The following is a 50214-nucleotide window of genomic DNA, read 5'->3' as shown; positions in this document are numbered from 1 at the left end:
CCATTTGGGGTATACTGGGGATGAGCATATCGCCTTGCTACCACCTATCCTGCTCGACCCAATTAGTACCGACCTGCTGCTCGCTTGTGACAAAGAGGCTGGTAACGATCTATTGGCCACTTACATTTGACCTCTGAGGATTGTTGGCTATTGCCCCAGATAATGGTATACTACTTGAGGCTACTCAAAAGGAAAGGAGTCGAATGACCCGAAGCCGCCATCGGCTGTTTGCCCATCTCCTCATGATTTTAGTCCTCGCTGGCATCTCTCTATGCGTGGGCCGTGGTCTTGCGCAACCCCCTGAACCATGGAAGCGCTTCGACTGGATTGAGGGTCTTGATGACCTTTACCCGCGCGAGCACGGGCCATATTTGTCGCGCCCCGTGATGACGCTCCAATCAGCAGACATCCCTCGTCCCGGCCCTTCCTTTATCATGGATTTCATCCACTATCCGACGTCGGCGGAAATCGTGACCTTTCTCTATCAACTCGAAAGCGCCTATCCAGGGCTGGTCGAGGTAATGACCGTTGGGTATTCCTGGCAAGGACGCCCCATTGTTGCGGTGCGCATTGGCAACGAAGCCGCTGGCGACCCCGCTAGCCGCCCTGCACTGTACGTAGACGGGCAGCACCATGCTCGCGAAGCCGTTAGCTCCCAGGCAGTGCTGTACTTCCTGTGGTACCTGCTCTCTCGCTACGGCGATGATGCGCTCGTCACCCGCTTGCTGGATACGCGGACGGTCTACGCCATCCCATGCGTGAACCCGGACGGCAACGACATCTTCCTCAATTCCGACCAAAGGCAGCGCAAAACTGCTAATCCAACCACCAGCGATGATGACAGAGATGGACTGTTTGACGAGGATGGGCGTGAGGATGCCGGCTTTGGCACATATGAGGTCTATCATTACACATTTGACGCGTCATGGGTAGCAGATCACCCCGACGACCCATTTGTCGAAGGCTGGCAAAACCATCTGATAAGCCGCTCTTTTGCAGGACTGTTCAACGGCGAGGGGAGAGAGACTCCTCAAGTGGACAACGATGGGGATGGGCGGAATGGCGAGGATCCTCCAGGTGGTGTCGATGCCAACCGCAACTACGATAGCCATTGGGAACTGGGGGACAATACCCCCTGGTCAGACATTTATCGTGGCCCCACGGCGTTCTCCGAACCTGAAACTCGCGCGGTACGGGATTTCGTGCTGGGCCGACCCAACCTCGTCACCGCTCTCAGTTTTCACTCTGGCAGCGATGTGCTACTACACCCCTGGGCCTGGTCTGCCGAAGCCACATTGCCGGACAGATTCTGGTATGAGACGCTATCGCGCAAGGGAAGCCAGCTTACCGAAAGGAATGGCTTCCGAGGCGCACTCCACGGCTGGACGGCGCGCGGATTGTACCAGGCCAGCGGTAGCACTTTAGATTGGCTCTACGAGCAAGGACTCCTGGCCTGGACGCCCGAGACCTACGCAGCAAGCATTTTGTCGTTTGCTAAGCGCATTACCACGACCAATACCTACACCGTTGGACTGAGTGTAGGAGAATCATTCAACCCAGCACCGGAAACGATCCTTTTGATGGCAGATCGCTGGCTGGATTGGAGCCTGTATCTCCTAGCCGCGACGCCCAACGCGGGGCTAAGCAGTGTCAGCATAGATGCTAACTCTCTGTTATTGTCCGTTGCCAATGATGGATTGCTTCCCCTGGATGTAGAACTGATCGTACAGACCAAGCAAGGCATCTATGCGACAATAATACCTGGCCTCAGCGCTGCAGAGCGTGCCTATGCAGTACCCTTCGAGCCTGGCGTGTTCCCACACACGATAACCATCACCTTGACTGCCACCAGCCCAATCGGCACAGCGCCAGGCCGGCAGCAAGTCGAGGTGGTAAAACTGGAGGTCCAGGAACGCGCTGTACGCCTTGTGCAAGGAAGACTGGAGCCTTTCGAGGATTTGGGGAAAGCCTTTGGAGGCTGGTTCGCCGGTCGAGAGTGGGATTCTCCTGATTACCACCTAGGGCCACCGCTGTTACGCGATTTGTTTCTGCCTATGGTGAGTTTGAAGAGATACCCTCCGTAGGCAGCTAGGGCAGTTTCGCCACATCCGCGAGGATCGCCTCGCGCACAAGCGGTAAATACTCGAACCCGCTAGGATAAACGAGCCGACGCATGGGCACCTGCTGCACCATCTGTGCGAACAAATCTAGGCGTTGTGCTTGCAACCCCAATTGCTCCATGATGAAGGCAACAAAAGAGTGACGTACCAGCTCCATCAGTGCATCTCGCCGCGCGACCGGCACGATTTCAATCCGTGTCCCATGCTCCTGCACATCGTGCCGCTCCGGCAGGTAGATACAAGCCAGAGGCTGGGACGCATTGCAGAACGAGCCAAAGCCATCCGGCCCAACCGGTACGCGCCGCTTGGTATACGCCGGATGCACCAACTCCAGGTCCTCGTAATGCCCTAGAAAATGCTGCGCTTCATCCGGCCACAGCCGCATCTGGGGATAGCCCGGACGGCCCATAAAGGCATCGCCACAATGCTCCACGGGCAGGATGTCATCCGTGAGCAAAGAATAACCTGCTTGCACCATTGCTGCGGCAAGTGTGCTCTTCCCTGCACTGTTGGTTGATAGGAAAGCCACCGCATGCCCGTTTACAGCAACTGCTGCAGCATGCAGCATGGGGATGCCCTGCAGTTCCAACCACAAGGAGAGCACCGGCCCCAGGAGGTGTATCTCGACCAAATAACGGTAATCCGGATTGAACAAGTGGCATACAATGCGCCCAGGCCAGAGGTAGTAATCAGCAATGTGAGTGAAGCGGACCACATCGCACTCAGCCAGGCGATAGAGGAAGATGACGCTTTCACCGTTGTCGGTGCGGTACGAACTGCTGTGAGAGGCTAATGCCTGCTCCAAACTACGAGGAAGTGGTGCAGTCAACTGGCAGGTAAAGGTCAAATCCACCGGGCCGGTGGCCGGCGCAAGGCGGTTGGCGAAGGGGAAATCCGTGGCCAGTGTCACGCCGAAGAGGCGATAGATTGTCCAGGTTGCTGACAACGCGCAGTTAGGAGGCTTGTTCGGTATCGCCTGGCTCATCTATCCGCTCTAGCAACTCTTTGGCCAGCAATTCGCTGGCAAAGGTCTGCAGATCGCTCCACAGACGCTGCTCATCCACCTCGTAAAGAGACGCCAGGTGTTGAGCGGCCACCTCCAAATCGCCATACCCGACCAGGGCGCGCCACATATCTGCGGCAACGCCCTCCAGACCGTAGACTTGCTCCGTGCGCAAGTTGCAGAGGACAACCTTCTCGTCATCAAAATGAAAAGCGACCTCGTCTGGGCTGCGCAGGGTTGGCTGGGCTTGAGCCCTCGGCGGTACTCCCAGCCGCGCCCAGTTCTTCAGGCAGCGATCGGGCGCCGTCAACCACCAGCCCTCCTCCACTTGCTCGCTCACTGGATTCCAGACCGGGCGGTCTGGCTCGCTCCAGGGGAAGATGACCATTTCCGGCAAGCCCATCCAGTAGACAGGTCGCTTCGCTCGTTGGCGCCAGCGCTCTTTCCACGCCAGGTACTCGCTCTCTGGACTGTATCGCTCTGGAGCCAAATCGCGCAAGTCCTGTGCAGCCAAGCAAGCCACCACGCGTGGCTCTTCGCGCAGGATCGCCGCGCGCAGGTCGGGGTGGGAATAGAGGTGGGCAAAAATGACCCTCTCGTTGCTAACCGAGTGTAAAAACTGTGCAAAGCGTGCACCGGAATAAGCCGAGTCGTCAACCACCACCAAGGGGACATCCACGGGCAGGGATAGCAGGTTTTCTGGCTTCAGGTCGAGCACGTACGACAACATGCCCAGCACGATCAGGCCGCCGCGGGGAATGGCAGCATAGCAAAAGAGCGCCACCTCCGCTGCACCAAAAGCCTGCACAATCTGGGCGGCCAGTTGCTTCGTGGCCGCCTCAGCTTGTTGGTAGGTAACTCGATGCACCTCCTCATCGCTTAAAGCAACTAAATCTGAGAAGCCTTCGGCACGGAAAAGCCCTGCTTCAGACACAGTAATGCCTTTACAGGTGCTTACTCTTTAGGTTCGAAGAAACCTGGATAATATGATCCACCGTTAGCATCCTTGTATCCAAATTTGTAGGTGCCCTGTGTCAAGTCAGCCAGCCGCCCGTATTCATGCAACTTTGGAGAAGCATACGCTCGCTTGACTATTATGTTCCCTTCCAAAGGCTTCCTACCCTGTTTCATCTTATTTTCCATATTAGCCTCCTATTGGTTGATGCCCATTTGGTTGCATCTTGTCCCGAAGCCAGGACTCTAGATACAACAACCTCAAAATGTCTCCTTGCAGCTCCATTCTCTCTTGCCACCTGCTCTCGATAATAGCACGGAGGGGCGCTGCATGGATAAATCCCAAAACCTCGGCCCATGGATCGCAGATCAATTCCTCAATGCGTTGCCGCTCTCTAGACAAGCCCCGCTGAACCAATCCCTCAAAATGGCTTTTATGCCGACGCTGCCGCACCACTTCAGGCATGGTCGTGGCAAGACTCTCGCGCACAATGACTCGGTCTATGCCACGCCAAGCTATGAGGTGTTGCGGAACACGTAGCAGTAAATCGACCAACCGTTGGTCGAAAAACGGGTAGCGTTGCTCCGCCCCAGCGTAAGCCACCGTCAGATCCATGGCATTCTGTCGTGCGCTTTCCCGGGGATAGCGTAAATTCTCGTGAATCACCTGTGCAGATGCCCCCAAGCCTGGCGGGCGAAAGAATGCGCTCTCGAGCGAGCCCCCATCCCGACCATAATGAAAGTGTGGACTCTTGAGCCACGGCCGTGCTCTGACAAAATTGATGTACAAATCTTCCATCACAGACCGAAGCCTTTGCGAAAGCATCGGCTTGACATAGGCACGAAGCAACAGCGAGAACCAGGAGCGACGAGTTGCCATCTGGAAATACTTTGCTTCCTCCAACCAATCACGCAAGGCAACTCCCTGCAATCCTTGTGGCTCAGCGTATAGGTTCTGCGCCAGAACCTGGTCTCCCCCATCACCAAACAGCACCACGCGGCAGCCATCCGCTACAGCAGCCCGCAGGGGCGCAAGAGTTTGGCTACGCAGAGGGTATATCTCTGGCTCATCCAGTGGGAATCCCCCATCGCTACCGAACTCACGCAGCGCCCAGAACTCATCACCGACAATCCTCGTAGTGACAAAACGCTCGCAGTGAGCGGCAACGGCATCGAGGAATTCGCTTTCATCAGCCCCGGGCGTGTCTTGATACACCAAGGAATACAGACGAATCTCCGGCAAATCGGGCTGCTGCTGTGCCAGCTCATGGGCCATGCATGCCACCGAGGAAGAATCCAGGCCACCACTTACAGCGATCCCGACCGGTGTCGCGCTGCGCAAACGACAACGAACCGCCTCCTGGAATAAAGTCCGGAATGCCTGCAGCCAGTCCTCATCGGAGGCATAATGGGGCATTGGCTGCGATCCCAATACATAGTACAGCCGAGGGCTAGAAACCTCCCTGCCCACTAGCAAATGATGCGCTGGGGGCAGCCGCAGTATATCGGCATAGATGGTCTGGCAAATCCAGCGGCGATAGGAACCGCGTAAGAATTCGTGGATCAAGGGTTCGTTCAAGGCCGGCTGACGGGGCAGCGCAGCCAGCACCGTGCCGATGGTGTTGCCAAAGTACAAAACTCCATCCATCGTTGCATAGTACAATTGGCGAATGCCAATGACATCCCGTGCCAGAAACAGTCGCCTGGCCGGCGCATCCCAAATGGCGAAGGCGAAATCGCCAATGAGATGCTGGGCGCAGTCTTCACCCCAGCATTTGTAGGCAGCCAGGATAATCTCAGCATCGGTGGGTATTTCCTTGTTAAGGTAACCCCCAGTTCGCAGCAGCGAGATCAATTCGTCGCGGTTGTCCACCCGCGCATCCGCCGTAATCCATAGATGGCTGTCCGTCGAACTGATGGGCTGCTCTTCCCCCATCTCCTCCGGGGTGGTCCAGAAATGGCGATGGACGAGGCCGATCGGTCCGTCGTGCCACACTTTGCTCCCATCTTGGCCCCGGTACTGCAGCGCCGCCGCCATCTTGTGCAGCAGGTCTGGATCAACTGGCGCCCCGTCCAGGCGCAAGATACCTGCCATGCCGCTCATGGTTCGACCCCCGGTGCTGCGAGTGGTTCAAATCGTGCCGCAATGCCCTGCGGCTCGCCAAGCGGTTGGCCATGATATTCCAGCCAAGCGTGGGCACAGAGCTGCCCTGCCTCCTTGCGTACTCCAATGCGTAGTTCTGTGGGGATGCCCTGTCTGCCCAGCAGGCGTTGCAAAACCAGCGCCTGCGACAGACAACGCATGGGGTACAGGTGGCATTGGCTGGCGAGGCTGACCAATCGCTGCATGTGCTGCGTCGCTGCCAGCTCTGCAGCAGCATCTCGTTTCCTTGTCTGCCTCCGCGCCAGCGACATACACTTATGCACCAAACGAAATGGCAACACGCGCAGAGCCAGGTCAACCATCCCCAGCAGCAACCAGGCCTGCCCTAGTGTCCACCAGTCGTGGCGCGAGAAAGTGCGTGCCGTGTCCAACCTACGCTTCATCAATTTGTACAAGCCCATGGGAAACCAGTTCGTCAACAAAATGAAGCAGATCCTCCTGGAGGCGTTCCTCGCTCACGTCGTATTCACCGAGCAGAGCGGCGTATGCCTGCTTCACCTGACCATACTCGAGGAGCAGCGACCATATGCGCGTGCCCACCTCGTCCAGACCATAGTACTTCCCGCTTTGCAGATTCAGGACAACTGCTTCGCCGCCAAGGTCTCGAAACAGCACATCTTGTTTCACTGCCACTCTGGACTCAAGCGTTGCCATTCGCACTCCAATTCAGTTTCACTATACTCGATGAATCGGTCTTCTCCAAACACGCTAGAAAGTTCATTTGGGGCAAGTATGGACAGGCCATGTAGGGTGGCCATCAACGAATTCCAAAACGAATGTTGGCGGGATTCGTTTCCCACTTCGTTGACGGCCGGTCGACCAGAACTTGCAACCTAACACATCTCATCCCACACCCACTCGAATGCATTTTGTATAGCAAAAAGCCTGCAAAGCATCATGCCGCTCTGCAGGCTCTGTTGAGTAGGATGAATGCTCTGGTCACTCCGAGAGCAGACGCAAGTGAATGGCCTCCGCTGGTGTTCAGCCTATATGCGGTGCGCAGAGCAGGCCATTGTTGTACTCTTCCAGCTTCAGAAACAGTGGTGTACCGCTCTTCCACGCAGCGGAGTTAGCCTTGACGCCGCTGCCCAGTGGATATTGCACCATCCAGTTATCAGCCGCAGCAACGGTATTGGCAATGCAACTGGACTCGTTGCCAAGAATGATGTTCAATTTGGCGCAAACCAGGGCGTTGAACATGTCGTAGGTCTTGTCATTGGCTTTGGTGGTTTTCATGATAACAATAGCCTGGTCTTTGGTGTAGGTCACCCCCCCAATCGTGATGGAGTCAACCGGCCAGGCCTGCGGATGGGTCTTCCAATAGCCCGATGACCCAGTCCCTGGCTGCGTAGCTATGTCGTAATCCGTCACGATGAAGAGAATGTTCAGAGCATCGAGTCCTATCCAGCGCCATGTATATACCCCGATCGGCAGCGAAGGCACCACAGCGTCAGCATCAGAACCGTTGCCCGTTGTGATACGGTACAATTCCCACTCCTGGTTCCCTGAAGGATTCGCATTTGTCAGAGTCCAGGCTGATCCTGGGGCGGAGATAGTATAGTACACAGGGGGCGTTACGATGACATTGTTGCCGGGCGGGAGAAAAGTGTCATCCGGTGGCACGCCTGGATTGGCACCCTCAGCCAGGGTGCAAGGCGACGTTGGGAAAGGTGGAAAGTTGCAGCCTGGATTCTCGGCAGCATTGAGCCAAGCTGAATAGAGCGGGCTGGGGTAATCTGGCCAGGTATAGAGATCCCCTCGACACGCTTCGGAGGGTGAGTTGAGGTCGTCTGCATCATTGGCTTGATCAGCGTCCCCATCATACAGATTGATCTCCGTTATCCCCGGAAGATTGAAATTGAAATAGAAACTGAAGGTGCCATCATAACCAGTAGTGCGTGGCAGGGTAGTAGGATCTTGTGCGTAGTTCTGATTATATTTCCACGTAAAGCCCTCAAAACCAATCGTGGTCCCTGCCCGCAGGAACGGCCGACCCTGAACCGCGATCTTGAAGTTGTTCTGCTCATTGGCATAGTCATTGGTAATAACCCACTTGCAGACCAGGTGATAGTAATAGGCGCCACGTGTAGCATTGTAGGCACCAGGGTCTTGAAGCACTGTAGCAGTAAACCAATCATCATCCGGCATGATTTCCCCTGACCATGAAGCCAATCGGTCCGTGGAATTCGAGTTGCCCGTCATATTGGGATCGCGGTACAGCTCGAATTGTACATCATCGAAAGGCTCAGCCTGACCGCCTCCTTCAGGAGGCTTAGGCGATCCCCACCTGTCCCACAAGCCGCCCATGTCGCCATCGAAGATGGCGAGCACAAACTGAGTCCGCGTAGCTGGGATCTCGAGAGAAATGTTCAAGACCTGCCCAGTCCCAGGTACGCCGCCCAAGCTGTTCATGCCGCGCGTGACGTTGATAAACCGCCCGCTGTTGGGATCCGCATCTGGCAACCCAACCATAGTGGTTGTATCCAACTGTGCCTCGGCTGCTTGTGGCGTCGGCAAGACTACCCCGACAATGACTATCGCGAGCAACGTGGCCCAAACAACGATCATCTTTGTGATTTTCATAATCCCCCTCCTCGACTTGGCTGTCCTGCAGAGTGTTGCTGCGACTCGCCGCAAAACAGCTTCAGATACTCATACACCATCCATGATAGCACATAGAGGTAACTAGAGAGTATCTATCCGGTGGAAACGGGGTATATTTATGCAGTTCATAGGAGGAAATGGGCGTATAGGGGGAGACAACTCATCCCTGGTGCGGGCTGTGGGCCAGGATATGTTGACCGCTCGAATCTTAAACAAAGCAGAGCATTCGGCCACCCAATACCGGATGCTCTGCATGAAAGGAGAAAACTGCCCAGGCTTTCAGTTCTCGGGTATCTGCGCCCTTGGTCGCAAGCCCTAGTTCCCCGAGAACTTGCTTCTTTAACTCGGCTACTGAGACACCTCTATGGCTGAGACCACCGGGTTCTTTTTCCCGCCATTTTTGGTAAATATGATGTTGAGCTCACCATCGCTAACTGTAACCAGGTACACCTTGTCCAGAGCTGTGTACATGCCCACCAGCTTACAGATGCTGAAGCCGCTCTCAACTGTCACTCCCTCGATGGTGATGCGCATTATGCGATCGCTTGGCTTGCTAGTCTCGAACTCGGCAAAGCGCAGAACAACCTGGTAAGTACCATTTGGCACCGCAAAACGATACTCGCCTGGGTTATCGCGCCAATGTTGGTACAGTGGATCGTCTTCGGTGCCATTCACAGCTTTCGTGGATGATCGGGCGGTTCCTCCCAGGTAGCCCCAGGAACCATTCCATATCTGGTCAGTAGCCCATACTTGCCCTTGGGTGTCCGTATAACTCGTCCCACCGCAATTGACCCGCTGTAGATATGGCATCGGTGTGGGAAGAGGCGTTGCAGTTGGAGATGATGTGGGTGTTGGCGTGGCAGTTGGTTCAGGAGTCGGATCTGGAGTTGGTGTATTAGTCGGCTCAGGAGTCGGCGTAGGCGTAGGATCCCCTCCCTCGCCGCCAACTGCGCGGTAAGCATTCACTCGCCCGTAGCCATAGTAGGGATCCCAACCGACTGCGCCAAGGTCATCAGCCGTGCTTTCGATGATGCTCCACAGTTGGGCATTGCTGCGGCTTGGATCTTGCGCCAACAGCAGGGCAGCCATGCCACTCACATGAGGCGTGGCCATCGAGGTACCCGTGCGATAGGCATAGCCAGTGCCGCTAGTTTTGTTCCAATTTGTACTGTAGATATTTACGCCTGGTGCTGATACCGAGATATAGTTGCCATAATTGGAACTGCTCCAACGGTTATCATCGGCATCTGTAGCCGCTACCGCCATGACGTGTTCGAAAGAAGCTGGGTAAAACGGGCTGCTCGAGGCATAATTGCCTGCTGCGGCGACCAGGAGCACCCCACGGCTCCAGGTATATTCCACTGCATCCAGCAGGGTTTGAGAAAAGGCAGTTCCACCCAGGCTCAGGTTGATGATCGAGGCACCGTGATCCGCAGCGTAGATGATGCCTTGGGCGATGCCGCTATAGGTTCCACCATTCGAGTCATCGAGCACTTTCACGATCAACAACCGTGTTTGATAGCCAATGCCAGCAATGCCTTCACCGTTGTTTGTCACCGCGCCAACGATTCCTGCAACGTGGGTGCCATGCCCATGGTCATCGGTTGGGTCTGCGTCATTGTTGATGAAATCCCAGCCAGCGATCAACTTGCCCTGCAAGTCAGGATGTTGAAAGTCGGCGCCGGAATCAACCACTGCCACGATCACTGTGGGAGATCCGGTGGTAATGTCCCAGGCACGGTCTGCTTGGATCTTCTGAGGCCCATACTGCATGGAACTATAGTATGGATCATTTGGCGTGAGGGTGCCATACGCCAGATAATCAGGTTCCGCATAGGCTACTCGGGAGTTGGCCCGGTATCTGGCCAGTGCGGTCGCCATCTGCTCTGCTGGCACCTGCACTACCTGCACACCTAGCCGAGGGATCTCAGCTACCAGTGCTCCACCCTGTTCAGCGAGGATTTGGCGCCGTTGCTCGTCCTTGATGCCGCTTTTGAACTTTACCAAGATGCGCCCCGGCACATGCGGCGCACCCAGATCCACTGACTTTATTCCTTTGAGCACAGGCGAAGCTCGGCTGTCAGCCGCTGGAAAGAGCAAAGCAACGAGAATCCAAACAACCCAAAATGCCCTTGAAAATCTTTTATTCATTGTTTTCTCCTTGACGGAGGGATGCAAGCAGCTTCGCGACTGATCGCTGGCTACATTGTACACACTTTTCTCAAGCAATTGTGAATGATTCGTGAAGAAAAAGTAAATGTTTCATTAAATTTATGCTGCTTTTCGCTTCGCTGCTAAAGCGACTATTGGCCTAAGCCTAGCACACACCAGCGCGCTATGAAAGAAGCGAATTGCAATTGTAAAAGCCTGGTGGGTGCCTTGTGAGGAGAAAAAGAGCAGGCGTTTTAAGCCAGGGGATTGACAAAACGGTATCCAATCCCGCGCTCGGAGAGGATGTAGCGCGGATTCTCCGGATCGGCTTCGAGCTTGCGCCGTAGCCGATAGATGAATAATTTCACATAATCTATGTCATTGGCGTATTCCGAGCCCCAGATTTTTTCCAGTATCTGGCGGTGGGTTAATACCCGTCCCTCGTTCTCCGCCAAGAACAATAGCAAGCGCAATTCGGTAGGCGTCAAATCAAGGGGCTTGCCATTGCGCGTGACAAGCAAGCGATCCGCATCTACGACCAGTTCCTCGTTGGCAAAAAGGATGCCTCCCTTCATAGGTTTTGCAGCCTGGGCGCGTCGCAGCACCGCTTCCAACCGTGCCTCCAATTCCTTCAGACTGAAAGGCTTGACTACATAATCATCTGCACCCAGCCTCAGTCCCCTGACGCGTTCATCTTCTTGAACGCGAGCGGTCAGGATCACAATGGGCACATCGGATAGCTCGCGGATACGGCGGCAGACTTCCCAACCATCCATTTTGGGCATTGCGATGTCCAGAAGGACAATATCGGGACGCTCATTATACAGTGCCTGCAAACCCTCCAGGCCATTTGCCGCAGTGAAAACTTCATAGTTTGTTGAGAAATACAACTGCAATGCCCTCACCAGGTCGGCATCATCCTCGATAATTAGTAATTTTTTCTTATCGCCCATATTAAGACCTCCGCCAGGTCTTGGCTTACTGCGGCTCTTAGTGGCATTCATCTTATATCACTGATGACGGCTGAACTTGCCATCAGTTTCGGTTGCATCTAGCGATTCGTTACTAGCTGCCTCGCCCGTGAGCGGTATCGTTACAGTAAAACGGCTCCCTTTGCCCAGGGTGCTTTCCACCTCAATGCGTCCCCCGTGCGCTACCACGCCTTCTTTCGCCAGGGCCAGGCCTAACCCAGTTCCCTGCACATCGGCAGCGGCTGCTGATGGCACCCGGAAGAACTTGGTAAATAGGTAAGGAATAGCCTCTTGAGCAATGCCAACGCCTTCATCTTGAACGTAAAACTTGATATCCTCGCCTTCCTTCCAGGCACGGATGTATACACGACCACCATCGTAACTGAACTTGATTGCATTGCTCACCAGATTCCTGACCACTATCCTGATCAGATTGTCATCGGCTACCAACCTAGGCAAATCCGGCTGCAAATCCAGCTCAATAGCGATGCCCCGTTGTTTGGCCTGAACCTGCAGGGAAATAACAACGTCAGTGATCACTTCTCCGAGATAAATAGGGACCTTGGTTAGTTCAAAATGCCCTGATTCCAAACGTGACAAGTTCAGGAGATCGTTAATCAACGCCGTCAGCCGTTCTGTTTCGCGATCGATCACGGACAACCATTCGCGGCGCAGTGCCTCGTTCGCACCTTCTGCATTGCTTAACAATAGCTCAGTATATGCTTTTATCGAACTCAACGGAGCGCGCAGTTCATGCGACACATTGGCTACAATGCTCGACTTAAGACGGTCCACTTCCTTTAACTTGGTGATGTCGGCAAAGCTCAGTAGATACTGTGTCGCCGATCGACCAACTCCCGACAACGGAGTCACGCCAAGCAACACATCCCTCATACCTTGCAGCCCCGATAGCGTAGTTTCTACTGGTGGGACCTTTTCCCCGCTTTCCATCGCACGGGCCAAAGGACTGTCAGGAGCAGCGATGTCTTCGCCAAATACTTCTACCAGTTGCTTGCCTATCACCTGGTTGGCAGGATAGCCGGTGATCGCCTCCGCGCCTGGGTTCAGGGACAGAATGCGCAGATCGTGATCCACTGCGATAATGCCACTGAACATTTCCTGCAGAATAACCTCGGTCTTGGCTTTTTCCTCCCTGATCTGTTGATGCAACCGCGCATTTTCCAACGCAACTGCCACTTGGCTGCCAATGGTCATCGCCAGATTGATTTGGTCATGTGTAAAGTGCCTAATTGGCTCGACGTGGTCCAGCGCCATAATACCAATGACGCAATCCCTCGCAATCAAGGGCACGATCAACAGGCTGCAGATATTGAATGGCTTGGTCCACGCTTCTGGCAGGGAAGAAATCGTAGCCGCACTCAGAACAAGTGGCTGGCGATCTTCAATGACCCTCTTCAGCACAGGCACCTCTTCAACCCTCTGAGCATAGGTTCGATAACGGAAACGCTCCCAGAGCTCCTTGTCTGTTGCTCCCGAGGCGTACTGGGACATAAGCGGCAGAATGCGTTGGCGCTGCTCGTCGAATAGCAGGATACTGCAGCGGTGCGCTTGGCATGCTTCAGCGGTGCGTTGTGCGATCAACTTGAGCATTTGCGTAAGATCCAGCGTTGAACTCACCGCTGTGGCAATGTCAAGTAGGACAAGTGACTCCTGGAAGCGACGCAGCTCCGTAGGATACCATCTGGCAATCGCACGGAAACCGAACTCCACCAGTACCGTAGCAATGGCCATCATCACCAGCGCGCTGAGAATGCTCTCCTGAATGGTCATCTTCTTCAGGAAGCAGTACACCAGTTCCCTGCCAACGATCATTACCCAGGCAAACCCTAATACCGCTTGTTGCAATGTTCGAAGTTTCCTTCTCTCTTCCTCGAGCGTCGCCACTCCTTGCCCATCCTCAAGCCTTGCACCAAACGCGCTTAATAAATATTATAGCACAAATCGTGCAAAACAAAAACCCTGCTGTTACCAAATAGATACATTTCCTCAACTCATTTATTGAGCCGAACAGATAAAGAAAGAGCTAGGTTTTCACATCCCAGCCATCCATGATACAATTGCCGCAGAAAGCACAGGGTATCAGGAGAAGGCTATATGGCTGCGGAAGCCATTAAACCAACCTGTTACATTGGAACCTCGGGTTGGGTGTATCCTCACTGGCGGGGGATACTCTATCCCTGGGAGTTGCCCACAAGTCAGTGGCTAAAGCACTATGTGACCTATTTCGATACGGTCGAGGTGAACAATACCTTCTATCACCTGCCTTCGGAGCAGGCTTTTCGGGCGTGGAAAGAAGAAGCTCCCGAGGGCTTCCGGTACGCAGTGAAGGCGAGTCGCTATATCACCCACATGAAGAAACTGAATGGTGTGGAGGCAGCTTTGGCGCTCTTTCTGGAGCGCAGCCGTCTGTTGGGAGAGCGATTGGGTCCCATTCTCTATCAACTTCCGCCCCGCTGGGTGTGTAACACAGAGCGGCTGCACGATTTCCTGCACCTGCTCCCCGGTGACTTGCACCATGTTTTCGAGTTTCGTCACTCCTCCTGGCTTGAGGAGTCTGTGTTTGCCTTGCTGGAAGCGCACGGAGCAGCATTTTGCATTGTTAGCTTGCCTGACTTCCCATGCGTCCTACGCGCTACAGCGCCTTTTGTCTACATCCGACTACATGGCGCAGAAGCTAAGTACGGCAGTTGTTACAGAGAAGAGGAACTGCAATGGTGGGCTGAGCAGATCATAGGCTTTCTCGAAGGTAACCACGATGTGTATGCGTACTTCAACAACGATGCCTTTGGCTACGCTGTAGAAAATGCACTGCGGCTGAAAGATCTCGTAAAGAAACTAGGTTTTTGAGCCAAACCTGGTTTTTCTAACCGTTATATTTCCTGTCGGCCCTCAAGGGCTTGGGCCAATGTTACCTCGTCCGCATATTCCAGATCACCGCCAATGGGCAGTCCACGGGCCAGCCTCGTCACACGGACACCCAGCGGCAAGATCTGCCGAGCAATGTACATGGCGGTGGCCTCTCCCTCTAGATTGGGATTTGTCGCCAGAAGCACTTCATGCACATTGCCATTCCTGACGCGTTGCACCAACTCACGGATTTTGAGCTCTTCAGGGCCAATGCCCTCTACAGGCGAAATCGCTCCATGCAGCACGTGGTACAATCCCTGATACTGTCGCGTCCGCTCAATGGCCAATACATCCAAGGGCTCTTCGACCACGCAAATCTGGGTCGGATCACGATCAGGGCTGCTGCAAATGGAACACGGGCTGCTTTCAGCTATGTTGAAGCATACACTGCACAGAACGGTGCGCTCCTTCACCTGACGGATTGCTTCCGCCAGTGACTGAGCCTGTTCCGCAGGAGCACGTAGCAAGAAATAGGTCAAACGAGAAGCGGTTTTTGGACCAATACCGGGCAGCCGCGAAAGCTCCTCAATTAGTCGCGTAACTGGCTTGGGTGTTGCCGACATCACATCAACCCTGCCATACGTAATGGGCCGGTGAAAGAGGCCATCTTCTGATCCGCCAATTCACGGGATTTTTTCAGAGCCTCATTCATAGCCGTCACAATCATATCCTGCAAAAGATCAATCTCATTGGGATCTACCGCATCGGGATGAATGGTCACCGCGCGGACTTGCTGCTGACCGTCCATGACGACGGTCACCGCTCCTCCCACGGACACCGTTACTGTCTCTTGAGCGAGTTCCTCCTGAGCCTGCAGTATCTGTGCCTGCAGCTCTTGCATCTGCTTCATCATGCTACTAGCCCCGGGCTGAAAGCGCATCCGGCTTCCCTTACCCTTGCTGCCCATTGACTTGTCCTCCCTCACCACTTCTACTGTATATCTACCACTCTAGCACCATAACGCTTGATGGCTTCGCTGACCACAGGGTTCTCTAGCAGTTTCTCACGGCGTTCTACTTCGTTTTGTTGCTCTCTCCCTTTGCGGTCCCCCTCGTAAAGGACGCACTTCACGCGATAGAAACGCCCAGTCAGTTCTGCCAACGCTTCCTCAACGACCACGCGGTGCTTGTCTTCTGCTACTCTTTCTTTGTGAAAACTATGGTAAAAACCCAGAGTAACCAAATCTTCTTCCACGCATATTGGTTCACAGGACTTTAAAAGGGCTTCGACCATGCGATTCCGCGGCTTGGTTGCCTGCAGTAGCCTGCCCCAATTCTCCTGCAGCCAGGCCAGAGTGATTCCCGATGCAGTAGTCTCTTCTGCTGAAGGAGCCGGTGGTGGCTCCACCGCTTCTTCAGCAGACTCTGTCACGGCGCTCGATATAGGCGCTACAGTGGATTGTGCTATGCTCTCAGCGACAGCAATGCTCTCCTTTTCCTCAGTAGCCGGCTTGGGTGCTGGGGAACGTGCTGGCTGCTCACGAAGCATAGGTGCTCCTTTTTCGCCCGAGGCGGTTGCTCTTTCATCCAACGATGCTGCTTCCACAAAAGCCAGTTCAAGTGGTAGCTGCCCGTGTAAACTTGTCTTCAAGTAATTGGCTGCCTGATTGAAGAGCTTGGCTGTCTGCAGCAAGCGCTCCAGAGGCATTGCCTCAGCCAATGCCGTCATTTCCTGTCGCATCGCATCCGTCACTTGCAACAAGGATGCACTGCCATTCTTCACCAAAAGCAGTCCACGCAGATACTCTAGCACCTCTCGCGTGAGCTGACGGGGTTCCACACCACTGTCCACGGCCTCGTTAATGAGTCTAAGACCTGCACTGACGTCCCGAGCCACCAGTGCCTGGATCATCCCTGTGATGATCTCTTGCGGGGCTGCACCCAGCACCTGACGCACATCCTCTAAAGTGATTTCCGCCTCATAAGAAGCTAACTGATCCAGCAAACTCTCTGCATCGCGAAAACTGCCTGAAGCATGGCGAGCAATAGCATCCAGGGCGGCTGGTTGAATGCGGATGCCTTCTCGGGCGCAGATGAGTTCCAATTTTTGCTTGAGATGGGAAAGAGAAACACGACGAAAATCAAAACGCTGGCAACGCGAAAGCACAGTAAGCGGAACTTTGTGTGGCTCGGTCGTGGCCAAGATAAAGATGGCATGTGGGGGTGGTTCTTCAAGCGTCTTGAGCAGCGCATTGAACGCTGGATCCGTCAGCATGTGTACTTCGTCAATCACATAGACCTTGTAGCGGCACTCGCTAGGGGCGAAAACGATCTTCTCCCGCACATCGCGTATTTCATCTATACCGCGGTTGGATGCGCCATCCATCTCAATCAGGTCCAACGAACGGCCTTCATTCAGGCTTTGGCAGATGGAACAACGGTTGCATGGCTCACCATCTTGTGGATTTAGGCAGTTGACTGCCTTGGCTAACACCCTGGCTGTAGTTGTCTTGCCCGTACCCCTGGGACCAGCGAACAGGTAGGCATGAGAAATGCGGCCAGCGCGCAACGCATTAAGCAGCGTATGCGTGACATGCTCCTGTCCAATGATTTCAGCAAAAGTTTGCGAGCGCCATCTGCGGTATAATGCCTGCGCGGTCATTTGCCCTCCTTCAGTGCTAAGAATAGTTTAGCATGGATGGAGGATAAATGCAAGCGCTTTTGAACTCTGATGGGTTATGTGCTATACTAGAAAATGTTAGTTTTAAAGGCAGGGGATGCGTGCTGTCCTGCCATATTCAAGCAGACAGCATGGTCATAGCCCATGGAACAGCAAGTTACCTTTCCTGGGAGGAGAAATGTTGCGCAATATTGGCCCAGTTGAATTGCTGATCTTGTTGCTGATCGTTATTCTCATCTTCGGTGTAGGACGGGTGAGCGAGATTGGCGCAGCACTGGGCAAAAGCATCCGCGAGTTCCGTCGAGAAATCCGCCAATCGGAAGAGAAGACGGAAGCCGCGGAGAAAGAGACAAAAGAAGAAGAGTAAAGCTGCTAGCCTTACTCTATAAGAATCGAAAAAGAAACGCCTCGACCTCTTCAGCCAACGCGCCACGACGGAGGATGCGCGGTGGGAGCACAGTAGCATCTACCACTGTGGATGGCACTCCACCTGGGCAACGGCCACCATCGAGGATCAATGCTAGTTGAGTGCCAAAGATCGCTTGCGTTTCTTCAGCGGTTACCGCTTCAGGTTGCCCCGAGAGATTGGCACTGGTTGCCGCTAAGGGTGCCCCAAGTGTTGCGATGAGCTGCAATATCGCATCATGCCCTGGAAGGCGCACCGCCACGGAGTTTCCACCGGCGGTAAGCACGTCCAGAACCGTCGCTGCTTTGGGCAGCACCAATGTCACTGCACCTGGCCAGAAGCGCTCCGCCAGGCGCCAGGCAATAGCGGGTATGTCAACGGCCACCGTCGTGAGATCTTCTATGCGCGCGATCAACAACGGAATAGCCTTCTGACGCTCGCGCCCCTTTAGATCATACAACTTCTCGATGGCCGAGGCCATGAAACCGTGTGCTCCCACGCCGTATACTGTGTCAGTAGGGAAGGCGATGACCTGCCCAGCGCGCAAAACGGCCACAGCTTGTTCTATGCTGCCTGGTTGGCTAATCGGCAATACCAGCATCGTCATCCCTCACGTCTGAATGCGCACAATCCGATCTAATCCTGCATAATCCTGGAATAACTCTATTTTTGCGCCAGGATAGTGCTGCGCCGCAAACTCTGTAACCTCCTGGCCCTGGTCAGCCCCCACCTCGAGCAGGATCGCTCCACCTGGCAAAAGCCACTGGCCAGCCTGGGTTAACAAACGCCGAATATGCACCAATCCATCTGGCCCTCCATCTAAAGCCGCTAGAGGTTCGTAAGCAACCATATCTGGAGGCGCGCTGGCCAGATGTTCCACAGAGACATAGGGCAAATTGGCTACGATGATATTGATCCGTTCAGGCAAGGGCTGGAGCAAATCCCCTAAAAGCAAATGCACCTGATGCGAGAGATGATGACGCGCAATATTGCAGGCAGCCACTTCCAATGCCTCAGCAAAAGCATCCGTCGCGTACACTGTTGCATCGGGAAGGTGTATGGCCAGGCTCACAGCGATTATGCCACTGCCTGTGCCTATATCAGCCAGGATCAACCTGTCCTTCCCTAAGCACCCGGCTGTCTCTAGGGCGCGCTCTACCAGCAGCTCGGTTTCGGGACGGGGGATGAGGACTCTGCGGTCCACGATGAAATCAAGTCCGTAGAACTCTCGATGCCCGATGATATACGGCACCGGTTCTCGACAATGCCGACGTTCTACAAACGACTGGAAGGATTGTTGCTGATCAGCCGTCAATTTCCATTCTGGCCTAGCATACAGGCGGGCTCGCTTCCACTCCAATGCATGGGCCAACAGGACTTCAGCGTCGAGCCGGGGAGAAGGGACGCCAGCCGCAGAAAGAACAGAAGTGGCCCACAAGAGTGCCTGCTGCACTGTGGCATTTCTGGGCATATCGTCAGAGGCAGAATAGCGGTTATTCGATGCCAGCAACACGCAGTTTCTCCGCCTGTTCTGCCGCGATGAGTTGCTCGATGAACTCGTCCAATTCCCCCGCTAGCACCTCTTCGAGGCGATAGCTGGAGAAATTGATGCGGTGGTCGGTAACGCGATTCTGCGGAAAGTTATAGGTACGGACTTTTTCACTCCGTTCGCCCGTGCCTACCTGGGAACGGCGCGCAGCATCCACTTTTTCCTCAAGTGCTCGCCGTTCTATGTCATATAGACGCGCACGAAGGATGGACAGGGCACGCATCTTATTTTGTAACTGGGATCGTTCATCCTGACAAGATACAACAATACCAGTGGGCAAATGGGTGATGCGTACAGCAGAGTCGGTGGTATTCACGCTTTGGCCACCATGTCCACTGGAGCGAAAGACCTCAATATGCAAGTCCTCCGGTTTGATCTCCACATCCACCTCATCCACTTCAGGCAAGACTGCTACCGTTGCAGTGGAGGTATGAATGCGACCGCTCGCTTCAGTGACAGGCACACGCTGTACCCGATGCACGCCGCTTTCATGCTTCAATCGGGAATAAGCACCCTTACCCTGCACCTCGAAGATGATCTCTTTGAAACCTCCTATGCCCGTCACATTAGCGCTCAGCAACTCTGTCTTCCAACCGTGGGCTTCCGCATAACGGGCATACATGCGATATAGATCAGCCGCGAACAAGGCTGCCTCTTCACCTCCTGTGCCGGCACGGATCTCCATGATGACATTCCGCTCATCATTGGGGTCCTTAGGCAGGAGGAGCAGACGCAGCTTCTGCTGCAGTTCGCTTTCTTGGAATTCCAATCGCTCTATCTCTTGCTCGACCAGAACACGTATATCGTCATCCAGATCATCTTCCAACATGCTCTTGGTCTTCTCCAGCTCTTGCTGGATTGACTTGACATGACGATAGGTTTCCACCAGGTCTGCGATGTCAGCTCGCTCCTGGGCATATTGACGCAGCCGATTATAGTCCGTGGCTACCTCAGAATCAGCCAACAGACGCTCTAGTTCCTCATAGCGCTGTTCAATCTGTGCTAATTTATCCACAATAGATACCGTGTTCATATCACCCCAAAACCCAAAAAGAGCCCCTTGTAGGCAGGGGCTCAATGAGATGCAGTGTACTATATTATTATAGCACCGGAGTTGAGCTTTGACAAATGCAGCGCCCACACTATTTGCCCCGCTGCATAGACTGCAGTAAGCTTGTGCCATGTTGACCCAAATGGCTTGTGCGAGCTGTATCATTGACGACCTGCGCGGCGCTCTGGAAGCAACCGTCACGGATGAAGCAGAGCGCCTGGCTATCCTTTGTGAAGCCTTGTCCTGGATGGGACAGGAGTTCGACCAACAACGCATCCCTTCTTTCTATATCACTCGCGTTCATCGCCTGTTGAAAGAGCGCACAAAGCAAGAGATGCCCTTTCGCGATTTGCGGAAACGGTGCAATGAAGCAGGTTTGGCCCTGCGGGATCAAGTTGCCCGAGAAGTGATGGGGATAGGAAATGATTTGGAACGCTTGCGCCTGTTGGTCTTGTGGGCTATTGCTGGCAACTACCTTGATTTCCGCACCGTGGGAACTGGTTACCATTTGCCCGTAGAGGACATCGCAGCACAACTTTCGCTCGTTGTCAGCGAAGGATTGGCTGTGGACCACGTTGCGGCATTACAGGCGCTGTTGCGCAAACACTGTCGTGTGCTCTATCTGGCCGACAACGTTGGCGAGATCGCCCTGGACACGCTTCTAGTCGCTGAACTGCAACGCTACGGATGTCACATCACCGTAGCAATCAAGGGCGGCCCAATCACCAGCGACGCCGTGTGGGAAGATGCCCACGAGGTGGGCATGGACAAATTGGCCCCGCTCATCCTCACGGGTCCGGACACGCTGGGATTGCCACTGGATGAGATGTCGGCGGACCTGCGCGCGGAACTTGAGCAGACTAATGTGGTGATTAGCAAAGGACAGGCCAACTACTATGCGTGTTCTGAATTAGTCCATAGATATCAGGGATCTTTTCTCTGCCTGCTGCGCACCAAATGCTTGGTCACGGCGCAGAGCTTGGGGCTGGATCGAGCGCGTACCAACGTAGCCGTCTTGCTGGCATCGGGGAATGACTAAAGTCATCGCAATAGTCATGAGGTCATCCGTATTCTCCGTTCCACCCAACGACGCTGAATCGGTGTACTGAGCACGGTGTTCTGTGTTCTAAGATTTGCAGAAATTTTGCTCTGTCGCTATGATGATAAATATCATGAGCAAGATTAAACGAGTCATTCTGATCATATTGGATAGTGTGGGCGTCGGTGCATTGCCCGATGCACATTTGTATGGCGATGAGGGCTCAGATACTCTAGGAAATATGGCAAGAGCGGTAGGGGGTCTGCACCTGCCCAATTTTCAAAAATTGGGGCTTGGCAACATCCATCCTATCCTAGGCGTATCTCCCGAACCATCTCCCCTTGCCGCTTATGGCCGTATGTCAGAATCGTCCGTCGGCAAGGACACCACAATTGGCCACTGGGAAATCGCCGGCGTTATCTCACGCCGTCCATTACCAACCTACCCACATGGATTTCCCCAAGAATTAATCGCAGAGTACGAACGGCGCATCGGACGTAAAGTTCTGGGCAACTATCCCGCTTCTGGCACTGTCATCATTGAAGAGCTCGGACCAGAACACATGCGTACTGGTTTCCCCATCGTTTATACCAGTGCAGACAGTGTCTTCCAGGTAGCTGCCCATGAGGAAGTTATTCCGGTAGAAGAGCTGTACCGCATCTGCCGCATTGCACGCGAGATGCTCACGGGCGAACATAATGTGGGGCGGGTCATTGCGCGTCCCTTTATTGGCATGCCAGGCGCCTTTCAGCGCACCGATAGACGCCGTGACTTTTCCGCAGCACCGCCCGAGCCAACTCTGCTGGATTACATTCTGCAAGCCGGCCAAGCCGTATGGGCAGTAGGTAAAATCGAGGATATCTTTGCTGGACAGGGTATCAGCTACGCTGTTCATACCCATGATAACATGGATGGCGTGGACAAAACTTTAGAGGCTATGGCAAAAGCAGGGCCGGGCCTCATCTTTACCAACCTGGTGGACTTTGATATGGTTTACGGACATCGCAACAACGCGCAAGGCTATGCGGCAGCCCTGCAGGCTGTAGATGAGCGCGTGCCAGAACTCCTCGCTGCATTGCGCAGTGAGGACGTGCTGATCTTTACCGCCGATCATGGCTGCGATCCAACTACGCCCAGCACGGATCACTCTAGAGAGTACGTGCCACTCCTCATCTATGGTGCACAGATCCAAGCAGGAGTCAATCTAGGCACACGCGACACCTTTGCCGACGTAGGGACGACTATTGCTGACTGGCTTGGCATTCAACCACCCAAGGATGGACGTAGCATGGCCAAGGAATTACAGAAACGGCGCATATGCCAACGCGTGACCTCATTGGAAACGGCGATGAGGTGAGAAACTCGGATTGTATGCCATCCAGGGAGGGACAATGGCTGTCAATTTCTTACTCAGGCTACCGCTGTTCTTGGCGTATCTGCTGGGAACAGGCCTCACTTGCATACTAGTACTAAAACGCAGAAACATTAGCAGTGCCCTTGCTTTCCTCGGTTTTGCGCTCCTTGCTGCCGTGCAAGCGGTGGCGCCCTTTACAGCACGCTTGTATGGACGGAGTATGGCTTTGACAAGGGCTGCGTTTGTCTCCGCTTTTGCCACCCTCGTCCTCAACCTCATCTCTGCTGTAGCGGTGATGTGCATCGTTGGCGCTATCGCCCTGGCAACTAGAAACAAGAGGCAATTTTGAGAACTAGCGAGTTCGATTATTACTTGCCCCCCGAGTTAATCGCTCAGACCCCCATTGAGCCGCGCGATGCCTCCAGGCTGCTTGTACTGCATCGCGCTGATGGATGCATTGAACACCGCCGTTTTCGCGATATCGTTACGTATCTGCAAGCTGGCGACTTGTTGGTTGCCAACGATAGCCGTGTTATCCCGGCGCGCTTGTTTGGTCACAAGATACCCAGTGGTGGCAAAGTAGAACTACTGCTCATCAAGAAACGCGATCATGAAACTTGGGAGGTATTGCTGAAACCTGGCCGGCGGGTGAAACCCGGAACAGAGCTAGCTATTCATGCGTTCACAGATATAGGAACTGGTGCGACCTATCCTGCTCCGGAAATCATCGCCCGCGTGTTAGCCTCAACTGAGGGAGGCGGCAGGGTGGTCTCTTTTTCCGCTCCTATCGAGCCCTTGCTCGATCGCATTGGTATGATCCCCTTACCACCTTACATCCACACTCCACTGGAAAATGCCGAACGTTACCAGACCATCTACGCACGGGTGAGTGGTTCCGTAGCCGCACCAACAGCCGGGCTGCACTTTACCCCAGAGTTGGTGCAACAATTGCAGCAACACGGAGTTGAATTCGCCTTCGTCACCCTACATATCAACATGGATACATTCCGTCCAGTGCAGGAAGCGAATATCGAGGAGCACCGCATGTACAGCGAGTACTGTGAGTTGCCGGTGGAGACGAGCGAAGCTATCAACCGCGCGCGAGAAGAAGGGCGGCGGATTATCGCCGTTGGCACAACGACTGTGCGTGTGCTCGAAACAGCGGCTTTGCACCTGCTGGATAGCAAAACTCCATTAAGGCCATTCGCTGGCTTTACCGATCTGTTTATATACCCAGGTTTTCCATTCCGTGTGGTCAGCGCCATGATTACCAATTTTCACTTACCCCGTTCGACATTGCTCATGCTGGTAGCAGCCTTTGCCGGAAAAGATCGGATTGACCGTGCGTACCAGGAAGCTATTCGTGAGCGTTACCGTTTCTATAGTTTCGGCGATGCCATGCTGATCCTGTGAAAGAGCCATGATATCGACAGAGGAAAACAAAGAACACATCCGCATAACCGGTGACTTGGTTATTCCGTCTTCTGAGTTAGAGTTTCGCTTCTCACGCAGCGGAGGCCCAGGAGGGCAAAGGGTTAACCGACGTGAGACACGCGTGGAACTGCTCTTCGATGTGCAGCATTCGCCCAGCCTGAACGACGTACAACGATCTCGCCTCCTCAATCGCCTGGCTGGCTATATAGATAGCGAAGGCATCTTGCGCATTGTGGCCACTACTCATCGCAGTCAGTTGCGCAATCGAGAAGAGGCAATAACACGGTTTGTCCAATTGCTGCAGCGTGGGTTGCGTTCATCCAGACGACGTGTGCCAACAACACCCTCGCCTCAGAGCGTACAGCAGCGCATCGAACGAAAGCGAAGGCGCAGCCAGATCAAAGAATTGCGCAAACACATACCACTAGATCGCTACGAATAAACCCGTTCATTTGACTGTAATTATTTCCTTGTGTTATACTTTGACAAGTCGTATGGGTTATCCATCCATCAGCACAGGAGATTTGCGCCGCTTATGGAAGTCCTGCCTGCTGGTTATGGAGCTTACTCTAATCCATGGGCTGCTGATCTTGCACACAACGCGCTGCAATAGGAGCAAAAATGCCAAGGTACTTTGTCGTCGTAGCGGGCAATATAGGTGCAGGCAAAACATCCCTGGCCAAGTTAATGGCTGCACGCCTGGGCTGGGATGCTTTTTATGAATCGGTGGATGATAATCCCTATCTAGCAGACTTTTACCAGGACATGCGCAAGTGGAGTTTCCACTTGCAGATATTTTTCCTGGGGCATCGAGCAAAAATTCATCGTTACTTGAGCACAGAGCATACTGCCTCTAGTATTCTGGACCGCAGTATTTATGAAGATGCTGAGATATTCGCTCGTGCTTTGCATGCGCTAAATTATCTGGACAAACGAGACCTGAATGCCTATCGCAGCGTGTACGAGGAGGTGATCCGCACCTTGCCGGCACCTCATCTGTTGGTCTATCTACGTGCCTCTGTGCCGACTTTGCTGGCACGCATTCGCCAGCGCAGCCGTGTGATTGAGGCTGGCATTACGGAGGATTATCTGGCTTTGCTCAATTCTTTCTACGAAGACTGGCTACAGCATTTCGATCTGTGCCCAGTGCTCACTATACCAAGCGATGAACTAGATTTTGTGAAACACGATCACCATCTCACTATTATCACGAATCGTGTCCTGGACAGGTTAAAGGGCAAGGAAGAAATCACATTCCAATAGCCGGTCGAATTACAGCACTCTACAGCAAATTTGCGTCTTATGAAAAGTTATGCTAGAATAAATTGGTAGATTTGTGGTCGACAGGGCTAGTATTAGGTTATGAATAAAGGAGTGTACCATGCAGAGGAGATTAGAAGAGTATCTGACATCACTGGAAATAGAGAAAGGCTATTCAGAGAATACGCGTGTTGCCTACAGAAATGACCTACGTCAATTTCTGGAGTTTCTGGAAACCCAGGCAGAACCCAAGGTGAAGAGCTGGGACGAGGTCAAGAAAGAACACCTGATAGCCTATATCCTCAATCTGAAAAAGGAGCGCGAATACGCCTCTACCACAGTGGCGCGCAAGGTAGCAGCCATCAAGTCCTTCTTCCACTTCCTAGTAGCCGACGGGTTAATCAGAGATGATCCAACGGCTACACTGGACTCTCCCCGTGTGAAAAAGTACTTGCCTCGAGCTATTTCTCAACAAGATATCGAGAAACTGCTGGAAGCGGCAAGCAAAACGGATGCCCCCAGATCCCTCCGCGATCGAGCCATACTCGAATTGCTGTATGCTACAGGCATGAGAGTGAGCGAACTCGTGGCGTTGAATGTAGGCGATGTTGACCTGGCTTCTGCGAGCGTCCGTTGCTTCGGCAAGGGGGGTAAGGAGCGGGTGATTCCCATCTATGAGCGGGCCGTGCAAGCTATTGACGCGTATCTGAGCAAGGGCCGTATCCATCTCTTGCGCGACCCAGAGCAGAAGGCGCTCTTCTTGAATCAGCGCGGTCAGCGTCTCACCCGACAGGGATTGTGGTTGATCGTCAAGGGCTATGTCAAAGAGGCCGGTATCCAGGCACAGGTGACCCCACATACCTTGCGCCACTCGTTTGCCACACATATGCTGCGCGGCGGTGCCGACTTGCGCAATGTACAGGAGCTCCTAGGCCACGCCAATATCGCTACAACACAGGTGTACACGCAAGTCAGCAACGAACGGTTGCGCGAAGTGTACGACGAAGCCCATCCGCGCGCGAAGTAGCAAAATGCAAGAGATTTTCTCGAAAACGGATATCCACGAGGCTGTAGAGTTCATCACTAGGAAGGCCAGCCTTCATCCTCGTGTGGGGATCATTCTTGGCTCAGGGCTGGCCTCCCTGTCTACTGAAGTAATGCAGCCTGTGCGCATACCTTATTCTGAAATCCCCCACTTTGTTCCTGCTACAGTGGAAGGCCATCCTGGCGAGTTGGTTATGGGCTTGCTCCAAGGCTGCCCAGTGATCTTGATGTGCGGCCGGGTTCATTATTATGAGGGCTATACTATGCAGCAGATCACCTTCCCTATCCGCGTCATGTGGGCAATGGGGGTAAAATATCTGATTGTGACCAATGCTGCTGGTGGGTTGAACCCAGCTTTTCGACCCGGAGACCTCATGCTCATCACGGATCACATCGGACTGATCAACATGGTCGGTCTCAACCCATTACGCGGACCGAATGACCCAGAGATTGGGCCTCGGTTTCCTGATATGTCGCAAGCCTATGATCCTGAATTGCGTCATATGGCGTTGCAGGCTGCCCGAGACCTGGGTATCCCCTTGCACCAAGGTGTCTATATCATGCTGTGTGGTCCCAGCTACGAAACCCCAGCCGATCTGCGTTTCCTGCGTCTCATTGGTGCTGATGCCGTTGGCATGTCTACAGTGCCCGAGGTTACAGTAGCTCATCACGCTGGCCTCCGCGTACTGGCTATCTCTGGTATAAGCAACGTCGCCCCCATCGAGCCGGGAGCTGCCATAGTTAGCCACGAAGAAGTGCTGGAAGCAGGGAAGATCGTGGTAACGAAACTGGGTCCGCTCATCAAGGAGATTCTCCGCAGATTGGAACAAAAATCAGCCCAGAAGTAGTCTTATCCATAACATCCTAGAAGCAAGGGCATCTAAAAAGCAGCATGCATCGCAGCTATAAGGCATTTCGATTATAGAGGCAATCGTAGATGATTCTCGCGAAAGTACTCTTCCTTATTCAAGCCTATTCGCTCTGGATATATGGGGCGGGCTTCCTGGCGGTGTTGCTGAGCCTACGCGAACTTAGGCAGGCGCAAAAAGACAAAGCGGAAACCATTTTCACCTTGGAGAAGGAACTAGCGACAATCCGTGAGAATCGGGCGCGGACTAGCTTGGTCCTTGCCATCGCCTTGCTGGCTATGGTGACCGTGGTCATATTTGTAGTTATCCCATCCCAGCCCATGCCGCTGGCACAGGAACCTACTCCTACCTCTTTATTGGTCATCGAACTACCAACTAGCACGCCAGCTCCACCCACACCGACCATGACCCGTATTCCCACACGTCCAAGGCCTACCCCTCTACCTCCCACGCCGACCGCGACTGCGACTCAACGGCCACAGCCACCACCTTGCCCCCAACCCGGTGTTCAGATTACCTCTCCTACTATGAACCAGGTTATTTCGGGACGGGTAACCATTTTGGGTACGGCTCAGATTGATCGCTTTCAATTTTATAAAATCGAGTATGGCATGGGTGAAAACCCAACGCAGTGGCATAGCATTGGGGAGGTAAACCGCACCCCAGTGGTGAACGGCGTGCTTGGCATCTGGGATACAACAGGGTTCCCGAATGGCACCTTTGTGCTACGTCTGACAGTAGTGGACATCACAGGAAACTTTCCTCCGCCCTGTGATGTACGAGTTACTATCCAACAGTGATTGATGTAACCAACAATCAGTAAATGCCATTGGACCAAAAGGAAAACAGCCCTTGTAAAAAGACTGCTCCTTTTACGATAACAGAGGCGTACGTTTTATTGACCGTATCCCTCGAAGAGCAATTGACGTCATATTTTTAGAATTTGTGGTAAAATATCATTAGTTAGCAATGGACCTCGTCGCTTTTTGGGGATGGTAAGCATGTCTTATTTACGATGTGCCATCTCACTATTAGACCAGGTAATGAAGGGTAACCTTGGCATCAGAGGAGGTAGTGCATAATGGGCCAGAATCGCATCTCTCCTTATTTCCTTGCCAGGGCAAGACATCTTGCCCTCGCTGTGTTAACCATTGCCATGTTGCTTTCTCTCTTGCCCAATCCAACCAGTCAGGCAGATCCTGCTCTTAGTTTGCCTATGTCTGCTGCAGCTGAACCCATCACTGTTGTCTTCCAAGAAGGTGTCTACCCTGACGCCTTTTACATGGGGGTAGCTGATACTCATATCTCACTCTATGAACCTGCTACAAACTTTGGCACTGCTTCCACCATGCGCATTCATCCTGCATCTGGAGGTCGAGAACGTGGTTTGATCAAATTTGACATCTCGATGATACCCACCACTGCCACCGTGCTCCAGGCTACTTTGTACCTATATGCCTGGTATTGGAGCTATTCCTTCCCTCTCACCATCTATGCCTATAGGGTCAAAAAACACTGGAATGAATGCGAAGCCACTTGGGATCATGCCACCACTACTGATTTCTGGCATACTGCTGGCTGTAGTAACCCAATCTTTGACTATGATCCCCATTCCGCTGTCTCCACTACCGTCTCCAACGAGCAGCAGTACTACTCCTGGGATGTTACCCAGATGGCGCAGCTTTGGGTTACCAATCCGCTTGCTAATGAGGGTGTGCTTCTTGTTGCTGATGGGCTGCATGTGCAATACCAGTTCCGTACCTCGGAGATTCCAGACATGCGTCCGTACCTTGTTGTCACCTATCTTCCCACCGCACCTTCCCCCACTCCTACTTGCTCTGCCACGCCAACTATTACTCCCGTTTACTCACCTACTCCAACCATTACTCCCGTTTACTCACCTACTCCAACTATGACTCCCGTTTACTCACCTACTCCAACTATGACTCCCGTTTACTCACCTACTCCAACCAGAACTTCTACCCCAGCAGGACCTCCTACTCCGACCAACACACCCACTCCGACATCCAAGCCTACACGGGTGCCAACTGTCACGCCTGTCCCTACCCCGATGGAGCGCATTTTCCAGCAAGAGTTCTCGCCTTTTGCCTCTTACTACGGAACTACCGACACCTCACTTGCCTCCTATAGACCCGATACACCTTGGGGAAACGAGGACAGCTTGCGCATCAATGGCCGCGAAAAGGGCACAGAACGCACCCTTATCCGCTTTGATCTCGAGGGTTACATCCCCACTAATGCTCATATCCTCAGTGCCAAGCTCTCCTTATTCGCTTGGTCCAGACGGACCCTCTACGGCATGAGAGTCTCTGCATTTGCTGTCTTACGCCCTTGGGATGAAGCTGCAGCTATCTGGAACAGCACTGGTTATGAGGCATGGGCTATCCCTGGCTGCGAAGCAATAGGCAGCGATCGCGAGGGCACTTTCCTGGCTTCCACCTTCGTCTACTTCATCAACAAATTTTATGATTGGGATGTAACCCCGCTCGTTCAGCGCTGGGTCAGTGATCCATGGACGAATCATGGCATCCTTCTGCTCGGCCAGAACGTGGACCAGGAAATTCGCTTCCGCTCCTCGGAATGGCCTGTGCTGCAGCAACGACCCAAACTAACGGTCATCTACAGCGTGCCATAACCACGGCAGAAGATAAAAAGAGAGCTCGTACTCAGCGGAAGATTCTGGCGGCTTCCAATCGATAATAACTGCGTGGGTCATCGCCAAAATTGCTGTTTGTATGAGAAGGCGGCTCACATACCGCTGAATAGCAGGCAATGCCCCTTGCACATTCCGTTAAGAGACTCCTAAGACGCCCCAGCACAGAACAAAAAGGGAAGTTTCGGCAAACCGCGTAGGGGATCCGCGCGGCGCGAGCACGAAGCGAGGGCATTTCATCCAGCGAGGCCAGCTAATAACGATAACGATTGACCAAATTGCCTAGAGAATTGTAAAGAGAAACAGTATCGTGATCATTGTTCCAAATAAGGATGTTCCGCCCCCAATACAGATCGGTGGCTGTGTCCGACCCCAGGCCGCTGTGCAATCTGACTATAGCTCCTGGGTTGAGGACAAAAGGCGGGAAAGTGTAGCGGTGAAGCGCTTCATCTTCCACATACCAGTTGGTCATGTCCGCGGGTCGTATATCGTAGTTTTTGAAGCATACCCATTCCCCAGTGGGATCCTGGGCAGTGCCACCTTTGAAATTTGAGCAAGCGGGTTCCACACGCACATCCAGTGGCAAAGGCGTTGGTGTTGCCGTGGGCGTGCAGGTAGGAGTGGGTAAGGGTTTGGCAACCAAAGGCATATACAGAAAGTAATCCGGCTCATCTGCCAAGCCAGGTGAGGACAAGGTAAGGCTGAACAGGGCAGCTATACCCAGTCCAATTATCAAGGGAATAAACCACAGTAGGGATTGCCCTTCGGCGAATATCTTTCGCACAGAAATTACCTCAGCGAAGTTGGTGGACGCAGTGAACTCGGCGAAACCCAAACTGTTGTGCGAGGTTGGCGCTGTGGCCACCTAGGCCGAAAGAGCTGACGCCACATCAGCACACGCAGCCTTTGCCATTGTTCCTTCAGCTCCTTCTCCTCAGCTGCATTCAGTCCGGTCTTGCCGAACCTTTGCTTGACGTAACAATGGACTACGTATCGGATGGCTTCCTTGCCTTCGGGAAGCAAAGAAACGAGGGACTCTCCATACTCAATGGGGGTCTGATGCCTGTGATGTACCACGCCAAGCAAACGACCCAGGCGTTGCATCTGTTCGTAGATGCTTGCCGCGGCACTCAGGCCACGCAGGCTGTAAAACCACCACCCTATACAGATCAACGCTATCCCAGCGAGCACTCCGACCAGAGCTAGAGTCCCGTATAACAGCCTCGATTGCCAAAGCTTGCTCGAGGCCAGCGTGATATCCTCAATATCCTCGCTCTCAGCAATCGCCTCATCGCGGCCAAACTTTTCTTCCTCTCCTCCCTGCGACTCCCCTACAAACTGGTCCAGTCCCGGCAAGACCGGAAAGGCACTCTCTTCGGGACGGGCAATCAAGGGCTCAGAAGAAGTAGGCTCAAATTCGATCCAGCCATAGCCTGGGAAATACACCTCAGGCCAGGCGTGAGCATCTAATTGGCGCACTATGTAACTGCGCGAAGCAGCGACATACTCGCCGGATGTGTAACCTTGCGAGACGCGAGCAGGAATGCCTACGGCTCGACACATGACGGCCATAGCTGTAGCGTAGTAGTCGCAATAGCCTCGCCGATTTTCAAAGAGGAACCAATCTACTGCATCTCGGCCCGCAGGAGGCGGATTGATGTATTGATCATAGGTGATGCCGCGCAAATAGTTCTGAATGGCTACTGCCTGATCATAAGGATTATTGGCGTCTTTAACGATCTCTTGACTTAAAAGCCGCACTCTTTCAGGGAAATTCCGCGGAAGTTGCAGATAGCGTTCTTTTATCCACTCGGGGTAATCCGTGCCTGCGGCTCGCAATTGGCTCACCGTCGCTGTAGAAACAAGGGATACAACGGTGTAACTTTGGTTGCGGCGCAGAGGCTTCAAAGCTTGCAGTATGGATACCAAGGCTTCTGCAGTTCGTGATGGTGATATTTGAATAGGCACTGGGTTTCCCCCGATGTAGATCGTGCTTTCAGTGATAACCACCGTGCTTCTCGCCAGGGCAGGCGACGATACTCGAATAGGCATCGGGTTTCCTGTGATAATTACCATATTCCTTATTTCAGGCGGCGATAAATAAGCGAGGCGCACCCTAGCAAACTGATCGACACGCAGCAACTCCCCAGTGAAAAACAATATATCCTCGCCAGATTCTAACATGCGAATTGTATAGGTAATCTCTTTCTGCATCCTTATATAAGGCATCTCACTAGCAAGCCGAGGGTCGTTAGGCTGCAATGTCCATTCCAGGCTATCGGTATTGATCCAGCCACTTCCTGTGTACAGGTCGTAGGCCACGGCGCGTAGGTAGTGAGGTTCCTCAATCTGCACTTCTAAGAGGGGGACATTGCTGAGGGTCACCGCACCGGTCAAAGTCATAGTGCGCCCAAAACGAACCAGGCTCGATGTACCCTGATAATTTAGAGAAGTGAACAAGCGAGTCCAACGGGTCTGCACTTCGTGCCATGGCCCCTCAAATTTTGCCCAGAAGTCAGCCAGCATAGGACTTCTGGCTACAGCCGGGATGCTCCATGCGAGAAAGAGTGCTAATAGCGATACAAGAAAGCCATCGCGCAAGAAGGTCAAGTCCACATCTAGGTTGTAATTGACAGCGGCTTTGCGCCAAAGATCTTGGCGAATGTACACATGCATGCGCACTAATAGCAACAAAGAAAAGAGGCAATAAAGGGCGAAGTATATTGCCAGCCGAGGTGGGGCATAGTAGACGTTCAGCAAACAGGCTATACCTGCGGGCACGATTGCGCCCCAAACCCAGTGGGAACGAAAAACGAACCACACGCTGAAATAACTCAAAAGCCAACTCAGGACGGCCAAAGTAGCGACAAACATGAAATTGGAGAGCCAGACTTCCGCTCCACTAGGGTCTAAAATCCAGGCTAGTATCTGCTGGTACATTGTATGCACTCTGGCCAACAAACCTTGCTCTGGAGCAATGAGATAGGGTGGTACCACAGGCGGACTGAACGCACTGAGCAGCATCGCGGTAACCCATGCAGCACCGAGGATCAGGCTCACCAGATGAGCTATGAGGCCCGGAATGCGCCGTGCTTTGGCCAGAAGCAAGCCTAACCATATAGCGCCTATGGCAATCCACTGCAGTATCGCCAATCCCGCAGTCCATTCGGCCGCGCGCACCGACCAGACCACGCTCAATAGCATGAGCATCAGTAGCAGAAAAGAGGTCCATCCCTCCTGTGGTTTCAGCCTGGATAGGGACATAAAAATTTACCCTTCTTGCAAACGCTCTAACTGGCCTATCCTTTGTCCTTGCCCAGAAGCAGTACAAAGGAGCACTCAGTACTCATATAATTTTAAGCCAATGTTGCAGTTGCTCAAAATGTTTGACAAGCCTATCGAAAGATGTTATCATTCTTGCCATACCAAATGGACAGGCTAGGTTTGCTGCTCTTGAGCCATTCCATACAGATAGATGCCACGCTAGGAAAAAGCGAGTGAGAAAACTCTTCAACTGGTATGAGCAGCTAAGCACGAATCAAAAGCTGCTGTCTCTGTTGCTCACGCTGGTCATATTGGCGACATCGTGCATGTACTGTCTAGGTCTAGCCAGTTTAATTGTGCGCTGGAAGTTGCGACCATCGGCCGTGCTTCCAGAGGCAACCCACACTGCTACACCAACTGAATTCGTTCCTCCCACCCTTGTACCACTGATCACACCGCCTACTCCTTTACCAACTATTACCCCGTTTTCTGGTCAGACGTCGCTGGCAACTCCTACAGGGTTGCCAAGTCCCTCACGGACCGGAACTCCTGCTTTGATTTACACTGCTACAGTTACACCGGTAGTATCACCGACGCAAACGCCGGAGCCCAGTCCTGCCCCAATCGACACCCCCACACCCAACCAGACACCGACAGCTACTAGCACGGTTTCTCCTACGCCCATGCCGACGTTTACGTTTACAGAGACGGTTGCACCCACTCCTTCACCAACAGAGCCGCCGACAGCTACATTGACTCCTACACCAGAGCCAATTTTGACGCCCACGGATACGCCCATGCCATTAGAGACACCCACTACTGCCGCAGCGGATACACCTGCAATTCCCGTTTTGCCAACGGTTGAAGTCACCGTTGTTTGCCAAATGTAGCAGGCGTTTTCAGCACGTAATTGTTTAGATTAATGCTCGTTGCGTTGGGCTGACGATGATTTGGCTTCCACTGCTAATAATCAGCCGTCATGACAGGACTGTGTCCTGTACTGTGAAGTTGCTCGCTGAAAAATTCTTTACCACAAAACTGAACAGTTACAAGAACACAGGGCATTGACAAAAGCGGGAGCTTGCGTTATAATGACAATAGATCCCCCGCATATTTGCTGCTTTTGGCCTGTTGAAGAAACTATCCTAGGGCACGCTCGAGCTTTGTATCATTTGGAGGTTATAGCAACTAGTATTGTACTATGGGCAGCTCAGAAGATTTGTCGCGCTAGTTCGTCTGCTTTCCAGCCTGCTTTGGCTAAACGAATGGAACTATTGCTGTAAGCCAGAGGCCAAGTTGACAAATCACTGCTTTTAGCCATGACTTTAAAGTGAAAGGAGGTGATGGAGGCCCCAGTATACAGGAAACGGATATAAGCCAAGTACAAAACTCGAAATAACCAAGGAGGGAAAAACAAATGAGAAAGGTTTTTGTAAGAAGTTTTGCTCTGTTAACCATCTTGGCCATGCTGCTCGCTGTATTGCCTGCAGCGATATCGGCCCAACCTCCAATTCCTACTCTTGAGGAGACCGCACCAGCCAAATCCAAGTTCTTTAAACCCAAGGATGCACCGAACCCCTTTGATTACAAGCGGTTGCTCAAGCGCGAACAGTTGCTCGTGCAAGGGCGTACGGCTGAGGCAGCAGCTCTAGCCAAGACAGGTAGTGACCGCCTGCTAGTCATCCTGGTTGAGTTTGCGGGCACAGACACAGCGACCTGGAATCCTGGCGACATCTGGGATCCCATTGGCGATCCAGGCGTCGTGGATTACGAGGATTATGGTGACTGCTCGGGCATCATCACCGAGACACAGACCTTCACCTACTCCGGGCCGCTGCACAACCAGATCCCCAGACCTGCCTCCACTACCCACCCCGGCTACAATGCTATTTGGACGGAAGATTTTGGCCAAGAGCACTACTGGAACATGCTTTTCGGCGATGGCGTCTTCATCGAGTACACACTCGGAGATGGCACCCCGGTTACCATTGACCTTCGTGGTTATAGCCTGAGGCAGTACTATGAAGAGCAGTCCAAAGGTTTGTATACGGTTGAGGGTGATGTTATTGGTTGGGTACAGGTACCGCATTCCGAAGCCTGGTATGGTATGGATGCCTGCCCCGGTGCGCGCTCAGCTGGCTACTCGGGAATCGCCGATGGCTTCTTCCCTGGTGGTGGAGACCCCCGCGACTTGGTGAAAGATGCCATTGATGCCTGTGTAGCTGCCTATCCAGATTTTAACTGGGCGCAGTACGATCAGGATGGCGATGGCGTTCTGGATCGAGTTATGATCGTGCACGCTGGCTTGGGCGAGGAAGATAGCACCGCCTTGTTAGCAGAATCAGGAGTTGGCGAGCATGCCATTTGGTCGCATAGCTGGTCGGTATGGCCATTCTATGACATTGGCACCACTGGCTTGAAGATCGGTCCCTATACCATGATGCCAGAAAATGGTAATGTAGGAGTATTCGCCCACGAGTTTGCCCATAACCTAGGTACAATTGACCTCTATGCCTACAACCCTGGGGAGACCTCGCCTGGCTTCTGGACTTTGATGGCCGACGATTGGGGTGGTGGTTGGCCGCAAGGTGCAATACCACCAGGGCTTGACCCCTGGCACAAGTACCTGTTGGGTTGGAACGATCCAGTAGTGCTGAACACGATGAGCCCCGACACAGAAGTTGTCCTGGGCGAGGCTTGCAATCCACCCGACGGTACAGAGGACTCTGTGATCATCAACTTGCCTTCGCAGATCGAGCAACCCGTCGCACCGGCTAGCGGCGAGTACATGTGGTACAGTGGCAGAATGAACTGGCTCGATGCCAAACTGACCCTTGCTGCACCATTGGATCTCAGCTCGGCGACCAGTGCTCAACTCACCTTCAAGACCTGGTATGATATCGAAGAGGGCTGGGACTTTGGCTTTGTGCAGGTATCCACCGATGGCGGCGAAACTTGGACCTCACTGCCTGGCACAACAACTACTGATCAGCACGACCCAGATTGCTACTTTGTCGATGAGATGCCGGGCTACACGGGCTTCAGCGAGGGCTGGCTTGATGAGACGGTGGACCTCAGCGCTTATGCCGGCCAGAGCAATGTCCTGCTGCGTTTCCGCTATGAGACCGACCCCGCTGTCCTCGGCCTAGGCTGGTTCCTGGATAACATTGTCATCAGCGCCGATGGAACGGTGATCTTCTCCGATGATGCCGAAACCGCCAATGGGAAATGGGTAGTGGAAGAATGGACCTGCTTCGACGGCTACTTCTATTATCCGCATTACTACATTGCAGAATGGCGCAATGCCTGTGGCTTCGATGCAGGCTTGGTCAGTGGGCGCTACAACATCAAGGACTTTGGCATGTTGCTGTGGTACCGCAACTTCAAGTACACAGACAATGAGGTGTTCATGTACCTGGCCGATGGCCCTGCCTTTGGGCCCAAGGGCGCCTGCCTGCTCGTTGATGCGCACTTTGAACCTTGGCGCTCCACGACGTCGGATTACGTAAACGAAGTGGCGAACCTGCACGGCCGTATCCAAATGCGCGATGCTGCCTTCGGCCTGCGCGATACAGAGCCATTCCACGTAACTGAGCGTTGGCGCAATTACAACCCCGATGAGGAATTCCCATCTAGGCTTGCCGTGTCCGCCTTTCACGATTCGCTGGGTTGGTATCCGGGCCTTGAGTACGTACCGCGTGGCCCTGGCGATGCACGCTTGATCTGGGCAACCAAAGACTGGGATGCGAGCTGTGTAATTCCTGCCCCAGATCACTATGGCATCGCACCGCCAGAGTATCCAGAGGGCTTTCCCTTGCGCTTCGATGGCACGGAGTATCCAGGTGGCCGTTCTGCCTGGTATTGGTATTCCTCGGGCGTAGGCTACGGTGGCACAACTGGCAACCCCGGCGAGAACAACTATGGTGTGCACATCAAGGTCATCGAGGAAGCTCCTGACCTGTCCTGGGGTAAAGTACTCGTCTGGAACAACACGGATACCTTCCTTGGCGAGATGATGGTGGATAAGACCAGTGCCGCGCCGGGCGACATCCTCACCTATGTAGTCTATATCAAGGATGCTGCCAGCACCAGCGCGCTAGCGACGGTGGACATCCCCATCCCGAAGGGCACTACCTTCGTTGAAGGCTCTCTGACTGGCGCCCAGTTTATGAAAGACCCATTGACACGTAGAGACATGGATGAACGCGGGCGCATCATCTGGGGAGGTCGCGTCGGTGGTAAGGTGCTGCACACGCCCGATGCCTACATCACTTACCAGGTGCAGGTGGATCCGCTTGCGGTAGGCCCCATTGTTAACGAGGCCATCGTGACCATCCGTGGCCGCCAGACTTACCGTCTGACCGCGACAACCAGGCTGCCTTGGGTCACAGCTACCCTCACCGCTCCACAGTTCGTTGGTCCTGTGCGACCAATCCGCTACACTGCTTCGGTAACAAACCAGAGTGGTGCCACGCTGACCAATGTCAATGTGGTCGCAACCTGGACCGGTCCAGCCTACATCATCTGGCCCAACCCGTCTTCCTGGGTGATCCCATCGCTGGCACCTGGTGCTACCTGGACGAGAGAGTTCACTCTGTGGACCTTCTCGACAGCTACCGGCCAGGTAGTAACCACCATCACAGTGTCTCACCCCTGGATCGAGACGGTGACGGCTAGTGCCACAACCACCATTGTGCGCTGAGCTCCTATTGCATCAAAATTAGAGGTAAGGAGGCTAATGGATGCCATCATCCATTAGCTTCCTTTCTCACAATATGGGCCAAGGAAGTACGCCGTTTCCAATCTATATGCACCCTTCGATAAGCAGCCTGTTGACGAGCTCAGTGCAGGCAGCGTACGCTGTGAGTTGCAACAGGAAGATTGAAAGCGGGGTAGCCCATGTGCAATAAGATGCATCATAGAAAGCCCATTGGAGTATCATTAATTGCCTGAAAAATCAACATCGTGTCGTAGCCAGCGAAATAGACCATTGCGTTCACACAAGCATCTACTCATTTTTTTCCAACAAGACGAGACTGGCAGGTGCTTTTCACGGCCATGTCTTTATTTCTGTCTGGCTTTGGCAGTACTTATGGCATTAGCAGTACTTATGCAGCCCATACAGGCACAGGACCCAGCCTCTTCTGCCACGAGCCAAGTCTATTTACAAAGTCAGATCCTGGTCAAATATAAGCAGGCTGATACGCTACCGCACCTATTGACCATGGCCGATGATTCCCAGATACGAATGCTGGCTCAGATTCCTCAACTGGGCGTGATGCTGTGGCAAGTTCCTGCTGGTGCAGAAAAGTCCATAGTAACGCAACTCCAGCTCGATCCATTTGTGCAGTACGCTGAACCGAATTATCAAGCGCACGCCTTGGAAGTGCCCAACGATGAGCAATGGCCCTACCAATGGGCCTTGCCTAAAATCGGCGCTCCACAAGCCTGGGACATTGCCCATTGCCAAGGAACGATTATCGCCGTGCTGGATACAGGTGTTCACCTAGAGCACCCTGACCTTCGCAATATTCTGTGGCAGAATCCAGGAGAAATACCAGACAATGGCATAGACGATGATGGGAATGGCAAAGTGGATGACGTCCACGGCTGGCACTTTTATCAGAATTGCAATATTGGCATTTGCATACCCGCTGAGAATCGTATCATCCAAGATGACAATGGCCATGGCACGCATGTCACTGGCATTGCTGCTGCTGAAACGAACAACGCCATTGGCATTGCCGGGGTCTCTTGGGGTGCACGCGTCATGACGGTCAAAGTGCTAGACCAACATGGCGATGGTTATTATTATGACATTGCTGCTGGTATCGTTTACGCGGTGGACAATGGTGCGCAGATCATCAACCTCAGCCTGGGTGGAGATGAATCCTCGTTTGTGCTCCGAGAAGCGGTCCGTTATGCCTACGAAAGAGGAGTTCTCTTAGTAGCCGCATCTGGCAATAATGGGGGCAGCGTGCTCTACCCTGCCGCGTACCCCGAGGTGATGGCAGTCGCTGCCACTAACTCATATGACCAACGCCTCAGTTTCTCCTGCTATGGTCCTGAAGTGGATATTGCCGCTCCAGGAGAAGCCATTCTCAGCACCTGGCTGCCGCCCTATAGCTACTACTATAAGCGGGGCACCTCCATGGCCGCTGCCCATGTTTCTGGCGCGGCTGCATTGCTTTGGAGTTGGCGACCTGACTTCACTAATGTGCAGATCAAGCAAAGGCTGGAAACCCAAGCAGACGATGTCAATTCAGACCTTTATCCAGGGTTTGATCCCTACATAGGCTGGGGAAGATTGAACCTCTACCGCGCTTTGGCTGGCCTGATGCCAGTCCCTACGCTCACTCCTACTCCACTGCCCTCACCTACACCAAACCCAACGTATACTCCAACGGCAACTCCAACAGCACAACCCGCCCCTACCCCAATCCGTATCTATCGCATCTGGGTACCGTATTTCCACTATTGGCTAACTTCTTCCACTTGGCCAGACTAACTGAAATGTGAATCTTCTGTTCAAAAGCTATATTCTGGAGTGAAAAGATCGCGCCTATACATTGTGCGTGCGAATCAACCCACTGGCTAGGTGCTTGAGATTGCTTCGCCTGCATAAAAATAGGGCCTCGCCAGTCATCTGGCGAGGCCCTGTCAACCGTTACCGGTGCTCTAAGAGCTATCTCCTGCGTATGATCAGGGGTAGATAGAGCCGGCGGCACTCGACAAAGTACGCGTAGCAATATCCCTGCCTCAAGTTCTCTGTATTGACCAACACGGTCGCGGTGCGTGGTTGCGTATCCGAAATCAACGTAGCGAACGCGTATCCGCCCTCTTGTGTGGTGGTTACATACGTATCACCCACACCTAGGAAGTGCCCAAAGTCAGTAACAAAGGTCACGGTAACGCCTGCGCCAACTTCATTACCATAGAAATCAAAGACCTGCGCCGTAATCTGTGATCTCGATAGCCCATCCGCGCAGATAGTGTCTGGATGTGGCCACACCGATATCCTCAAAGGTTCGCCTGGCTTGAAGTACACGTGGGTTGTGCCTACAGCTGAGCCCGCTGTTGCCGTAATGTTGACTCTACCTGCAACAGATTGCGACGTCAGCGTAACCGTAACCAAGCCCCCAACTGTAGTTTGATCCACATACCAACTTGCGGTCTCCAAGAAGATGCCCTTGTCCGTCTGTACTCTTACCGCTGTGCCATCTAGGACTGGCGTACCACTGCAATCATATACCGCAGCCACCACCGTGATATTGTAACCATTGACATCCCCTAGAATCGGTATCTCCTCTGGATCTGCCTGAAGGGTGATATGTCGAGGGAGGCCTGGCCTGATGAAGACATTGACAAAGTCCGATAGAGCAGGGGGCGAAGTGACATCAACCTGCTCTACAAACGTAGGCCAGTCACGTGGCTCGATCTTCTTGTTCCGATCGGCTACGACCGTAGCGGTTACTACTCCCCTCTGAGTGGAGGCGACATGCGGCGAGACAGTCACATAGCCATAATGGGATGCGAATTGGACTTGTGTGCCATCTTTGACCAGGTTGTTACAGACATCGCGCAACGTCGCAGTGACCACTGCCCGTCCTCCGCAGTTGAGGATCGTCGTTGGCGAGATATCCACACTAACGTGATCCGGCTTGCCTGGCTCGATAAGCAGTGTGGTAGTAAAGGTGCGGGAGTCCGCTGTCGCCGAAAGCACAGCCCAATCGGCCTCGCACCCCGTGCGGAAAGTGGCTAGGGCCAGGCCATTAGCCACACTAGTTACCGTGGGCGTAATCGTCCCCAGCGAACTTGTCAAAGTAACGACCGTGCCATCTTGTACGTTGTTGCCCGCACAGTCCCTGATCCGCATCTCGAGTTGATACCACAATCCACCTGCTTGAATTGGAGTTGGCGAAAGCCTAAAAGACGCTGCAGCAGCGAGACCTACCTCCAGGTCAATGTGCTGAGGCCTCATCACCTGATGCCCTACAGGGCCAGCCGTGATATAGACATCGAGGAAACGCTGCCCAAACAGGTAGGCCTTGGTGCGCAGTGTCGAGGTAACCACTCCGTTCACCGTCCGTGCTTCTCTAGGATACATATCCCCACGCTCACCAGGAACCACAAGGAAGGATACATGTGTACCATCTTCCACTAGGTTGTCGAATTCATCCTTGATCGTGGCCCGGATGATCGCTTCATCTCCGCAAACGCGCACCGTCGTCGGATATGCTTCAGAAGTAATCGTGTATGGCAAACCAGCCTGGAAGTATACCTGTGTCGTCGCTGTGGGCCGCCCAGTGGTGGTGATAGCGGCTGTCACTGTAGCGGTGGTCACCGTGGTATCTGAGGCTAGACCAGCAAGGGCAATGCCATTCGTGGTAGTAACGATCACTTCACTTCCCGTGATGCCGCCGGGAGCTTGCAGCGTCCCTGCATCAGTGGTCAACGTAACGGCAGCTCCATGGACCAGATTTGCATACTGGTCCGTGACGGTAACGCGCAGTGTGCTGGTGATGTCGCTCCTGCTCACCCGAATCACGGACGGATGCGCAGAGATAGTGACCGAATAGGGCTCCAGAGCAACGAGCTGTACCCGCGTTGTGCCCCGCGCCGTGCCGGCAGTTGCTGTGATGGTTGTCATGCCCGCCAGTGTGCCCGCGCGCAGCGTGATGGTTGCAAATCCACCCGTGGTGGAACCATATCCAGTTGCGCTCCCGCTCGATGGGAATAGGGTGCCTGCTAGGCTGGTCGTGAAAGTAACTGGCGTGCCGTCAAGCACCGGGTTGTGATACTGATCCCTTACTTCGGCGGTGATCACGGATGTCGCCACCCCATTAGCAGGAATCGCTGTGGGATAAGCAGTAACGGTAATGAATGCCGGAGGATTGGGCACTACTGTGACATCGGCCCAAGCCTGATCATTGCCGACATTGGTATCCGTAACACTGGTGCTGATTTGCACTACATTGGTGCGCAAATCTGGAGTTGATGGCCAGGATGCAGAGGGATCAGGACGCGCTACTAGGGTAATCACTCCCGTTGCACGTGGAGCTAGACTCCCAACATTCCAGACCACATAGGTAATAGGTGGAGAAGGCTGCGGTGCTGGAAGACTGGGCGAAGAACGATGAGACACATATTGGAAATCAGCCGGCAAGGTATCGGTGATCACCACATTCGTTGCACGGGCTGGGCCACTATTCGTGTAGGTAATCACATAGGTTACTTGTTGCCCAGGGCTCAATTGGCTTGGCGAGGCGCTTTTCAAAACGCCCACGTTAGTTCCCTGGAAGAGCACATTTTCGGTATCCGTAACAACGGACTGGACATCCACAAGCGTACAATCCGTGACAATGCGCCCATTGTACACACTTGCCCATACAGTAGCGGTATCGGAAACCAGCGCCGAAGTGAGAAGAGTTACAATGCGTCCCTGCCCAGCCACCGTACCGCCGGAGCGGAAGGCGTCTATCCAGATTGGACCACCCGCTACTGGCGCTACCGTAATCGTGTGTGGTCCTGTAGCGCTCAGCGCATTGGTAATGACTTCCTCCACACGCCACTCAATGGTCCCGATGGAGGTGGACATGTCAATCCTCTTGCTGGCAGTCGTGCTCCCATCAATGAACACATCGGCTTGACCACCACCTGGAACCTTGAGGTATACCAGCGATACAGCCGTGCCGTTAAAACTCCAAGAAACCCTAGCAGCAGGATCGCCTGTCCCAGCGTACTGACCTCCACTGGCGCAGGCGTGTGAACCAGGGCCCCAAGAACCTGACCAAGAGATGGATGGATCGCTCTCTTCCACATATGCATAAGGAACACTGCCCAACGTAGTGGTAATCCCAATCATCGTGCCATTCGACACGGGGCTTCCGAAGAAATCATACGCTGTCGCTGTAACGACAGCAGTTGAAACGCCATCAGCCGGCAAAGTGAGAGGTACCACTTGCACATCAACCCGAGCGGGCACACAAATTGCTGGCTCATAGGTGACCAGCCCCAATGCGGCCGAATCATAATCGTGGTAGATCTCATCCTCGATCTCACGCCATGTGCACACGCCCCAATAGTTGTGCGTTGCTGTGATATTGGGCGAGTAACCTGTCAAGCGCACCTCATATCCAGTGTTGTTATAGATGCGGTTGGAGTTGGCAAGGCTTCCACCGATCGTTATCTGACGCAGTGAGGCGCTCCCACCCGTTCGCCGGACGCGAATGCCCGTCGAGTTGCCAGTGATCTCGTTGCGGTATAGGTTCACCTTCTGGATGATATTAGTGCCACTATCTTGCAGGATAAGCACGCCTTCTGTGCAGCCTCTAAGTGTATTGTTCGCTAGCACCAAGTCCCCCGCTGCATTGTAGACAAAAATACCTGCTTCGCCACTGCCTCCTGAACCGGTGATATTGTTCCCCATCACCGTTGTTCCTGTATATGAATCGTGAATCTGAATATCATAGTCAGCAGCAGGTCCGCCATTTCCATATAAAGTATTGCTCAACACGGACGTGGAGGCAGGGGCACTAGTCGGAAATTCCTGTATCCATATTCCCCTCTTGGTATTGCTATAGACCTGGTTGTAGCTCACTTCCCCACTAGCCCGATAGAACACAATTCCATTTCCAAAACCGCGGACAATGTTGTTCGTGACGCGATAGTTCACAATTTCCCAGTTCCACAGCCCCGTGCTTCCGTCAGCAATGCCCCACTCGGCGCCATTGCTCTCTATAGTGAAGCCTTTCACTGTGGCTCCGCTAGCCAGCATCCATACTGCAGTGCCTGCAGAAGCTGTAACAGTGATTACCGTGGAAGATGCTCCGCCAGTGCTGGTCAGCGTGATACCCTTGGTCACTGTAATCGGCCCCACGTAAGTACCCGGCTTGACCCATACCGTTCCATTGCTCGCTACCGCGAGAAGGCCGTCTTGAATGCGATTGAAAGCATTCACTCCCCACAATTTACCATCATTCATACCCATATCATAGTAGTCATCATCCACCCATACTTCCAACGGGGCGAACTTCACTGCATCAGCAATCACATAACCAGGAGTAGGAGTGCCTGATGGTGTTGTAGCATCGCTAAGTTGCACGTAATCGAAATACGTGTTACCCAGGAAGCGATAGGTCCCCAGGAGCACCCAATCGGAATTAGCGCCAGCAGAACCATCTGAGCCATCCGCCAGCAATCGCTGATTGATCCGATGCGTTCTCACGCCACCAGCATGGTAGACTTTGTACTCTACATCGTCGCGCCGATTAGCAAAGGCATAGTAATGGACCCATACCTCATACCAACCTGTCTGCAGGTCTGGATGCCACTCCGCCCAATCGCCGCTGTTATTGGCCAGTGCATACAAGTAGTCGTTATTCCAACCACCGCTGCCAGTCACAGTTACCCAGTCTGTGGTTAGTGACCTCCGAAAATAGGGATACGGATCGCCGTCGTCAACAATGTACCCAGTGCGAGATGGACCCAAAAGCATCGAAGCATCACCCAACAACGGGGATAGGGCTTTGTCGGACTGGGCTGACCCCGGCGTCTGCGCTAGAGCAGGTAGTAAAGCCAGCGCTCCAAAGAGGACGCTTAACAAAAACAAGAAAACAAGCGCTGACTTGATCATTCGCAGCCTGTGGTTCATGTTCATCCTCCTACGTGGCAATCAGGTATGTACAGTCCATACCAGATGACGTGATAAAGCAGTCAAAGATACGGTTCTATCACGCATACCCTCCCGCAGGTCAAGAACCTGCGGGAGGGTTTTCAGTTCATTAGCGTCGGTGGTTCTTCATAATGATGGGCAAGCGCACAGTCCAATACCGCCTCGGTGTCGGCGTAGGTGTAGGCGTCGGCGTAGGCGTGGGCACGAAGTAAAAGTCCACATAGGTCTCACCCCGTCTGCCGCCAGCCGTTGCCGCCACGCGCGCCATGCCAGGTGTTGTGTTGGAAATCAATACCGCTCTGGCCCTACCACCACCTGTATAGGTCGTGTACGACGTCCCCGTTTCGAAGCGGCCCAGGTCGGTGGAGAAGACTACTACGATCCCGTCTGCGACGTAGTTGCCATAGCGATCCTTGATCTCCGCATCTATGGTCGAAGTGGACACGCCATTGGCCGCAATGGACAGTGGATTGGCCGTCAGCGCGATGTCAAAGGGCGCTTCGGGGATGTATTCGACAATCACTACGCCTTCGCGCTCGCCTGAGTTCACTCTAATGGTCGCCCGACCTGTTTCATTGGGTGAGGTCAGGGTGGCGTATGCCCAGCCATTGGCTGTACTGGTTGTCTGCGGCGTCAGGCTTCCTCCACCAGAAACCAAGGTAAAGGTCACTGTTGTTCCCTCAGCCACTGGATAGTTGCCGCAATCCAAGACTCTTACTTTGATTGTGGCGCGTTTTCCACCAACCAGCAGACGCGGTGGCTCAGCAGCCGGTGTGCCTTGCTCAAAATGATCCGGCGGCCCTTCCGTGAAGTAGACGGAAACCTGAGTGAAGAAGGTGTCACGCCCTGCCGGCCAAGCACGGACATAGGCCGGACCTGGCTTCGCTCCAGATGCGATGATGGCCTGAGCTACCCCGTTCGTTGTCCGTCCACCATCTATTGGCTCCGCGCTTCCCACCGGATAGACATTGAATACCACAACCGTGCCATCGCGGACTGGGTTGCCATAGCGATCCCTCACCACCGCGCGGGCAAGCGCCGTGCTACCACAGCCGATAATGAGTTCTGGCTCTACAGTGAGTGAGATTGTCCAGGGTTCCAACGGCTCGAAAGTGATGATCACTGCTGCTTCGTTTGGCCCAATGGTGGCCCGCACAATAGCCTGGCCAGACTGCGTGGAATGCAAGGCGGCAAAAGCCCTTCCACCGAGCGTGGAGGTGAAGGTTCTGGTGATCCCACTGTCTGTAAAGTTACCCAGTGAGGTAGTGAATGTAACCACCGTTCCATCCAATACAGGGTTGCCAAACTCGTCCCGAGCCGTCACGGTTATGCGCACCGTATTGCTCACCGGCACAGTGGTGGGATAAGCAGCAATGCTCAGCCGTGGTTCACCCGGTACAAAACGGACGGTAGTGGTGCCACTGACCGTGCCTGCTGTGGCAACGACGGTTGCGGTAACAGGCGTAGTACCTGACACGAGTAGCGCAGAAGCCCTGCCGTTCACCGTACCTGCGACCGATGGTGCAATCGTACCTGCATCCGTGCTGAAGGACACAGTAGTGCCATCGGCGACCCAGTTGCCACATGGATCTGTCACCCATGCCTCGATGACCGAAGTGGCTCCGCCTACCGGTATCACTGCAGGAACTGCGCTAACGCTTACTGAAGCGGGACCTTCCGGTGTAAAGACTACTTCAGTAGTAGCCACAAGGGAGTCCACCGTAGCCGTGACTATGGCTGTACCCGCTACAGCTCCTGCAGTCAGGTTCACCGTAGCTACGCCATCGGTCGTATAGCGTACCCGCTCCTGTACCGTTGGGAACCCTCCCAAACTAGTCGTGAACGTGACCGGTGTCCCGTTGCGCACAGGGTTACCGTACATATCGCGGACTTCGGCCCGTAGCTGAGATACATTGCCGCTGGTCGTGCAATTAACCGCAATATTTCGTGGCGTGGCCGTAAGCGAGATGGTCACTGGCGCACCAGGCACGATGATCTTGGTGATCCAACTGCTATTGTTCGTAGGCGCATGGTCCACCGTCAGAGAGGCAATGGTGGCCGTGTTCGTGAGCACCGTTTCGGACGGCCAGTAACGTCCTTGATCTTCAGTTACCGTGCCGCCAAAGATAATGACCCCGCTCTGCCTGGCTGGCAAGGAGCCAATATCCCAGTGATACTGCAAGTGCTCAACAATAGTCTCAGGCGTCACACTGAAGAAGACATCCTGGAGCCAGCCACTGTTGATCACACCGTCATGAATCACATCCTCAATGTACGCGTTGGTAGCAGTGATAGGCCCACGGTTCTCATAGCGCAGCGTGAAGGTAATCCTCTGCCCAATGGACACCGCACCTGCAGGTTCAACGGTCTTGGTGATCACCAAATCTGCGGGATCAAATTGCACATTCACATAGCCCGGTAACAACACCGGTACGATGCCCACCGTCTCCGATACTGCGGTGGCAGCTACGATGGCTGTGCCTACCGTCTGTTCTGAAGTGAGCACCGCTGAGACTTGCCCACCACTGGTGGTCGCACCCGAACGCACGGCATCTATCCATATCGGGCCAGTACCTGTGCGATGTGTTATCCTCAAAATATGGGGTGCCATAGGATCGCCTGCCCAGGTGTAGATTTTCTCCGCCCGCCAGGTAAGTGTGCCTCCCATATTGATTGCTCCAAGCGGGTTGCCGTCCAGCGATACGTCGGCCCACCCGCCACCTGGAGCGCGACGATAGATGATAGAGACGCCATTCCCGTAGAAGCTCCATAGGGCTGACGCCCCATCGAGGGTCGTCGAGATATACGTACCACCGCTGGCCGCTGCATCGGATACCGTAGCCCAGCTCCCACTAGGCGATTGTGTCAACTGCGGGTCTTCGCCATACCCATAAATCAGCGAACCCAGAGATGTGGTAAAGCCCACAAAGACACCATCCGGAACAATGTACCCGGCGGTATCCAGCACCCGTGCCGTGATGTTAGATGTAGACACGCCATCTGCTGGGATAGCCATTGGATCAGCTACTGCCACGCATTGTGCTGCTGGGCCAATGTTGATCCAGACATAGCCCTCGCCTGTCGCACTGCCTGCCGTGGCGCTGATCACAGCCATGCCCGTAGCCGACTGGCTGTAGAAGGTAACCGTTGCCTGCCCATTCCCATCTGTAGTGCGCGTCGTATGCGTCATCACAGATGCAGCGCTGAAGCTACCAATGCTGGTAGTAATGTATACCGTAGTGCCTTCCACTGAATTGCCGCCCCGATCCAGAACGGTGATGCGCACCGTCGAAGAAGAATTGACCAAGATATGCGTCGGGGTTGCAGTAACAGTTACAGTGAACGGCGGGCCGGCCACCAAGCGAACGTCTTTCTCAGCGTTATTGTTCTCTGGATTCGTTTCGGTAGTCAAAGAGCGAATGGAGGCCGTGTTCGTAACCCAACCTAGCCAGGCTTTGCAATCATTCCGTGCCGTAAGTGTGATAACCCCACGTGCGCCTGGTTGCATGTCCCCTACGCGCCATACCCAGATATTGTCGGCCGGATTGTCTGGCTGGCCCAGGTAGGGCGAGGAAGAAGAACTTACGTAGGTCAGTTCACTGGGCAACGTATCTGTAATGAGTGCATTTGTTGCCTGTGCCTGCCCGGTGTTGGTGTAGTACAGCGTGAAGATCGCCAGTTCGTCAGGCGCTATATTGGTGCGGTTCACAGACTTGCTAATGGTCAGCTCTGCGCATTGGAAGTGAACCGTTGTATCCCGTGACACCAAGTCGCTAGGCCCTACCTCCATCCGGCTGTCCACTGCTGTGGCCCTTACCGTAGCCGTCAGACACTCTTGCGCTGAAGTCAGCAATGCCGTAGCGACACCATCCAGCGTTGTAGTGCCTGACCGCAAGGCATCCAGCCAGATACGACCGGTGATACATTCGATGCGGATGGTATGCATCACAGATGGATCGAGCCCGCCAATCACCGTCTCCCGTCGCCACAGGGTGCTGCCAGCGCTCATGTCAATGATCTTGGCTTGCATATCATCGATTAACACGCGCGCCAGACCGCCACCAACATCGCGCCTGTAGATCAACGAAACGGCACTGCCCATAAATTGCCAGCTAGCCCAAGCACCGGGATTGTCGGTGTAGATGTGGTAGCGACCACTGGCGTTTACATTGTAGGACGGCGCTGACCAATCACCGGCGGATTTCTCAACTTGTGCACTCTCTGCTTCTACATAGTCATACGGCAGTGAGCCCAACGTTGTGGTAAAGCCCACCATCGTGCCATCGTAGATAACATTGTCGAAACCATCGCGCACAAGGGCAGTGACCAGCGAGGTGGATACGCCATCAGCCGGAATGGCTGTCGGCGAGCGATCCAACAGCATACTCGCAGGCAATCCGGACATGATCTGAACCGGCACCGATCGCGACAGCGACCCGACGGTGGCTGTTACCCAGATCGTACCCGCAACACTGCCAGAGGTCAGGGTGGTGTAGTGCGAACCATTAGCCTGGAGCACGCGGGACGTCGGTGCGACCGCAGCCGTGCCAAGCAGGCTCCAGGTAAAGGTGACCACTTGTCCTGCACAGGGATTGCCGTAGGAGTCTGTCGCCGTTACCAAGATCGTCGCCTGGGTAGGCGATCCACCTGTCACCCAGATGCTGGCTGGCGTGGCACTCATGGTGATAGTATATGGCGCACCAGCAATGAAATCTACCCAGGTTGATGCTGTACCTGCTGAGGGCGTCGTAGCAGTGATATAGGAGCGTCCCACTATCGTAGCAGATCGCAGGACAGCTGTAGCCTCTCCATTGAAGGTCGAGCGCACTACAGGTGGCGTGCCAAGAGAGCCCAGACTATTGGTGAAGGTAATCACTGTTCCATTCAAAACATTGTACACAGGAATGCACGTGGCACAACGCATGGTCGCAGTAATGTTTGCGGTAGATACACCGTCGGCGACGATGGCTGTGGGTGCACGTGCTAAAGACAGCACAATCGGCGGAGTATAGTCTACGTTGGCACCGAGGCCAGTGAAGATGTCATACCCGGTGTCCGCTGGATTCGTGCTCGTTCTGGGCG

Annotated in this window: 36 protein-coding genes (1 of these 36 cut by a window edge); 16 read left to right on the top strand and 20 right to left on the bottom strand. The window is 53.7% G+C overall.

The window, feature by feature from the left end:
- The first annotated feature begins 203 nt into the window (after positions 1-203).
- A complete protein-coding gene (locus tag H5T67_04960; protein ID MBC7244664.1) occupies positions 204-2084 on the top strand; it encodes a hypothetical protein in 1881 nt (626 codons plus the stop codon).
- Between the two features lie 4 nt (positions 2085-2088).
- On the opposite strand, the gene H5T67_04955 is transcribed toward H5T67_04960, so the two are convergent.
- The 10 genes from H5T67_04955 to H5T67_04910 form a co-directional block, all read right to left on the bottom strand.
- Positions 2089-3105, bottom strand: coding sequence for a hypothetical protein (locus H5T67_04955; GenBank protein ID MBC7244663.1), 1017 nt, complete (start codon positions 3103-3105; stop codon positions 2089-2091).
- Positions 3074-4057, bottom strand: a complete 984-nt coding sequence (locus tag H5T67_04950) for a PqqD family peptide modification chaperone (protein MBC7244662.1) — start codon at positions 4055-4057, stop codon at positions 3074-3076. The genes H5T67_04955 and H5T67_04950 overlap by 32 nt, the downstream gene beginning before the upstream one ends.
- Positions 4058-4077: 20 nt before the next feature.
- A complete protein-coding gene (locus tag H5T67_04945) occupies positions 4078-4266 on the bottom strand; it encodes a hypothetical protein (protein ID MBC7244661.1) in 189 nt (62 codons plus the stop codon).
- A 1-nt stretch (position 4267) separates the two neighbouring features.
- Positions 4268-6181, bottom strand: coding sequence for a hypothetical protein (locus tag H5T67_04940; GenBank protein ID MBC7244660.1), 1914 nt, complete (start codon positions 6179-6181; stop codon positions 4268-4270).
- Positions 6178-6663: a lasso peptide biosynthesis B2 protein gene (locus tag H5T67_04935; protein ID MBC7244659.1), complete on the bottom strand. Its 486-nt coding sequence runs from the start codon at positions 6661-6663 to the stop codon at positions 6178-6180. Before H5T67_04935 ends, H5T67_04940 begins: the two co-directional genes overlap by 4 nt.
- Complete coding sequence (locus tag H5T67_04930) at positions 6614-6895, bottom strand: PqqD family protein (GenBank protein MBC7244658.1); 282 nt, start codon at positions 6893-6895, stop codon at positions 6614-6616. The genes H5T67_04935 and H5T67_04930 overlap by 50 nt, the downstream gene beginning before the upstream one ends.
- Before the next feature lie 327 nt (positions 6896-7222).
- Entirely contained in the window at positions 7223-8824 is a 1602-nt protein-coding gene (locus H5T67_04925; protein ID MBC7244657.1) for a hypothetical protein, read from the bottom strand.
- 369 nt (positions 8825-9193) lie between these two features.
- Positions 9194-10996 (bottom strand): S8 family serine peptidase, encoded by a 1803-nt coding sequence (locus H5T67_04920; protein ID MBC7244656.1) that lies wholly within the window; start codon positions 10994-10996, stop codon positions 9194-9196.
- A gap of 254 nt (positions 10997-11250) precedes the next feature.
- Positions 11251-11949, bottom strand: a complete 699-nt coding sequence (locus tag H5T67_04915; protein MBC7244655.1) for a response regulator transcription factor — start codon at positions 11947-11949, stop codon at positions 11251-11253.
- A gap of 57 nt (positions 11950-12006) precedes the next feature.
- Positions 12007-13872 carry a GAF domain-containing protein gene (locus H5T67_04910; GenBank protein ID MBC7244654.1) on the bottom strand — a complete coding sequence of 622 codons (1866 nt, stop codon included), beginning with the start codon at positions 13870-13872 and terminating at the stop codon, positions 12007-12009.
- Positions 13873-14082: 210 nt separating this feature from the next.
- Between H5T67_04910 and H5T67_04905 the strand changes: the two genes are divergently transcribed.
- Positions 14083-14835, top strand: a complete 753-nt coding sequence (locus H5T67_04905) for a DUF72 domain-containing protein (GenBank protein ID MBC7244653.1) — start codon at positions 14083-14085, stop codon at positions 14833-14835.
- 23 nt (positions 14836-14858) lie between these two features.
- Here H5T67_04905 and recR read toward each other — a convergent pair whose 3' ends face one another.
- Genes recR through dnaX form a run of 3 tightly spaced genes read right to left on the bottom strand, consistent with a single transcriptional unit; the run spans position 14859 to position 17496 of the window.
- Positions 14859-15458: a recombination protein RecR gene (gene recR, locus H5T67_04900; protein ID MBC7244652.1), complete on the bottom strand. Its 600-nt coding sequence runs from the start codon at positions 15456-15458 to the stop codon at positions 14859-14861.
- Positions 15458-15802: a YbaB/EbfC family nucleoid-associated protein gene (locus tag H5T67_04895; GenBank protein ID MBC7244651.1), complete on the bottom strand. Its 345-nt coding sequence runs from the start codon at positions 15800-15802 to the stop codon at positions 15458-15460. Before H5T67_04895 ends, recR begins: the two co-directional genes overlap by 1 nt.
- A 23-nt stretch (positions 15803-15825) precedes the next feature.
- A complete protein-coding gene (dnaX, locus tag H5T67_04890) occupies positions 15826-17496 on the bottom strand; it encodes a DNA polymerase III subunit gamma/tau (GenBank protein ID MBC7244650.1) in 1671 nt (556 codons plus the stop codon).
- 196 nt (positions 17497-17692) lie between these two features.
- On the opposite strand from dnaX, the gene H5T67_04885 reads away from it, so the two are divergent.
- A complete protein-coding gene (locus tag H5T67_04885) occupies positions 17693-17881 on the top strand; it encodes a twin-arginine translocase TatA/TatE family subunit (protein MBC7244649.1) in 189 nt (62 codons plus the stop codon).
- A gap of 16 nt (positions 17882-17897) precedes the next feature.
- Here the strand turns inward: H5T67_04885 and H5T67_04880 are convergent, their stop codons facing one another.
- Genes H5T67_04880 through prfA form a run of 3 tightly spaced genes read right to left on the bottom strand, consistent with a single transcriptional unit; the run spans position 17898 to position 20502 of the window.
- Positions 17898-18527, bottom strand: a complete 630-nt coding sequence (locus H5T67_04880; GenBank protein ID MBC7244648.1) for a threonylcarbamoyl-AMP synthase — start codon at positions 18525-18527, stop codon at positions 17898-17900.
- Positions 18528-18530: 3 nt separating this feature from the next.
- A complete protein-coding gene (prmC, locus tag H5T67_04875; GenBank protein MBC7244647.1) occupies positions 18531-19391 on the bottom strand; it encodes a peptide chain release factor N(5)-glutamine methyltransferase in 861 nt (286 codons plus the stop codon).
- A gap of 22 nt (positions 19392-19413) precedes the next feature.
- Positions 19414-20502: a peptide chain release factor 1 gene (gene prfA / locus H5T67_04870; GenBank protein MBC7244646.1), complete on the bottom strand. Its 1089-nt coding sequence runs from the start codon at positions 20500-20502 to the stop codon at positions 19414-19416.
- Positions 20503-20650: 148 nt separating this feature from the next.
- On the opposite strand from prfA, the gene H5T67_04865 reads away from it, so the two are divergent.
- From H5T67_04865 to H5T67_04820, 10 genes are all read left to right on the top strand, one after another.
- Positions 20651-21559 carry a DUF89 family protein gene (locus H5T67_04865; GenBank protein MBC7244645.1) on the top strand — a complete coding sequence of 303 codons (909 nt, stop codon included), beginning with the start codon at positions 20651-20653 and terminating at the stop codon, positions 21557-21559.
- A gap of 121 nt (positions 21560-21680) precedes the next feature.
- Positions 21681-22916, top strand: coding sequence for a phosphopentomutase (locus tag H5T67_04860; GenBank protein MBC7244644.1), 1236 nt, complete (start codon positions 21681-21683; stop codon positions 22914-22916).
- A 34-nt stretch (positions 22917-22950) separates the two neighbouring features.
- Positions 22951-23262, top strand: coding sequence for a hypothetical protein (locus tag H5T67_04855; GenBank protein ID MBC7244643.1), 312 nt, complete (start codon positions 22951-22953; stop codon positions 23260-23262).
- A complete protein-coding gene (queA, locus tag H5T67_04850; GenBank protein ID MBC7244642.1) occupies positions 23259-24326 on the top strand; it encodes a tRNA preQ1(34) S-adenosylmethionine ribosyltransferase-isomerase QueA in 1068 nt (355 codons plus the stop codon). The genes H5T67_04855 and queA overlap by 4 nt, the downstream gene beginning before the upstream one ends.
- A gap of 7 nt (positions 24327-24333) precedes the next feature.
- Positions 24334-24789 (top strand): aminoacyl-tRNA hydrolase, encoded by a 456-nt coding sequence (arfB, locus tag H5T67_04845; GenBank protein MBC7244641.1) that lies wholly within the window; start codon positions 24334-24336, stop codon positions 24787-24789.
- A gap of 179 nt (positions 24790-24968) precedes the next feature.
- Positions 24969-25610: a deoxynucleoside kinase gene (locus tag H5T67_04840; protein MBC7244640.1), complete on the top strand. Its 642-nt coding sequence runs from the start codon at positions 24969-24971 to the stop codon at positions 25608-25610.
- 118 nt (positions 25611-25728) lie between these two features.
- Positions 25729-26634 (top strand): site-specific tyrosine recombinase XerD, encoded by a 906-nt coding sequence (gene xerD, locus H5T67_04835; protein ID MBC7244639.1) that lies wholly within the window; start codon positions 25729-25731, stop codon positions 26632-26634.
- Positions 26635-26638: 4 nt separating this feature from the next.
- The gene (locus H5T67_04830) at positions 26639-27499 is read left to right on the top strand and encodes a purine-nucleoside phosphorylase (GenBank protein MBC7244638.1); all 861 of its coding nucleotides are present in this window, start codon (positions 26639-26641) and stop codon (positions 27497-27499) included.
- Positions 27500-27588: 89 nt separating this feature from the next.
- On the top strand, positions 27589-28320 hold the full coding sequence (locus tag H5T67_04825; protein MBC7244637.1) for a hypothetical protein: 732 nt from the start codon (positions 27589-27591) through the stop codon (positions 28318-28320).
- Between the two features lie 281 nt (positions 28321-28601).
- Complete coding sequence (locus H5T67_04820; GenBank protein ID MBC7244636.1) at positions 28602-30176, top strand: DNRLRE domain-containing protein; 1575 nt, start codon at positions 28602-28604, stop codon at positions 30174-30176.
- Between the two features lie 271 nt (positions 30177-30447).
- On the opposite strand, the gene H5T67_04815 is transcribed toward H5T67_04820, so the two are convergent.
- Complete coding sequence (locus H5T67_04815; protein ID MBC7244635.1) at positions 30448-30978, bottom strand: lamin tail domain-containing protein; 531 nt, start codon at positions 30976-30978, stop codon at positions 30448-30450.
- A 5-nt stretch (positions 30979-30983) separates the two neighbouring features.
- The gene (locus H5T67_04810) at positions 30984-33458 is read right to left on the bottom strand and encodes a transglutaminase domain-containing protein (protein MBC7244634.1); all 2475 of its coding nucleotides are present in this window, start codon (positions 33456-33458) and stop codon (positions 30984-30986) included.
- 233 nt (positions 33459-33691) lie between these two features.
- On the opposite strand from H5T67_04810, the gene H5T67_04805 reads away from it, so the two are divergent.
- From H5T67_04805 to H5T67_04795, 3 genes are all read left to right on the top strand, one after another.
- Complete coding sequence (locus tag H5T67_04805) at positions 33692-34348, top strand: hypothetical protein (protein ID MBC7244633.1); 657 nt, start codon at positions 33692-33694, stop codon at positions 34346-34348.
- A gap of 527 nt (positions 34349-34875) precedes the next feature.
- Positions 34876-38160: an immune inhibitor A gene (locus H5T67_04800; protein ID MBC7244632.1), complete on the top strand. Its 3285-nt coding sequence runs from the start codon at positions 34876-34878 to the stop codon at positions 38158-38160.
- 390 nt (positions 38161-38550) lie between these two features.
- The gene (locus tag H5T67_04795) at positions 38551-39966 is read left to right on the top strand and encodes a peptidase S8 (protein MBC7244631.1); all 1416 of its coding nucleotides are present in this window, start codon (positions 38551-38553) and stop codon (positions 39964-39966) included.
- A gap of 177 nt (positions 39967-40143) precedes the next feature.
- Here the strand turns inward: H5T67_04795 and H5T67_04790 are convergent, their stop codons facing one another.
- Positions 40144-45111: a DUF11 domain-containing protein gene (locus H5T67_04790; GenBank protein ID MBC7244630.1), complete on the bottom strand. Its 4968-nt coding sequence runs from the start codon at positions 45109-45111 to the stop codon at positions 40144-40146.
- Between the two features lie 130 nt (positions 45112-45241).
- Positions 45242-50214: the end of a right-handed parallel beta-helix repeat-containing protein gene (locus tag H5T67_04785; GenBank protein MBC7244629.1), read on the bottom strand. The gene runs 7864 nt beyond the window's last position; the window shows 4973 of its 12837 coding nt (coding positions 7865-12837); the start codon falls outside the window, past its right edge — the gene reads right to left on this strand; it ends in the stop codon at positions 45242-45244.

The sequence above is a fragment of the Chloroflexota bacterium genome (assembly GCA_014360905.1).
Classification (GTDB): Bacteria; Chloroflexota; Anaerolineae; order UBA2200; family UBA2200; genus JACIWX01.
The sequence above is the reverse complement of the archived record's forward strand: the minus strand, read 5'-3'. Positions and strand labels throughout refer to the sequence as shown.

Bases quoted from the DNA above. Each gene is read 5' to 3' on its own strand.
- H5T67_04960 (MBC7244664.1), top strand. From the start codon at position 204: ATGACCCGAAGCCGCCATCGGCTGTTTGCCCATCTCCTCATGATTTTA.
- H5T67_04955 (MBC7244663.1), bottom strand. From the start codon at position 3,105: ATGAGCCAGGCGATACCGAACAAGCCTCCTAACTGCGCGTTGTCAGCA.
- H5T67_04945 (MBC7244661.1), bottom strand. From the start codon at position 4,266: ATGGAAAATAAGATGAAACAGGGTAGGAAGCCTTTGGAAGGGAACATA.
- H5T67_04940 (MBC7244660.1), bottom strand. From the start codon at position 6,181: ATGAGCGGCATGGCAGGTATCTTGCGCCTGGACGGGGCGCCAGTTGAT.
- H5T67_04930 (MBC7244658.1), bottom strand. From the start codon at position 6,895: ATGGCAACGCTTGAGTCCAGAGTGGCAGTGAAACAAGATGTGCTGTTT.
- H5T67_04925 (MBC7244657.1), bottom strand. From the start codon at position 8,824: ATGAAAATCACAAAGATGATCGTTGTTTGGGCCACGTTGCTCGCGATA.
- H5T67_04920 (MBC7244656.1), bottom strand. From the start codon at position 10,996: ATGAATAAAAGATTTTCAAGGGCATTTTGGGTTGTTTGGATTCTCGTT.
- H5T67_04915 (MBC7244655.1), bottom strand. From the start codon at position 11,949: ATGGGCGATAAGAAAAAATTACTAATTATCGAGGATGATGCCGACCTG.
- H5T67_04905 (MBC7244653.1), top strand. From the start codon at position 14,083: ATGGCTGCGGAAGCCATTAAACCAACCTGTTACATTGGAACCTCGGGT.
- recR (MBC7244652.1), bottom strand. From the start codon at position 15,458: ATGTCGGCAACACCCAAGCCAGTTACGCGACTAATTGAGGAGCTTTCG.
- H5T67_04895 (MBC7244651.1), bottom strand. From the start codon at position 15,802: ATGGGCAGCAAGGGTAAGGGAAGCCGGATGCGCTTTCAGCCCGGGGCT.
- dnaX (MBC7244650.1), bottom strand. From the start codon at position 17,496: ATGACCGCGCAGGCATTATACCGCAGATGGCGCTCGCAAACTTTTGCT.
- H5T67_04885 (MBC7244649.1), top strand. From the start codon at position 17,693: ATGTTGCGCAATATTGGCCCAGTTGAATTGCTGATCTTGTTGCTGATC.
- H5T67_04880 (MBC7244648.1), bottom strand. From the start codon at position 18,527: ATGACGATGCTGGTATTGCCGATTAGCCAACCAGGCAGCATAGAACAA.
- prmC (MBC7244647.1), bottom strand. From the start codon at position 19,391: ATGCCCAGAAATGCCACAGTGCAGCAGGCACTCTTGTGGGCCACTTCT.
- prfA (MBC7244646.1), bottom strand. From the start codon at position 20,502: ATGAACACGGTATCTATTGTGGATAAATTAGCACAGATTGAACAGCGC.
- H5T67_04865 (MBC7244645.1), top strand. From the start codon at position 20,651: ATGTTGACCCAAATGGCTTGTGCGAGCTGTATCATTGACGACCTGCGC.
- H5T67_04860 (MBC7244644.1), top strand. From the start codon at position 21,681: ATGATAAATATCATGAGCAAGATTAAACGAGTCATTCTGATCATATTG.
- H5T67_04855 (MBC7244643.1), top strand. From the start codon at position 22,951: ATGGCTGTCAATTTCTTACTCAGGCTACCGCTGTTCTTGGCGTATCTG.
- arfB (MBC7244641.1), top strand. From the start codon at position 24,334: ATGATATCGACAGAGGAAAACAAAGAACACATCCGCATAACCGGTGAC.
- H5T67_04840 (MBC7244640.1), top strand. From the start codon at position 24,969: ATGCCAAGGTACTTTGTCGTCGTAGCGGGCAATATAGGTGCAGGCAAA.
- xerD (MBC7244639.1), top strand. From the start codon at position 25,729: ATGCAGAGGAGATTAGAAGAGTATCTGACATCACTGGAAATAGAGAAA.
- H5T67_04830 (MBC7244638.1), top strand. From the start codon at position 26,639: ATGCAAGAGATTTTCTCGAAAACGGATATCCACGAGGCTGTAGAGTTC.
- H5T67_04825 (MBC7244637.1), top strand. From the start codon at position 27,589: ATGATTCTCGCGAAAGTACTCTTCCTTATTCAAGCCTATTCGCTCTGG.
- H5T67_04820 (MBC7244636.1), top strand. From the start codon at position 28,602: ATGGGCCAGAATCGCATCTCTCCTTATTTCCTTGCCAGGGCAAGACAT.
- H5T67_04810 (MBC7244634.1), bottom strand. From the start codon at position 33,458: ATGTCCCTATCCAGGCTGAAACCACAGGAGGGATGGACCTCTTTTCTG.
- H5T67_04800 (MBC7244632.1), top strand. From the start codon at position 34,876: ATGAGAAAGGTTTTTGTAAGAAGTTTTGCTCTGTTAACCATCTTGGCC.
- H5T67_04795 (MBC7244631.1), top strand. From the start codon at position 38,551: ATGGCATTAGCAGTACTTATGCAGCCCATACAGGCACAGGACCCAGCC.
- H5T67_04790 (MBC7244630.1), bottom strand. From the start codon at position 45,111: ATGAACCACAGGCTGCGAATGATCAAGTCAGCGCTTGTTTTCTTGTTT.